The organism is Pseudomonas sp. RT6P73, from assembly GCF_054897715.1.
In genome coordinates this window covers 5,722,574-5,779,186 of the sequence record NZ_JBUBUV010000002.1, presented here as the reverse complement: position 1 = coordinate 5,779,186, position 56,613 = coordinate 5,722,574, and the positions used below count along the sequence as shown (strand labels likewise).

The following is a 56,613-nucleotide window of genomic DNA, read 5'->3' as shown; positions in this document are numbered from 1 at the left end:
GCAAGGCCATGCGCCAGACCTATTCGCTGATCAGCAAAGTCCTGCACAGCCCGTACACCGTGTTGCTGCGTGGCGAAACCGGCACCGGCAAGGAAGTGGTCGCACGCGCCATTCACGACTGCGGCCCGCGCCGTTCCCAGGCGTTCATCGTGCAGAACTGCGCGGCGTTCCCCGAGAACCTGCTGGAAAGCGAGCTGTTCGGCTACCGCAAAGGTGCGTTCACCGGTGCTGATCGCGACCGTGCCGGGCTGTTCGACGCGGCCAATGGCGGCACCTTGTTGCTCGATGAAATCGGCGACATGCCGTTGTCCCTGCAAGCCAAGCTGTTGCGCGTGTTGCAGGAAGGCGAGATCCGTCCGCTGGGGTCCAACGACACCCACAAGATCGACGTGCGCATCATCGCCGCGACGCACCGGGATTTGTCCGTGCTGGTCAGCGAAGGAAAATTCCGTGAGGACTTGTACTACCGCCTCGCGCAATTCCCGATCGAGTTGCCGGCCCTGCGTCAGCGCGAAGGCGACATCCTCGACCTGGCCCGGCACTTCGCCGACAAAGCCTGCTCGTTTTTGCAACGGGACGCGGTGCGTTGGTCCGATGCAGCGCTGGATCACCTGTCCGGTTATGCCTTCCCCGGCAACGTGCGCGAACTCAAAGGCCTGGTCGAACGCGCCGTTCTGCTGTGCGAGGGCGGCGAGTTGCTGGCCGAACATTTCTCCCTGCGCATGGAAGCCATGCCGGAAGACAACAGCCTGAACCTGCGCGAACGCCTGGAGCAGGTCGAACGCAGCCTGCTGCTCGATTGCCTGCGCAAAAACGACGGCAACCAGACCCTCGCCGCCCGCGAACTCGGCCTGCCACGCCGCACGCTGCTGTACCGCCTCGGGCGCCTGAACATCAATTTGGGTGATTTCGATGGTTAACCCAAAACAAATTCCTGAGGTGAACGCGGTCCCTGTGGCGAGGGGGCTTGCCCCCGTTCGGCTGCGCAGCAGTCGCAGTCCGGTAGCCGCGGTTTGCCTGAATAAATTCGGTAGCCAGTTTTGGGGCCGCTTCGCGACCCAACGGGGGCAAGCCCCCTCGCCACAGGGAATCGGCTCTAACCACCGGGTTAGAGCCTCCCAGCCTCTTTCATTTGCTTTCGATAGCGCCGCCCAAACGGGTCGGCGCTTTGTGCTTTGTCTATCCATGGAGACCCTCTGATGCCTGTTCGTCACTGGCAAGCCGTCCTGCTGACCCTCGTCGTTCTATGCGGCCTCGGCGGCTGTAGCGGCAATTACAAATTCAACGACAACACCTATCGCCCATTGGGTGATCCGCAGGCGGTCAATCGCGGCAAGTGACCGCAAGGAGTATCACCATGGAACTGGTTTTCGAAATGCTGAACACCAAGCAGTTCGTGCCCACGGATTTGTGCCAGAAGACCTTCAAGCAGGCCGGTGGCGTGATTGGCCGGGGCGAGGATTGCGACTGGATCATTCCTGATCGCAAGCGTCATCTGTCCAACCACCACGCGGTGATCAGCTACCGCGAAGGCACGTTTTTCCTGACCGATACCAGCAGCAACGGTATTCAGGACAGCGAAAGCGGCGCACGCCTGCGCAAGGGCGAAGCGATGCGCATCGAGCACGGCAGCGTGTACGTGCTGGGTGATTTCGAGATCCGTGCGCGGCTGGTGCGCGACCCGGCGACCTTCGACGTGGAAGTCGGCCGTCCGCAAGCGGCGGGCAGCATCATCCCGGATGACGCATTCCTCGACCTCGACCCGCTGAACGCTCTCGATCAGCAAGAGCGCGTGTACTCGGAAATCGACGAGATGATCTCGCCGAGCACGACCATCGAAGACACCCGTCAGCGCGCCGACTACGCCCGCATCGACATGGAAAGCCTGATGGTTCCGGAGCTGATCAATGCCCCGGCAGAGCCCGAGCCAGCTCCGGCGCCGAAAGCCGTCGAGCGTCAAAGCGAAGGTTTCTGGGATCACTTCGGTGCGGCGCTAGGCGTGGACCTCAAAGGCCTCGACCACGACGCCCGCGAAGCCCTGGCACTGAACGCGGCACGCCTGCTCAAGCAGAGCGTTGGCGGATTGCAGCAGAGCCTGCGCACCCGCAGTGAACTGAAAAACGAGCTGCGCCTGGCCCAGACCCTTGTTCAAGGCACCCACAAAAACCCGCTGAAATTCGCCGTCGATGCCGGTGAAGCGTTGGGCATTTTGTTGCAGCCGAACAAGCCGGGCCAGTTGCCGGCCGAGCAAGCGATCTCTCGCTCGTTCCGTGATTTGCAGGCGCATCAGGTGGCCTTGCTGACCGCCAGCCGCGCCGCCGTTCGCGGCACACTGGATCACTTCTCGCCAGAGCAGTTGACCCTGCGTTTCGAGCGCGACAACAAGCCGATCATGGCCACGTCCGGCAGCCGCTGGAGAGCGTACGGTCGTTATCACCAGGCCCTGCGCCAGGACGATGACTGGAGCGAGCGCTTGCTGGCCCGCGACTTTGCCCAGGCCTACGAAGAACAGATCCGCCTGATTTCCACCCTTCACACCGACCACCAAGGATGATGCGCATGTCTCGCTGCTCGACCGCTTTTTTCAAGACGCTGACGGCGTTCGCGGCCCTGGTGCTGCTGGCCGGCTGCTCGTCGCTGTCGCCGTATTCCCACGTCACCAAACTCAACCTGAAGCTCACCGCCAGCGATCAGCTGAACCCGGACCTCAACGGTCGTCCGTCGCCGATCGTCGTGCGTCTGTTCGAGCTCAAGCACCCGGTGACCTTCGAGAACGCTGACTTCTTCAGCCTGTACGAGCGCGCCAAGGAATCCCTGGCCCCGGACCTGGTGGCCAGCGAAGAACTCGAGCTGCGCCCGGGCGAAACCGTGGAAATGAAACTCAGCGTGGAGGAGGGCAGCCGCTACGTCGGCATCCTCGCCGCCTACCGTGACCTGCCGGAAACCAAATGGCGCTACACGGTGCAAGTCACCCCGGTGGAAGTCACCGACGCAGACCTGACCCTCGATCAGGCCGGCATTCGCAACAGCAACGAAACGCTCGCCAAGGCGGATGACTGAACATGAATTCCCATAAAGTCATTTGGCAGGAAGGCATGCTGCTGCGTCCGCAGCACTTCCAGCATAACGACCGCTATTACGACCACCAGATGAAGACCCGCACCCAGTTGCTGGGCAGCTACACCTGGGGCTTCCTGAACCTGGACATCGACTTGCAGTTCCTCAACATGGGCAAACTGGTGATCAGCCAAGCCTCGGGGATTCTGCCGGACGGCAGCCTGTTCGAACTCGGCGGCAACACCGAGCCGCTGGCCCTCGACGTGCCGCCGAACACCGGCAACACGCCGATCTACCTGGCGCTGCCGCTGGTCACCGGCAACCACATCGAGGCCCGCCGCCCAGAGCAATCCGACGTGCTGGCGCGCTACACCGCGTACGAAGCGGAAGTCGCCGACTCCAACGCCGGCGACGATTCCGCCAGCCAGGTCAGCTGCGGCCGCCCGGACTTCAAACTGTTGCTCGGCGAGCAGCAGAGTGACCAGGCCTACGTAAAGCTGAAGATCTGCGACGTGCTCGACACCACGCCCGATGGCGTGATCAGCCTCGATCCGGACTTTGTGCCGACCTACATTCAAGCGCATGCCTCCAGCTACCTGCTGTCGTGCCTGAAAGAAGTGATCAGCATGCTCGGCCACCGTGGCGACACCATCGCCGAGCGCATCCGTTCCAACGGCAAGGTCGGTGGCGCGGAAGTCGGCGACTTCATGATGCTGCAACTGATCAACCGCACCGAACTGCTGCTGCGCCACTACCTCGGCCTGGAGCAGGTTCACCCGGAAGAGTTGTACCGCACGCTGTTGACCATGCTCGGCGATCTGGCGACGTTCTCCAGCGACAGCAAACGCCCGCGTCTGGACAGCCGTTACCAGCACAGCGACCAGGGCGCGAGCTTCCGCAAACTGATGGAAGCGATTCGTCAGGTGCTGTCGATGGTGCTCGAACAGCACGCCATCGAACTGGTCCTGCAAGCGCGTCAGTACGGGATCATCGTATCGCCGTTGCACGACCACAAACTGCTGGGCTCGGCTTCGTTCGTGCTCGCGGCCAGTGCCAACTGCGATTCCGAAGAACTGCGCCACCGCTTGCCGGCGCACCTCAAGGTCGGTCCGGTGGAGCGCATCCGCCAACTGGTCAACCTGCATCTGCCGGGCATCAAGGTCAAACCGTTGCCGGTGGCCCCGCGGCAGATCGCGTTCCACTCCAACAAAACCTATTTCATTCTCGAACTCAGTTCCGAAGACCTGGCACAACTCGAGCGCTCCGGCGGCTTCGCGTTCCACGTGTCCGGCGAATTCGCCGAGCTTGAACTGAAATTCTGGGCCATCAGGAACTGACCGACATGATCAAGGACATGGAACATAACCAGGACGATAAAACCGTCCTGCTCGACCGCCAGGGCCACGGCCCGGCGCAGAGTCCGCTCACCGATTTCGCCGCACCGCCGCGTTTTGAGCAGCTCGAAGAACGGATGATTTACGCCGCGCGTTTGCGCCCGGCGGAATCCTTCAATATCAGCCTCAATTCGCTGGTGGCCGCCGCGTCCGATCTGCTGTCGGAAGTGGTGCGGCTCAAGCACAGCGATACCCGCGAAGACATGTACGCGCTCAACGAGCGACTGACCGCCGGGCTGAAACTGTTTGAAGTGCGAGCGCTGCACAACGGCGCCGAAAGCAGCCAGGTGATGGCCGCGCGTTACGTGCTCTGCACCGTGGTCGACGAAGCCGTCGTGACCACGCCGTGGGGCAACGAAAGCGAGTGGTCGCAGATGAGCCTGCTCAGCAGCTTCCACAACGAAACCTTCGGTGGCGAGAAGTTCTTCCAGCTGCTGGATCGCCTGTCGAAAAACCCGGTCAAGCACCTGCCGATGCTGGAGCTGATGTACCTGTGCCTGTCCCTCGGTTTCGAAGGCAAGTACCGCGTGCAAGCCCGCGGCATGCTCGAACTCGAAGGCATCCGCGACGCCTTGTATCGCCAGATTCGTCAGTTGCGCGGTGACGTGCCTCGCGAATTGTCGCCGCATTGGGAAGGCTTGAACGATCAGCGCCGCAGCCTGGTGCGCATCGTGCCGGCGTGGATGGTGGTGCTGTTCACCGTGGTCTGCCTGGTGGTGATGTATTCGGGTTTCGCCTGGGTCTTGGGCGAGCAACGCGAAACCGTTCTGCAACCTTTTCAGCAGCTAGATCCGGCCGCGGTCCAGCCGCAGTCGCAGCCGTAAACAGGGACGTGTGATGAAAAAGTTTTTCAAGAAAGTCGGCGCATTCTTGCGCAAGACCTGGGTCTGGACCTTGCTGGTGGTGCTGTTTGTCGCACTGCTGGTGTGGTTTGTCGGGCCGCTGCTGGCCGTTGATGACTACAAGTTCTGGGAAGGTTCGACCTCCCGCCTGCTGACCATCAGTGTGCTGTTCCTGATCTGGGGCCTGACCATGGTCTTCGTCAGCTGGCGCGCGGGCGTGCGTAAAAAAGCCGTCGAAGACACCGAAGACGGCCAGGACCGCATCCGCCGTGACGAGCTGATCGACGAAGAGCAGAAAGAGCTTCGCGTGCGCTTCAAGGATGCGTTGAAAACCCTGAAGACCTCGAGCCTGTATCGCGGTCGTAGCGAACGCTGGCGCAGTGACTTGCCGTGGTACTTGCTGATCGGCCCGCAGGGCAGCGGCAAAACCAGCCTGCTGGACTTCTCGGGCCTTGAGTTTCCGATCAACAAGATCGATCGCAAGCTGACCCGCGACACGCTCGGCACCCGTCATTGCGACTGGTATTTCGCCGACCACGGTGTGCTGATCGACACCGCCGGGCGTTACCTGACCCAGCCGGATGCCGAAGTCGATGGCAGCGCCTGGAGCACCTTGCTCGACCTGCTGCGCAAGCGTCGTCGCAACCGCCCGTTGAACGGCGTGCTTGTGACCATCCCGGTTGAATTGCTGCTGGGCAACACCGAGCAAGACCTCGACACCCTGGCTCGCCAGGTGCGTGCGCGTCTGCAAGACGTGCATCAGAAACTGCACGTCGATGTGCCGGTGTATCTGGTGCTGAGCAAGGCCGACAAACTGCTCGGTTTCGACGAGTTCTTCGATCAACTGACCCGCGAAGAAAGCGATCAGGTGCTCGGCACCAGTTTCCGCAAAGACCAGAGCGGCACCGACGTTGCCGTCCTGCGCGCCGAGTTCGAAGAGCTGCTGCGTCGCCTGAACAGCCAAGTGATCATGCGCATGCACCAGGAGCGCGACACCCAGCGCCGTGGCCGCATCCTCGACTTCCCGCATCAACTGGGGCAGATCGGCGAGCGCCTGTGCCTGTTCGTCGACATGGCGTTCACCGGCAACCGTTACCAGCGTGTCAGCCAGTTGCGCGGTTTCTACCTGACCAGCGCACCACACCTGACCCAGGAAATGGATCAGACCACCGCCGGTATCGGCGCCAGTCTGGGCATGAGCGCCGGCATGCTGCCGACCTTGCGCAGTGGCCGTTCGCGGTTCATTCACCATTTGCTCAGCCGGGTGATTTTCCCCGAAGCCGACCTGGCCGGCCTGGACAAGCGCGAACGCAGCCGCATCCATTGGGGCCAACGTGCGCTGTACGTGGGCGCACTGGCGGCACTGGCGCTGTTCGGCATGCTGTGGGCCGGCGGTTTCTCCGCCAACTACGAGCGGCTGGAAAACCTGCGCAACCTGGCCACCAACTGGACCCAGCAACGCTCGGCGCTGACCGCCCGTGATGATTCCATGGCGGTGCTCAAGACCCTCGACACCAGCTACGCGGCGACCCAGGTTTTCCCGAAAAAAGGTGACGTGTCGTACCACGAACGTGGCGGCCTGTACCAAGGTGAAGAGGTCAATCCGGTGGTCAAGGCGGCGTACGAGCGGGAGCTCGAAGCGCAACTGCTGCCGAAGGTCGCGACGCTGCTGGAAGGGCAGATCCGCGCCAACATGAAGGACCGCGAACGCCTGCTTAATAGCCTGCGCGCGTACCTGATGTTGAACATGAAGGATCGTCGCGATGCGGCGTGGCTCAAGGATTGGGTCGCCACTGACTGGTCCCAGCGTTACGCCGGCAACACCGCGGTGCAGAACGGTTTGAACACGCACTTCGAGCGTTTGCTCAAGCAGCCGTTTATCTACCCGCTGAACGATCAACTGGTGGCGCAAGCGCGTCAGGTGCTGCGCAGCGAGTCGCTGGCCAACGTGGTTTACCGGATGCTGCGCGAGCAGGCCCGCAACCTTCCGGAATATCGTCTGAGCCAACACATGGGCCCGCAGGCTTCACTGTTTGTCGGCACCGATTACGTGATCCCGGGCTTCTACACCCAACAGGGTTATCAGCAGTACTTCTCGGTCCAGGGCAGTGCGCTGGTCACCGACATCCTGCGTGACAACTGGGTGCTGGGCGAAGGCGCGGGCATCAGCGGCATGGACTTGCGTCGCTTGATGGTCGAACTGGAGCAACTGTACTTCCGCGACTACGCCAACTTCTGGAGTGAAGCGGTCGGCCAGGTTGCCCTGCCACCGATCAACGATGCGGGCGAGGGCGCCGAGCAACTGGCGGGCCTGACTTCTGCCAATTCCCCGGTGCTGCAACTGCTGGTGGAAGTGCGCGAGAACACCCGGTTCCCGGCAGAAGCCGAACCGGTTGATCAAGCCGCTGATGCCGCCGCAGCGCTGGGCGAGCAGAAAGGCAAGTTGGGCAAGCTGGGTAAACTGGCGTCTGCCGCAGCGGACCAGGCCTCGGACATGGCCGCGATGAAAAACCTGCCGGACACCGCGAAGAAATCCCTGCAACGTCGCTTCGAACCGCTGCACCGTTTGCTGGATGACAACAACGGCCCGGCCGCTGATCTGACCCCGGCACTCGCGGCGCTCAACGACCTGCAACTGCAATTGGCGAGCCTGGCGCGTGCCAGTTCCCCGGATCAGGCCGCGTTCGAAATGGCCAAGACCCGCATGAGCGGCCAGCGTGATGCGCTGAGCGCCCTGCGCAATGCCTCCAATCGTCTGCCGCGTCCAGTCAGCGTGTGGTTTAACGTGTTGGCCGAAGACACCTGGCGTCTGGTGCTGAACGATTCCTACCAGTACCTGAACCAGCGTTATCAGAGCGAGCTGTACAGCTTCTATGGCAAGGCGATCAACAAGCGTTACCCGTTCAGCGCCCACAGCACCAGCGACGTCGCGATCAGCGACTTCCGCGAGTTCTTCAAGGCGCAGGGCATCAACGATCGCTTCTTCGAGACCTACATGCGTCCGTTCGTCAGTGGCGACCCAGGCAACTACCGCCTGCGCAGCATTGACGGTCACAGCATGCCGATCTCCAAGGTCTACCTTGACCAGATGGCCGCGGCCCAAGTGATTCGCCAGAGCTTCTTCTCGATCAACCCGGCCGAGCCGCAAGTGCAGTTCAAACTGGAGCCGTACACCCTCGACCCGGCCGTCAGCCGTTCCGAGTTCAAGTTTGGCGACAAGACCATCGAATACCGTCACGGCCCAATCGTGCCGGTGTCGTTCAAATGGCCGACCGATGCTGAAGACGGTCGCACCAGCCTGGTCCTCGACAAAATGGCCGGCCGCCCGATCGGCATCGAGAAAAACACCGGCCCTTGGTCGCTGTTCCGCTTGTTCGACCTGATGCAGACCGAGTACCTGAGCGGTCGCGACGTGATGGTGCTCAAGGCTGACGTAGGCGGCCTGCGCGCCAATTACCTGCTCAGCAGCCAGCGCACGCCAAACCCGTTCGACATGGGCGTGCTGCGCACCTTCCGTATGCCGGTGCAGCTCTGATGCTGGTTGCCAGTCCCTGGCGCAGCGCTGCGCGTACCGACGCCGGCAAGGTTCGGGCGCGCAACGAAGATGCTTTTCTCGACTGTCCACAGCAAGGGCTGTGGGTGGTCGCGGACGGCATGGGCGGTCATCAGGGTGGCGACATCGCCAGCCAGTTGATCGTCGCCAGCCTGGCGGAATTGCCAGTGCAGGACGGCTTCGACGAACGACTCAAAGGCATTCGCCAGTGCCTGCACTGGTTGAATCGCCGCTTGGGTCAGGAGTTGACCGTCACCGCCGGGCGCCATGACAGCATCATGGGCAGCACCGTGGTGGCGCTGCTGGTGGAAGGCAATCGCGCGGCCTGTATCTGGGCCGGCGACAGCCGTTGCTACCTGTGGCGTGGCCAGCGTTTGTATCAGCTGTCCAAGGACCATTCGCTGCAACAGCAACTGATCGACGAGCAAAACATGAGCGTTGAAGACGCCCGTGCGCATCCATCGGCCCATGCCCTGACCCGTGCGGTCGGGGCCGCCGATGTGCTGACGCTGGACGTGCTCGAACTCGAGGTTTACCCCGGCGATACGTTTCTGTTGTGCAGCGACGGTTTGTACCAAGGGCTCAGCAGCGATGCCTTGGGCAATGCCCTGAGCCTGACCGCGCCGCACGTTGCGCTGGAGCGTCTGTTCGATGGCGCCCTGCGTGGCTCGGCCCGGGACAACCTGACTGCCGTGGTGATCCGACAATGACCCAACTCATGCCGCCGCTCGACGACCTGCTGGTGACCGACGAAGAGGCCAGTAACCTGACTTATTTCGCCTTTGCCAAATCGCATATAGCAGAACCCGCGTTGGCGCCAACCAAGGCCAGCGTCGGCGAAATGCCCGACGTGCTCGCAGGCCGTTACCGCATCGAGCGCCTGCTCGGTGCCGGCGGCATGGGCGCGGTTTACCGCGCACGGGACTTGCTGAGCGAACAGTTCGGCGATCCCGACCCTTACATCGCGCTGAAAATCCTCAGCGAAGAATTTGCCGAATCGCCGGACGCCAGCGCCTTGCTCTACAGCGAGTTCGCCTTGACCCGACGATTGCGCCACGACAACGTGCTGCGTTTGCACACCTTTGAAGTGGACACCGATTGCCAGCGCGCCTTCATCACCATGGAACTCATGCGTGGGCTGACCCTGGACAAATTGCTCTGCGAGCGGCCCCTGGGCCTGCCGTGGAAAGAACTGCGCGACATCGCGCTGCCGCTGCTCGATGCGCTGGCTTACGCCCACGCTCGCGGCGTGCTGCACGGTGACATGAAGCCGAGCAACGTGATGCTCAGCGAAGAAGGCGTGCGCCTGTTCGACTTCGGCCTCGGTCAAGCCGAAGAGGGCATCCTTCCCGGCCTGCCACACCTGAGCCGCGACCGCTTCAACGCCTGGACCCCAGGCTACGCCGCCCCGGAACTGCTCGAAGGCCAACCGCTGTCGGCCAGTGCCGATGTGTACGGCGTGGCCTGCGTGCTCTACGAACTGGCGGGCGGCAAACACCCGTTCCGCCGCTTGTCGTCGATCGAAGCCCGCGACGCGCACCTAGACCGCGAGCTCCACGCACCACGAAACCTACCGAAACACTGCTGGCCAGCCCTGCGAACGGCGCTGGCTTTCGATGCGGCCAAGCGCACCATCACCGCCGCCCAACTGCGTGACGCCCTGGGCGCCACTTCGTCTTTGCTGCAACGCCTGCGACTGCGGGCGTAACGGATGACTACCGAACAGGGAGCAAGCAATGTTCAACTCCGCTAACGAAACCCACTTCAGCCTCACCGTCGAAGACTACGTCGGCGACCTGCAAGTGCTGTCGTTCACCGGCACCGAAGGCATCAGCCAGCCGTATCGCTTCGACCTCGAACTGGTCAGCGAAAACCCCGATCTGGACCTGGAAAAACTCCTGCACAAACAGGCGTTCCTAGCGTTCGATCCGCAAGGTTCCGGCATCCACGGCCAGATCTATCGCGTCGCCCAAGGCGATGCCGGCAAGCGTCTGACCCGCTACAAAGTTTCCTTGGTGCCGCAACTGCAATACCTGCATCACCGCACCAACCAGCGCATCTACCAGCAGATGTCCGCGCCGAAAATCATCGCGCTGATCCTCGACGAGCACGGCATCAAGGGCAACGCCTACCGCTTCCAGCTCAGCCAGGCCTGCCCGGACCGCGACTACTGCGTGCAGTACGACGAAACCGACCTGCACTTCGTCCAGCGCCTGTGCGAAGAGGAAGGCATTCACTACCACTTCCAGCACAGCGAGAAAGGTCACCTGCTGGTGTTCGGCGACGACCAGACCGTGTTCCCGAAACTCGGCCAGCCAACCGCGTACGTGCAAGGCAGCGGCATGGTCGCCGACGAACCGGTGATCAAGGGCTTCAAACTGCGCCTCGAAACTCGCACTGGCCGCGTCACCCGCCGCGACTACGACTTCGAAAAACCGCGCCTGCAACTCGAAGCCGCCTACAAACCCGACGGCGAAAGCACCGAACCAGACCTCGAAGATTACGACTACCCCGGCCGCTTCCTCGACCGCGCGCGCGGCAAATTCCTCAGCCAACGCGCCCTCGAACGCCACCGCGCCGACTACCAGCAAGCCGAAGGCCACGGTGACCAGACCAAGCTGATCAGCGGCCACTTCCTGGAAATGTCCGACCACCCGCGCACCGAGTGGAACGACCTCTGGCTGCTCACCGAAATCGTCCACGAAGGCAAACAACCGCAAGTCCTCGAAGAATCGGTAACCAGCGACACCACCGACAACAAAGACGACTTCCACCAGGGCTACCGCAACCGATTCCTCGCCACCCCATGGGCCGTGTTCTACCGCCCCGCACTGCAACACCCCAAACCCCGTGTCCTCGGCAGCCAGACCGCCATGGTCACCGGGCCCAAAGGCGAAGAAATCCACTGCGACCAATACGGCCGCATCAAAGTGCAATTCCACTGGGACCGCGAAGGGTTGGCGGATGACAAAACCAGCTGCTGGATGCGCGTGTCTTCGAGTTGGGCTGGGGATCGGTATGGCGCCATCGTCATTCCGCGGATTGGGATGGAAGTGCTGGTTACGTTCCTTGAAGGGGATCCCGATCAGCCGTTGGTGACCGGGTGCCTGTATCACAAGGAAAACCAGGTTCCCTACGACTTGCCGGCGAACAAGACCCGCACCGTGTTCAAGACCCTCAGTTCACCGGGAGGCGGTGGGTTTAATGAGCTGCGCATCGAAGACAAGAAGGGTGCGGAGCAGATCTTTATTCATGCCCAGCGGGATTGGGATGAAAACATTGAGCATGATCAGAAGATACGGGTGGGGAATGAGCGGCATGACACGGTGGTTAAGAACACCTACACCGAGCTCAAGGCTGAAGAGCATCGCACCACGATTGCCGACCGCAAGGTTGAAACGCGGCTGGATGATCACCTGACGATTGGGCAGAACCAGCATGTGAAGCTGGGGACTGCGCAGCTGACGAGTGTCGGGAAAGAGATACATCTGAAGGCTGGGGCGAAGATTGTTATTGAGGCTGGCAGCGAACTGACCATTTTGGGGGGTGGCAGCTTTATCAAGCTGGATGCCGGCGGGGTGACGGTTGTTGGGCCGGTGGTGAAGATTAATGCGGGTGGGTCGGCGGGCTCGGGGACTGGGATAGGTATCAAGCCGCCAGTGTTGCCGGGGGCTGCGGATAAGGATAAGGCGGGGAGTTTGATGGATCAGGCGTTGGGGAATGCGGTGCCAGAGAAGGTTAAACCAACTGTCGATTACCCGTTCTCGTTATGAATGGACGTATAAGCATCAATATGAACAAGGATTTTTCAAAATGATCATTAGCCCTCCCTTTATTCCTGCTCCTGTTGCGGGAGAAACCGACGAGGCCTTTCTAGCGCGCGCCATGGTTGGTGGTGTTCCTGGCGATGGTGGTTATCCGCTTAGCTTTGATCTTAATTGGCATGGCGGCATGCATCTGACTGCTCCTCAAGAGGGTGGAAAGCCTTTACCGGTGAGTGCTATATCTGATGGGGCTGTGGTGTACTTTCGTCAACCAACTTTGGAGAGTACGGCCGCTCCTACCCACGCACTTCGTTATCGTGAAAAATGGACTGATGATGGATGCATTGTAATCCGTCACGAAACGGATATTGGAGAAGGAGATAAAGCAAAGATCATTTTTTATTCGATCTATATGCATCTTTCAAAGATTACTTTGCCGGGCATCCAAAAAGGAAAAGTGGTTTATCGAAAGGAGCCAGTCGGCGAGGCTGGAAATATATATGGAGAGAAAGACAGAATCCATTTTGAAATAGTTGTTGATGATAGCAAGATAGAAAATCTTGTCGGTAGGAAAGGAAAGGATCTTAAATTCCAAACAAGTGAAGGGCGAAAAGATAGTGTTTGGGGAGATGCTTATTTTTTCATTCCTCCCGAAGTATGCATTTATGAAAACCCACCTCAAAATCTTTTGTCTCCACAGAACAATTCACCAGTTGTTTATCGCTGTCCCGCAATGCCTACGGGGCCTGCTCCAATTGAGGAGGCTGGAGCACCCGTTTCATCAACTACTCCGATTACGGTTCAAGGCTACGATTGGGCCGTAGCATCAGAATTGCAGCACGGAATTTTTGTTAGAATGAGTTATTCCAAAGGGAGTTGTAAGCTCACAACTTTCACCCATTCGGGATTCGAGTTGGGAGCGCAGGATGAGAAGGCAAACTACGAGTACGATATATATAAAACTGCGAATGAATACTTTCCTAAGTGCCCTAGTGCAGGGTTTGAACTATTAAGGTTCGGCAGAGTGTTGGGTGAGGAACACCTTGTGCCTGCAGATGCTGCCCATTGGCGTCAAATTAAGTTTCCGGGAAAAGCCGGCGAGGGTAGCAAGTCGGGTTGGGTCGATCTGAATTCTTTGACCGTTACCAAATTTAGCGACGCTGATTTCCCCCATTGGCAAGGATGGCAGTTGATTGATGACGACACAGATTCAGATAGTCACTGCCAGTCTCCATTCATTAGAGCATTTTTGAATTTGGACGCAAGTAAAATAGTCTCTGATAATACGGATGCTGTTGGGGTTGCGACGTCTCCGATCTATAACTCGCTCTCCCCGGATGAAAAGCAAAAGCTCTCGGATCGTTATGTTGTTGAGCGTAGTATAAGCAAAGATAAGTTGGAGTCGAAGGATACTCAAGAGCGTATAAAGCGATTTATATGCAAGTTTCCGAGCGAATGGTGCAAAAGTGACTTCGACACTCGTTATGGTTGGCTGCTAAAAGTCTCCGAAAATGGACCGATGCCGCAAGACGCATATGACAAGATAAAAAGTCACCAACAAGCTTTGAGTTTCTGGGAAGATGCAGCTCTTGAAGGAATAGAAAATAAGCACTGGCACATGCCGCCGAGAGAATTTATTTCTGCATTTCGGAAATGTAGCTGGTTGAGTCGAAATGAACTTGTTCAACTGTTACCAATGAACTCATTGCGAAAAGCGGCCACTTGGCAGTGGGAGTCAGTAAATTTAAATAGTGCTGCAACTTTGCTTTCGAGTTCAACGGCAGATGCTCTAACGCGACGAAATGACCTAAATAAAGCTTTGCGTAAGTTTTTGGTTGTTACTCCTGTTCGGTTGGCTTGTTTTTTTGGCAATGCAACGCAAGAAACTCAGTGGTACCAGAAGTTTCAAGAGGGAAGTCCCTATTGGTATAAGCCATGGGATGGTAGAGGCTTTTTGCAGTTGACTCATGCAAGTAATTATATTAAGTATTGGGAGTTTAAAGGGGATATTGTTAGTCCGCAAGTAAAGCAAGTATTGGCAACTCATACTACGATGGCAAACAATAATCGTCCCATGATTGCTGGGCATAAATCAATGTATGATCCAACGAACTCGCTAAGTGATGCATCAACTGGAATACCCCAGGCCGTCATCGCAAAGCGAGACGCTGTGAAGAATTCATATGATGCTGCAAACAGTGCTGGTGCTTATTGGGCATGGTCAGGCGCTTCCAAGCAAGCCGATGGCTATTATACAAGTTCAAGTAGTACATTAAAGACATTAACAACGAACGCACAAACAAAACATTACTACGAAAATTCTGCGTTTGGGAATGTTGCTGCAACAGTAAACCTTGGTTCGCCTTCTTCTAGTTTCAGTTCTATATGGGGCGTTCAGGCTCGGTTCCTTGCTTTTGCAAATGCACAAGTAGTTTTGTTAGATGGTTTGAGTTTTCCTACATCGACTGGCGTCTCATCCAATACCCCACAAGACTTTGTTCGTCGGAGAGTTGAATAGTGAAAAAAATATCTGGATGGTACCTGCTTGTCGTCGTATGTTTGATCCCGTCATCGGCCTTTTCTTCTGATCATGAAGATACTGTCGTGAATGTAGGAGATGAAACAGGATACTCTGCTTTTGCTTCTGGGAAAACAGTAGCGGCAATACATCAAGGGAGTTGTAACTATTCTATGACTTTGCTTGAGAATCAATATATAAAATTCAATACTCCTGATGTTGTATTTCTTGAGTCGTATACAAAACCTAAAGATAACAGTTGGCCATACCTTGAGCAGGCGGAAATGTCTGCTGGATATGATTGGAGTTTCAAGAAAAAAGGCGATCTTAAATCAAAGTGGTTTGGGCTGATGTGTGACGGCGTAGAAAATTTTGATCTACAAGGCTCTGCGGGAAGTATTAATTCAGAAAATATCAGTCCAGAGCTTCAGGATCTCAAACAAGCCAATAGTTTTAAATGTCCAGCGACCCTTACAAAAAATGGTTGGATTCCAACCAAAAATGCTGGGCGGCCAGAAGAGTACACTTTTCAACAACTGACCGGCGCTGGTTGGTCAGGGTTTATATTCAGCTTTAAGAATAAAAAGAATGAGAGTATCGCTCGTATAAGCTTCTGCCTGGTTCAGGGTAATAACGTTTTGATCGGCACAGCTGAAAATGGCCAAAAACCGTTAATTCTGAATAATAAAATACTTGATGAAATAAAGACGACATTAAATTCCGTAAAATTTCACGGTGAGCAGAAATAGCGCAAGGTGGTGATGGCGGTAAAAGGTGACAGAATTTTTCTTGCTAGTTGGGGCGCACGATTCGGCATTAACGGGAAAATTGTTTACGACTTTAGAGGCGCTGAACGATTCGATTACTGCAGCCATAATTTTTGGTGCCAGTGCGGCTCAAGGCTCAGTTAGAACTGGACGAAATACGTTTGTCTTGGAGAGTTAATATGAAGTATTTTTTCGTTTTTGCTTTGTTTGCTACTGCTGCTCGCGCGGCCTCTGAAGATGTTTGTTATCCCACGGAAGGGCCTAAGCATTTTTTATCCCAGTGGACCGAGGACTCGCGCACAATCGATATGCTTTCACGGGTTGAGGGCGAGAAATTTTCAATTGAAGAAGGGAAAATCGTCTATAAAGACGACTTCAATGGTGATGGGGTGAAGGACTTTATTTTTCTTTCATATTCTAGCGCGGGTTCCAGCGGTGATTTTACTTACGGATTTTTTGTCCAGTGCCAAGGTTTTCTGAGGAATGTGGGAGGTGATTACTTTGCAGATGTAAAAGCTCTAGATAGCCATCCAGAAAATACTCCATATAAAGATATTCAGATCTATTCTTATAATAGAGATAAACAAGATCAAATTATGCACAGAGATGGAAAGCCGCTGACTACTCCCCATCTTTGGCGCTTCAATCCAGAAACGAAGCTTTATGAAGGTGAGTCAAGATAAGTGAGGTTAAAGTGAGTTGGGGGCGAATTTATTCTCTAGTCCGTCCCGCGCACGCCTCTTACGCCTTCGCCTCCTGCCTTATTGCTATCAACTCTTTCAGATGATCCCGCGCACGTTCCACAGTCAGATGAGCACCATCAAAGTGAAAAAGGGGAAAGTTTATTTTTCAGGCTAGATGTGGCTATAAATAAATCCTTCTCCTGTCGCTGCTCCCTTCGACGCTGGAATTTCAACTGATTGAATTAAGGAATTGAAGACAATGAAACGCTTTTTTTTGTGCTTAGTTTGCGCGTTTGCGTGCCAAGTCACTCTGCCGCTTTCGCCTGCGCTCGCTACTCCGCAGGTTATCAAGAAGATTCCGGGCAGTTTAATGGGGGATGCATCACGTCAAAACGTGTTTGTGCTGACGGATGATGCCGATGAAGCTTATCACCGACTGCTGATCGCGCCTGAGCCAGGGGCCAGCGACGGCATTCTGCTGGATACATCCAAAGCGATACCGTTAATCAAAAGCCAATACTCGGCGGCTATGAGTGAAGGTTTCAGCGCCAACGTGATTAACAGTCCGGCGGGTGTGCTTACGGTTGTCGATGTGCAAGGGGAGCCCGTGTCAGTCAAGCATTCTTCCGCTGAAGCAGGGGACGCGCTTGTGCTGGTCAGTAACGAAGAAGACAACGGCGTTTACAACTTCAATCTGGTGTTCCGCTATAACAAAAACTCAAAGCAGTTTGAGCTTAGGAATGTGTCGCAGGTAACCAACAACGAGTCCTGTGATCACTCAGTAGTCAGTGTTGAAGACTTACCCAAAAGCATGATCGGCGAAACCTCGTTGGCGTCGTTCGATGGGCGCAAGGTGTTTGAGCAGTTGCATGACCTACACGTTAAGCGACCTGCCGAGGGCTACAAAAAACTGATGATGTCGGATATCGCGTACCAGCTCGACCAAGCGTTGGCGCTGTATCGAAAAGGGCGAATTGAGGCCGTTTCGACGGTGATGGCGAATTTTCTTATGGATGGGGGTGAAGGTCACTGCTATCCGCAAAGCTACATCGTGCAAAAGTATGACTTCGCTCAATCACCAGGCTGGTCTAACGACGTCGGTTTTTTATTGGGTGAGTCCGGCTATTACGAAGAGTCCATTGAGTTGTTGAACGCGGTTATTGCCAGAAACCCCGGCAGAACAGTAGCCTATCTAAATCTCGCGGATAGTTACTGGGGCGTAAAAGATAAAGTGCGGGCGGCGCAGGCTTACAAGCACTATGCCTCGTTGATGACCAGCGCAGGCAAGGGGTCGAAAACTCCCTATCGAGTGGCTGAGCGCAGTAATGGAGCGCTGGAGTAATGGGCGGACAGGCTGTGTTGAATCAAAAAATGGAGCTTGGCAGTAGCGTAGAGGCCCAGCAGTGAGCACAACACTTAAGAGGCTTGCAATGGCTTTGACGGGCGTCGTTTTGGCGGCGTCGATGATCTCGGCGAAAGCCCAGGAAACTTGCAACCAAGATAGCTTTACCAATCCCGATTTGATCACTTGCGGCCAGCAAAGCTTCGAAAAAGTCGACGCTGTGTTGAATGAGCAATACAAGAAAACCCTGGCCAGCTTGTCTCCCGCAGACAAGAAGCAACTGACCGATGTGCAAAGAAGGTGGATGCGCTTCAAGGAAGCGTATTGCGAGGATCTGTATCAAGCGGTTTTGCCGGGAGCGGAGGCGCCCATCGATAAGCTTGCGTGCTTGGCGCAGACAACCACCGCCCGGTTGGGTGAGCTCATTTATCTACAGACAGGTATGCCGAATGATGGCTTTTACAAAGCTGCTTCGTTGATGGCAGGGCAGGATCGCGAAAGCGGTCTGAAGGCCTCGATCAATCTGCTCGGAGGGGGTGACTTCGACGATCCGGTTTGGAAGCAATATGCGGACGGACAGTGCGAGATGAGTTTCCGTTTGTTTCGTGAAGACCTCGCTTATTGCGCGGTGCGAATGCGCTTTCAGCTACCCATGAACCGCTAAAGGAATGATCGGTTTGAAATATTTGTCTTCTTTTTTTGTAGCTTTTCTACTCCTCTGTCCGATCGCGGCTCACAGCGAAGTCACAACTGAGGTCTATTGCTTCCGCTCGCAGGAAGGCAAAAGCATCAATTTTGAGTTCAGAAGCTATTTCGATTCGGTCGTTAAATGGAGCGGCGCGAACGTCAAATACAGCAAGTCAAAAACGGCAATTTATCTTGTCTACAAAAATTCCGAGGAAGAAGTCATGGATCCGGATCGGCCGTCTCAATTTACGACGACCTGGGTTGAAGTCTCCGATGGCGTGGTATCTGGAAATTATGAAATGGTCAGCCAAGGTGCCCGCATTTACGGGATGACTTACACAAACTACAAAACCCAGAAGAAGTATTCATTCGATCTAGATATCGGTATGGATGCGTCGCCAGAAACGGGTTGTCAATGGTGATTTCATTTCGTTTTTTCGGGGGGGCGTGCATGAAAGCTGTTGCCCTCTACAGTCTCATTTTTCCCCTATTTGTAATGTCGGCTCATGCGGCACCCACCCTGTTGAATGTGGAGCACTCGTTGCCGGTCGCTGTAACTGCTGCCATCGCTGCGGAGAATGAGATGCGTGCAGAGGACGTTCATCCAATCCCCTTCGGTGCTTTAAGTTGGAAGGGCGGTGTAATGGGTGCGGTGGTGTTTGAAGATTCAATACCGAATTGCGCCATCTACACTTATCAGAGTGGCTTGCTGGATTCCGCGTTTGCAGGAGCACCCTGCAAATTTAAAGGGCCGCCAAAATTTATGGCTGACAGGAATGGTCCTTTGCCCGATGTCGTATTTGATTTGGAGGTTTTCCTACCGAATCGGGGCGCCATGGCGACCCATACGGTGGCATTTTATTACGATGTCCAGAAAGAGGCTTTCTGCGAGAGCCAATTGCTTGCCGACTGGTATCAGTCGGGAAACAGAAGTCTGATCCCTGATCTTCAGGATGGACGATGTACAGTTGGGTCTGTCGCAGCTGACGGAAAGTCATAAAAAAGCGAATTTCAAATTTTCAAAAAAGGGGACGCCAAGTCCCCTTTTTCTATTCGCGTTCCTGTTACACCTTCGCCCGATGCTCCGCCGGATTCGGCGAATCAATGTGATCCAGCGCTCGCTCCACCAACAAACGCACCCCATCCGCCAATCTGCTTAGCGCCAAGGCCAACGAGCGTCGTGCTCCGTCCACGTCGTCGGCCAGGTTGGCGGCGATGGCGCTGATGGACAGCAGGTCTTCCGAGGCGTTGGCCAAGAGGGCTTCGGTGTCGATGTCGGGGGAGACGGCGAAGAGGTTGCCTTTGCGAGGCTTGGGTTTATCGCCGGGTGGTGGGGCGAAATGGTGGTCGAGCGCGCGTTCGGCGGCTTCGTGGAGTTTCTTCGAATCGAGGGATTCGTAGGGGGATGTGGCTTCATTTTCTGGTGGATTAGGTGTTGGCTTGATCATAGATGTATCTCCTGGAATTAAGAGACCGACACCGTTTCGCTTTGCACTTCGAAAGTGGTGGCAGCTGTGCGTTGGTGTGCAAGACCGATCCAGGAACCGGCAGACCCGAAGGTCTCCGACGCACAGCTGCCATAACGATCCGCGAGCATAGGAAAACGCTCGACGAATAGCCATAAGCAATTGCGCACCTGGATTCGGACTTGCACGTCCGTGTCACCGATTTTGCGGCGACGAACAAAGCCTATCGACGAAGCCAAGCGCTGCCTAGTTCACGAACAGCACCACGTGTTGAAGGAAATATCCGAGGGAGTCGAGCGTAGAAAGATCAAAATCTTCACGCTTTTAAACACCCTCGTTTCGTCAATGACTTGGTAGTCATCAGCGTCAAAAAGCACGGCATCTTCTTCTATCGCTGCACAACAGTGGCGTTCTCGCTTGAAGCCGCTACACTGCGCCGGCCGTTCACTTTTCTCTTGAGGCTGTGCGCATGAAATTTCGTTTTCTTCTGTGGATGCTGGGTTTGTTGATGGGTAAGGCCAGTCGGACTAATCCTGCGTTTCAGCAGCAGTTGGGTGACAAGGAGTTGGTGTTCCAGCTACAGACCCAGGACGGGAAAGTGGCGCGGCATTTCTTTGTGAAGGATCAGCGCATTACCAGCAAGTCGGGCGTGTATGCCGAGCCGGCGTTTGCGATTGCGTTCAAGGATGCGGCGTATGGCTTTGCCACGATGCAGGCGAAGAACAAGCAGTTGGCGTTTATGACGGGGATTCAGGACAAGTCGATTCAGATCAAGGGGAATCCGGCGCTGGTTATCTGGTTTCAGGGGTTGACCAAGTATTTGAAGCCGCGGAAGAAGCCTGCTGCTGTTCGTTAATCTGATTCAGTGGCTCAAAAAGTCAGTCATTTGGCTTGCAATGAATTAAAAACTGTCATTTGTGACAGGTGTTTCGAGTGATGCCTCCGTGCTCCACTGTGATTGTGTCCCTAGAAGGACATCCTTTCACACCACGATGGAGCGCGGTCATGACACAGGTACAAAGCAATAAATCAGCGGAATTTCAAGATCAAACCTTTGGTAAAGGTGGTGTTGTTGAACTGCCCTTCGAAGGGATTGCTGGCAGATTTGCTAATTCGGTTCTCCCATTACCCGACAAAAAATTACTGCTTCTTTTCAACGCTCCGCCGTCAGAGAACTCTCCAACAAAGGTGGCAAGGCTGAAGGAGGACGGCTCGCTTGATTTGCGATTTGGGAATCAGGGAACCGTCGACGTTCCTTTCAAGGATGGGGTTTCATTTTCTGCGCGCAATTTGCGTCCTTTGGACAATGGCGGATGGCTGATTACCGGTACCGTAGAACACTCGGACGGTAAAGTTGATCTCGCGGTCGTTCGTCAACTTCAGGATGGTCAGCTGGATACTTCCTTCGGCCCTGACAAAGACGGCAAGGTCACCCTCAATGTTTATGACCTTATCGGTCCTGGCGCCAAGTCCGGCGCTGGTTTTGTTACCCGTCGCCATGACGAAAAAAACGTAGAGAAATCGTCGGCAAGTGCGGGCGATGTCGGGTTAGTGGCCGTCGGTCAACAGGATGGAAAAATTATTCTGGTCAGCACTGTTTTGTTCGCCTTCGACTACTTGAGGGGGATTGTGGTGCGCCTGAATGTTGATGGCTCACTGGACAAAACGTTTAATGGAAAAGGCTTTGTGCTTGTCGAGCTTCCGGGTATCACTCATAACTGGAATTACGCTTCCGGTGTCGCCGTTCAGCACGACGGGAAAGTTTTGGTCTGTGGTGACTTCAGTAGAGCGACCTCAGATGAACGGCCTGATGCTTATGTAATTCGCTATGACCAATATGGCAGCGTTGATGAAAGCTATGGCGACAACAAGAATGGTGTTGTGACTGTCACCGACAGCAGTCGATGGCTCGACCTGGGCTCAATGACCTTGAAGTCTGACGGTGGGGTTGTAGCAGTCGGGACTGCAGAGGGGGAGGGCCTGCGCGAAGGGTTGGTCGTCTCGCTAAACGTCAGCGGCAGTTTCAATCTTGTATTTAACAACGGTAAACCGCTGTTCTCCAACTTCACGGAGCATGGTGTTTCGTGGCGGCGTTGCGTTGTGCAGGCTGATGGAAAGCTGGTAGTCAGTGGGCAGGGGGGAGGCGCATTTCTCGACGAAAACAGTTCGGCCACGACAGCGCGTTACACCTCTGGCGGCTCTCTGGATGTGACGTTTGCGGGGAAAGGGTGGGTAGATCGCAACGATGAAAGAGGTATCGATTTGTTCCGGGGTTGCGCCGTGATGGCGGACAACCGCATCGTTGTTTGTGGTTATCTCGCCTTCATTCCGGATCCGGCTACTGGGTTTGTTGTGCGCTACCTGGCTTAGACCAAGTTGGATTCTTCGCGGGCAAGCCTCGCTCCTACAGGGATTGCGTAAATCCTGTGGGAGCGTGGCTTGCCCGCGAAGCTTTTAGGCTTGGCTAAATTGCGAAGCCAGTTCGCGCAGCAGCACTTCAGCCTCAAGCACTTTGCTGACAACGTCGTTGGCTTTGTCGCGAGTCAGGCCTACGCGTTCCAGCAACGCATCCGGGATGTCTTCATCCGGCCCCGAACCAATCCCGCGTCCACGCAGCAATCGCACCGCCAAACAAACAAGGTTCGGATACACGGCATACGCGCCGTCATAGCTCGGATCATGCTGAAAGCGCAGCGCTGTGGCGAGTTCGTCGGGCATGTCCCAGTAGCGCATCAGCCAGGAGCCGATCTGTTCGCGGCTGATGCCGAGCAGGTGTTGCTCGACGTAGCTGTGGCGCAGGTGCGGGTTGACTTCGAGGTAGCGGCAGATCAGCGAAAAGTGCGGCGGGAACACGTGGGCCAGCAGCAGGTAGCCGAAACAGGGTATCGCAGGCCGTCCCAGTAGGTCTCGCCGGTTCGCGGGCACTGGTGATCTGGTTTCGGGGTTGACCACGTATTTAAAGCCTAGGAAAGAGCAGAGAATCCTCGTTGACCTTTTATTGGTTATTAAAAGTCAGTAACTTGGCTATTTTTAGTCTATTTAACTGTCATTTATGACAGGTGCTTCGAGTTCTGCTCCAGTGCTCTACTTTGATTGTGTCCCTAGGAGGGCATCCTTTCACACCACGATGGAGTGCGGTCATGAACCAAGTACGAAGTACAAACTCAGAGGAGTTTCAGGATCCAACGTTTGGTATTAATGGCGTTGTTCCTTTGCCTTACGAAGGAGTCGATGGCAGGTATCCTTTAGGTCTTATCTCATTACCCGACAAAAAAACTGTAGTGCTTTTTGGTTTTTTTTCATTCGAAGACAATTCGGTAAAGGTGGCGCGGCTGAACGAGGACGGTGCGCCTGATTTATCATTTGGGGAAAATGGCACAGTCGAAGTCAGTTTTCCGCCTGAAGAATTTTTTGCAGGACACCTATTTCCTTGGGAAGGCCATGGTTGGCTTATCGTAGGTACCTTGGCAAAGATGCACAGAAATAGTGTTTATTTGACGGTTGTTCGCCAACTTCCGGATGGCACGCCGGACAATTCTTTTGGCCCTGAAAAGGACGGAAAAGTCATCATTGATCTTGACGAACTGATCGATCCTTACGCCCAACCGGGTGCCAAGTTTCTCTCTCGCCGTCATGACGCAAAGAGTGCTGAAAGCTCATCGATAAATGTTGGAGATGTCGGGTTAGTGGCTGTCGGTCAGCAGGATGGAAAAGTCCTTTTGGGCGGCAACATTGTTTTTGGCTTCGACAATATCAGGGGAGTTGTACTGCGTCTGAATCGAGATGGTTCACTTGACACGACATTTAATGGAAAGGGTTTTTTACTTGTAGAACATCCCAACATTAGTCATCGGTGGAATTACGCTCTTGGTGTGGCTGTCCAGCAGGACGGCAAAATTCTGGTGTGTGGTGATTACAGCAGGAAGACTCCAGACGAACTCCCTGACGCTTATGTAATTCGATATGACGCGAGCGGTAGCGTCGACGAAAGTTATGGTGACAATAAGAACGGTGTCGTGACTATTGAAGACAGCAGCCGATGGCTCGCTCTTGGCCGAATGGCCCTCAAGGCGGACGGTGGAGTTGTAGCTGTGGGTAGCGCAGAGAAAAATTACGAACAAGAGGGGATGATCGTTTCTTTAAATCCCGGTGGCAGTTTCAATCTTGTCTTCAATTATGGGCGACCGCTGTATTCAGATTTTACGCCGTATGGCGTTCACTGGATCAGGTGTGTTCCGCAAGCTGATGGGAAACTGATCGTCAGTGGTAATGGTGGTGGCCCGATTGGTGACGAAACTCGGTCGGTCGTGACTGCGTGTTATAACGCTGATGGCACTCTGGCTATAAATTTTTGGGATAAGGGGTGGGTAGACTTTAACAAAGCAGGCATCGATGGGTTCAGGGAGTGCGTAGTGATGGTGGATAACCGGGTCGTTATTTGCACGGCTGTATCCGGCGCTCCTCCAGCTACAGGGTATGTCGTGCGCTACTTGCCGCAGGTGGTCAGTTAGACCAAGTTGGATTCTTCGCGGGCAAGCCCGCTCCCACAGGGATCGCGTAAATCCTGTGGGGGTGGGCTTGCCCGTCGTGCTTTAGGCCTGGCTAAATTGCGAAGCGAGTTCGCGCAGCAGCACTTCAGCCTCAAGCACTTTGCTGACAACGTCGTTGGCCTTATCGCGGGTCAGTCCGACGCGCTCCAGCAAGGCATCCGGGATGTCTTCATCCGGACCAGAGCCAATCCCGCGACTACGCAACAATCGCACCGCCAGGCAGACGAGGTTCGGGTATTCAGCGTAGGCACCGTCATAGCTCGGATCGTGCTGAAAGCGCAGCGCGGTGGCGAGTTCGTCGGGCATGTCCCAGTAGCGCATCAGCCAGGAGCCGATCTGTTCGCGGCTGATGCCGAGCAGGTGTTGCTCGACGTAGCTGTGGCACAGGTGCGGGTTGACCTCCAGGTGGCGGCAGATCAGCGAGAAGTGCGGCGGGAAGACGTGGGCCAGCAGCAGGTAGCCGAAGTTGTGCAGCAGGCCGGCGAGGTAGGTCAGGCCGGCTTCCGGGCGCTGGGCGCGGGGCATGGCGCGGGTCAGGCCTTCGATGACGGCGGCGGTGTAGATCGATTGCTGCCAGTACGGCGTGGTGTGTTGCGGGTGGTCTTTGGGCAGGCTCAGGGTTTTGCCCAGGGCCAGGCCCAGCGCGAGATTGATCACCAGGTCGAAACCCAGCACACGCACAATCGCATCTTCTACTGAACGAATCTTGCCCGGCGACGCGTAGTACGGCGACGCGGCCCAGCTGACGACTTGGGCGGCCAGCGCCGGGTCGGTTTCGACCACGCCGGTGATGTCGTCGATGGTGGCGTTGGGGTCGACGCGCAGTTTGATGATTTTCTGCGCGGTCTCGGCCAGCGGCGGAATTTCGATGGTCGCTTCCAGGCGTTGCTGGATGCGTCGCGCGGTGAACGCCTGGACGGCCTGGGTGATTTCCTCGCGGTCATCGTCGGGGCGGTCGAGGTTCGGGCGGATGCTGGTCAGGTTCTCGCCGAAGTTGGCGGCGCTGGCCTTGGTCAGCATGGTCTTGAAGTCTTCGCTGGTGATTTCCAGCAGCAGGCCTGGCTCGCCCGAGTTGATCAGCAACTTCGGTACGCGCAGCAGGCTTTCTTCGTACAGGCACGGCGAACTGGTCAGCGCCGGCAGGCCGGGCAGCAGGCTCAGGTTGTGCTTGCCGAGCATTTTCACCAGGCGCTCGGTGGGCACGGCGGTGAGGCGGCGACCGGTCAGTTCGGCGAGGCGATTGAGGTCCAGCAGCTGGCTTTGCGGGAACAGCACCATCAGGGCGCCGACCGCGTCGTCCACCAGCACAGCCTGCACTTTGCGCGAGGCGTTGAGGCCGTGGTGATCGAGCACTTCTTCGTAGGCAATGCCCAGTTTGCCCAGCAGCAGCCGAATAACAGACGGAGCGTGCAGGGTGTCGGGGGCGAGGGCAGCTTCTGTCATGGTCTGTATCCGTATTCAAACAATTGCGGGAGTATAACCAGCTTGTTTAAAAGCATCGTCCACAAACTGCGACGGTGCTCACACTTGGCCGTATTGCTGCCCATGGCGCAGCCAGCGGTCTAGCAATGGGCTGACATGGTCCGGCCAGCGCTCCAGCAAGGCCTGGGCGGCGTCGCGCACGGCGGGCAGCAAGTCGGCGTCGCGCATCAGATCGGCGACCTTGAATTGCAGCAAGCCAGTCTGGCGCGTGCCGAGCATTTCGCCGGGGCCGCGCAGTTCAAGGTCTTTTTCAGCGATGACAAAACCGTCGTTGGTCTCGCGCATGATGCCCAGGCGCTGACGGCCAATTTGTGACAGCGGCGGATGGTAGAGCAGCACGCAATGGCTGGCGGCGCTGCCTCGACCGACACGGCCGCGCAATTGGTGCAGCTGCGCGAGGCCGAGGCGCTCGGGGTTTTCGATGATCATCAGGCTGGCGTTCGGGACGTCGACGCCGACTTCGATCACGGTGGTGGCGACCAGCAGTTGCAGGTTGCCTACCTTGAATTCGGCCATGACGGCGGCTTTTTCGGCGGGCTTCATCCGGCCGTGGATCAAGCCGACTTTTAACTCGCCGAGCGCTGCGGTGAGGTCTTCGTAAGTGGTTTCGGCGGCCTGGCAGGTCAGCTCTTCCGACTCTTCGATCAGCGTGCACACCCAATAGGCCTGACGCCCTTCGGCACAGGCGCCGCGTACGCGTTCGATGACTTCGACGCGCCGTGTATCGGTGACCAATACCGTGTTGACCGGGGTTCGGCCGGGCGGCAGTTCGTCGAGGATCGAGGTGTCGAGGTCGGCGTAGGCGCTCATGGCCAGCGTCCGCGGAATCGGCGTGGCGGTCATGATCAGCTGATGCGGACACATCCGCCCGCCGACGCCTTTCTGCCGCAATGCGAGGCGCTGCTGCACGCCGAAGCGGTGCTGTTCGTCGATGATCGCCAGCGCGAGGTTCTTGAACTGCACTTCGTCCTGGAACAGCGCGTGTGTGCCGACCACCATCGGTGCGCCGTTGGCGATCTGCTCCAGCGCCGCCACGCGGTTCTTGCCTTTGAGCTTGCCGGCCAGCCACGCGACTTCGATGCCCAGCGGTTCGAGCCAGCGCTTGAAGGTGATGAAGTGCTGCTCGGCGAGGATTTCCGTGGGGGCCATCAGTGCGACCTGGTAACCGGCCTCCAGCGCCTGAAGCGCGGCGAGGGCAGCGACCACGGTTTTACCCGCGCCGACGTCGCCCTGAATCAGGCGCAGCATCGGTTCGTGCTGACTGAGGTCGTAGGCGATTTCGTTGCCGACCCGTTGCTGTGCGCCGGTTGGCGTAAAGCCGAGATTGGCCAGGTATTGCGCTGGCAGCCTGGTGGCTTTCGGCATTGCCGGTGCGCGCAAGGAGCGCATGCTCTCGCGCAAACGCTGTTGGGACAGTTGATGAGTCAGCAGTTCTTCGAAGGCCAAACGGTGCTGCGCCCAGTGATGACCGAGGGCGAGTTCGTCGACGTCGGCATCGGCGGGCGGGTGATGCAGGTAGCGGATTGCATCGGCCAGCGGCGCGAGTTGATAGTCCCGGGCCAGTTCAGTCGGCAGCCAGTCGGGCAGGCTGGTGGGGCCGAGCATCGTCAGGGTTTGCATGCACAGTTGGCGCAAGCGCTGCTGGGTCAGGCCTTCGGTGAGCGGGTACACCGGGGTCAGGGTTTCATCCACGGGCGGCGGCTCGTCACCGGTGATTGCGCGGTATTCCGGGTGATAGATTTCCAGCCCCGAGGCACCGGGCCGCGCTTCGCCGTAGCAGCGAATCCGCGTGCCGCGTTTGAGGCCTTCTTTCTGGGCGTTGCTGAAATGGTAGAAGCGCAGGCTGAGCCCGCCGGTGCCGTCCTGCAGACGCACGACGAGACTGCGGCGCCGGCCCATGACCACGTCGGCACCGCTGACGGTGCCTTCGATCACGGCGTCTTGCCCCGGTCGCAAATGGCCGATCGGGACCACGCGAGTGCGGTCCTGATAACGCAGGGGCAGGTGGAACAGCACGTCCTGGAGATTCTCCAGGCCGACCTTGGCCAGTTTCTCGGCCATGGCCTCGCCGACACCCTTGAGTGCCGTTACCGACACTTGCGACAACTCGGTCATGACAGCGACTTAAGCCGCAGCCACCGGCGCGGGCGGCTTGGCCACCGAGCACAGGCGAATGGAGTCAGCGAGGATCTCGATTGCTTTCGGACGCGGGAAGCTTGCTCGCCAGGCGATGGCCACGGTGCGGAACGGCACCGGCGGCGACAGTGGGCGCACTTCGATCACGCCGGGGGCGTAGTGATGGCTGTCGACTGCCGACAGCGGCAGGATCGAGATGCCGAGGCCGGACGCGACCATGTGGCGGATGGTTTCCAGGGAGCTGGATTCCACCGTGGTGTGCTTGGCGCCGTCATTGCCTTTGGTCAGGGTCGGGCAGGCTTCCAGCACTTGATCGCGGAAGCAGTGGCCTTCGCCGAGCAGCAGCAGGCTCTTGTCGTTGAGCAGGCTGGCGTCGATGGATTCTTTTTGCGTCCACGGGTGCTGGGCTGGCATCAGGACGTAGAACGGCTCGTCGTAGAGCTGCAGGGTCAGGACGTCGGCTTCGTTGAACGGCAGGGCGATGATGATCGCGTCGAGCTCGCCGTTGCGCAGTTTGTCCCGCAGCACGTGGGTGAAGTTTTCTTCGATGTACAACGGCATCTGCGGGGCGACCCGGTGCAGTTGTGGGATCAGGTGCGGAAAAAGATATGGGCCGACGGTGTAGATCGCGCCGACTTTCAGCGGAGCGGTCAGCTGGTTCTTGCCGGCCTGGGCCAGTTCGCGAATGCCTTGGGCCTGTTCCAGGACTTTCTGTGCCTGGGCAACGATGCCTTCACCGACCGGGGTCAGGCGCACGGCACTCTTGCTGCGCTCGAAAATCAGCACACCGAGTTCGTCTTCAAGCTTTTTCACGCCCACCGACAGGGTCGGTTGGCTGACATGGCAACGCTCGGCCGCGTGGCCGAAATGCTGCTCTTGGGCGAGGGTAACGATGTAGCGTAATTCTGTAAGAGTCATAGCAAGCGTCCATGAAGTTGCGAGCCAAGCATACCGGCTGCAATCGATAGACGCACGTTATCAGACTGAGTGTGCTGAGTGACACTGGGTAATGCCGGTTTGCCGCAGGCAGATACGTAAAAGGCACCTTTTGGTGCCTTTATGGCGGAGTCTTCCGGCTGGCAGATAACCTTGTGGGAGCGGGCTTGCCCGCGATAGCGGTGTAACGGTCAACAAAGATGTTGGATGTTACTGCCTCATCGCGGGCAAGCCCGCTCCCACAGGGTATTTATTACGTATTAGCGGCGGCGTTTTTCCAGGGAGTAGAGAAAAGGCGCCGTGATTTCGATGGTGCCATTGGTCAGCATATCGGCCGGTGGCTTGGGCAGCGGTTGGGCGCGGCGGATCATTTCCAGGGTGGCCCGGTCCAGATCGGCAGTGCCGGAGCGGCCCACCAGTTCGAACGACAGCACATTACCTTCGGCATCAACGACGAAACGCAGACGGTTGGTGCCTTCCTTGCCCCGATTCTGCGCACTCGCCGGGTACTTTTTGTACTTGCCCAAGTGCGCGAGCAAGGTGCCTTCCCAACTGGCTTTGGCAGCCTGTTGCGCTGGCGACGGGCCCGGTGCCGGTTGTGCGGATTTCTCCGTCGGTGCCTGAGTCGGTTGCGCGTCGCTCGGTTTTTCTTCGGACGGCTTCTCCTTCGGCGGCTCCGGCTTTTTCTCCACAGGCTTGGGCGGTTGAGGCTTGGGCTTGGGCTTGACCGGTTTCGGTACGACGATTTCGGCCTTCGGCACTTCAGCCAATTTCGGGATCGGCAGTTCTTCCACCGGGGCCGGTGGTTGTGGCGGCGTTATCACCTTCGGTGGTGCCGGCGGTGGCGGGGCCGGAACCGGTGCCAACTCGACCATCATCGCCTGCGGAGGCAGCTCGATGGGTGGGCGCGCGTTCCAGTTCATCGCCAGCGCAATGGCCAGCGCATGGACGCCCAGCACCACGGCCAGGCTCCCGCTATAACGCGTCAGCTTATGGCGCGTCGTGATCATTTCTTGACTGCCGTCTCGAGCCCGACCAGACCGACCTTCAGGTAACCGGCGGAGCGCAGGTTGTCCATCACGCTCATCAGGTCGCCGTAATCCACGCCTTTATCGGCCTGGAAGAAGATCGTCGTGTCTTTCTTGCCTTGGGTTTTGGCGTCGAGCGTGGCGCCGAGCGTGGCGGCCGTCACTTCGTCTTCGCCGAGGAACAGGCGTTGGTCAGCCTTTACGCTGAGGAACACCGGTTTCTCCGGCCTTGGCGCCGGTTTGGCGCTGGAGGCGGGCAGGTCGACCTTGATGTCCACGGTGGCCAGCGGAGCCGCCACCATGAAGATGATCAACAGCACCAGCATCACGTCGATGAACGGCGTGACGTTGATTTCGTGGTTCTCGGCCAGATCGTCGTCTGCGCCTTCTCTCAAATGCAAGCCCATGGCTGATTACCCTACTTTGACCATGTGGGGTTGCGCGGAGCGCTCGGTGGTCGGCAGGTGATCGAGGTCACGGCTGACCAGCAGCAGGACTTCAGCCGAGGCATCGGACACTTGCGCCTTGTAACCGGCGATGGAGCGGGCGAAGACGTTGTAGATCACGACCGCAGGAATCGCGGCAACCAGACCCAGCGCGGTGGCCAGCAAGGCTTCGGCGATGCCGGGGGCCACGACGGCGAGGTTGGTGGTCTGGGTTTTGGCGATACCGATGAAGCTGTTCATGATGCCCCACACGGTGCCGAACAGGCCCACGAACGGCGCGGTGGAACCGATGGTGGCGAGGACGCCGGTGCCGCTGCTCATGTTGCGACCGCAGGCAGCCACCAGACGCTCGAGACGGAAGGCAACACGTTCCTTGATGCCTTCTTTCTCGCGGCTGTTGACCGACAGGCGCATTTCTTCCAGGGCGTCATGCACCAAAAGGTTGGCGAGAGTGCCTTGCTTGGTGGCGGAGGCGCTGGCTTCTTTAAGTGTGGTGGCTTTTTTCAGGTGGACGATTTCGGTGCGCAGACGACGCTTGGCGCCCATCAGCTCGAAGCCCTTGGCGATCCAGATGGTCCAGGTGATGATCGAGGCGATGGCCAGACCGATCATCACGATTTTCACGATAATATCGGCGTTCTGGTACATGCCCCAAGGCGACAGGTCGTGGGCCATGCCCAGGGTGTTGTCGGCTTCGAGGACTTCTGGAACGTCTTCGGCGTCTACTGCCTGGGCCGGGTCGGTTGCGGCTGGCGCTACGGCAGGGGCGGCATGATCAGCCGGGGCTGGAGCAGCGGCGGCAGCCGGAGTGGCGGGTGTTTGTGCGTCAGCGAAAGCGGCGGTCGGTGCCAGCATCAGGCTGAGCAGCAGGGCGGCCACGGCGCTCCAGGCGCGAGGTCGTTTGGTTGGCGAAGCGGGGAATTGATTGCGTGTCATGCTGGCCGGACCTGAGAGAAAAATAGGGTAAATGTTCTTCCAGGCCTCGTAAGGCCGAGAACAAAAGTGGCGTGCATTATTGCAAGTAATTCTTGTTAACAGAAGTAATAGAGTATCTTTTTTTCCTTCATTGCTAGCCGCTCGTCCTGTGCCGGCGCTAGTCTGTGCCTTTCTGATGGGAGTTTTCTGATGTCTGCGCCTTCTGTTTTGATCGCCGGCTGTGGTGATGTCGGCAGTCGCCTGGCCACGCAATTGGTGGCCTCCGGGTGGGAGGTTCATGGCCTGAGGCGTGACATCTCGCGCCTGCCCGAGGGGGTCATTGGCGTTGCCGGCGACTTGTTCAATGAAGACTGCCCGCAGACGTGGCCGGTCGGTGCGGTGGATTACCTGGTGTATTGCGCGGCCGCCACCGATCACGATGAAGCCGGTTACCGCGCGGCTTATGTCCAGGGTTTGCAGCATGTGCTTGAGTGGCTGGGCGACTATGGGCAGGTGCCCGATCGACTGCTGTTTGTTTCCAGCAGCAGTGTGTATGGCCAGCAGAATGGCGAGTGGGTCGATGAGACTTCGCCGACCATTGCTGAAGGCTATTCGGGTCGATTGATGCTGGAGGCTGAGCAAGTGGCACTGCAAAGCGGCATCCCGGCGAGCATTGTGCGCCTGACCGGCATTTACGGCCCGGGCCGCGAATGGCTGCTGACTCAGGTGCGTCGCGGCTATCGCGTGGCGGTTGACCCGCCGCTGTATGGCAACCGCATCCACGCCGATGACGCGGCGGGACTGATGGCGTTTCTGCTTGAGGCGGATCGGCGCGGTGTGGCGCTGGATGACGTTTATATCGGTGTGGACGACGCGCCTGCGCCGCTGGCCGAAGTGGTGGGCTGGATGCGTGAGTATCTGGGTGTGACTGAATGGGCTGAAGACGCGAGCGTACGGCGTACGGGCAGCAAGCAGTGCAGCAATGCCCGGGCGAAGGCATTGGGTTGGGCGCCGAAGTACCCAACCTATCGCGAAGGCTACGCCGCGATCCTCGAAGGTCGCTGCTGACTTCCATACACCCCAAACCAAATGTGGGAGCGAGCCTGCTCGCGATGGCAGTGAAACAATCAACTATGATGTTGAATGTTACGGCCTCATCGCGAGCAGGCTCGCTCCCACATTGGATCTTCGTTGTGGCTAAGATCGGGTCACTGCTTTTCCAGCAACCACTTGCGCTCACCCGGCGTGAACTGAGGCATCTCGTCCGCCTGCGCCGTGTTCACAGCCTGCACAATCTCCAGTTCCTTGCCCTTGCGCGCAAAGATCCAGGTATTGCCCTGGCCGTTCACTTGCAGCCACATGTTGTCATTGCCGCCGCTCATCGACGCGCAATCGCCCGCCAGGCACAGGGCGTAACGGTCGGCACCCGGAAGGCCGGCAACCTGGCCATCGGCCTGGAATTGCACGGTATTGCCTTCGCCCGGACCGTTGACGATTTTCCAGCTGCCGCCCATGTAGGCGGTGTACAGCGCGCGTTCGAAGCTCGCGCCGATCGGTGCGCCGTCCGGCACCGGAATCAGCGCACGGTCAAAGACCTGCTCCGGCTCGTTTTCGCTGGCGGCCTGGCTCAGTTGCTTGCCGTCACGCTTCAGCTCGCTGGCGGAGCTGCCATAAAAGTCGACTTTCCAGGCGCCGGACTCTTCGCCCAGCAGCTTGCCTTCGACATTTTCAAAACCGTTGGTGTAGCGGGCCTGAGCGGCCTTGGTGTTGACGTCCCATTCCAGGTTCGGGCCATAAGCCTGGAGCGCTTCGCGCAGGGGGCCGCCTTTGGACGCAGCGTCGATCGCCACCTGATTGATCCAGGTGCCACTGATGTCACGATCGGCAGGGTTGCTGGCACAACCGCCCAAGAGAAGGGCGACCAGCGAGAGAGCTAGCGCATGGCGCATGGTGGAATCCTTTCAAGACGAAATCGGCGCAACCCTTGGGGCTGCGCCGGATGTATTACTCGATGACCAGAATGGCATCCATTTCAACCTGCGAACCCTTTGGCAGGGCGGCCACGCCGATGGCGGCGCGGGCAGGGTATGGCTGGTCAAAGTACTTGCCCATGATCTCGTTGACCTTGGCGAAGTGGCTCAGGTCGGTGAGGAAGATGTTCAGTTTGACGATGTCCTTGAACGAACCGCCAGCCGCTTCGGCTACGGCTTTGAGGTTCTCGAACACTTGGACGGTCTGGGCTTCGAAGCCTTCAACCAGTTCCATGGTTTTTGGGTCCAGAGGAATCTGACCCGACATGTAAACGGTGTTGCCAGCCTTGATCGCCTGGGAGTAAGTACCGATGGCGGCCGGGGCCTTGTCGCTGGTGATAACAGTCTTGGTCATGAATGACTCCTGGTAATAGGTGGCTTAGGCACGCATGCGGGTGATGCGAATCACCCCGGTCAGTGCGCGAAGTTTCTTGATCACGCGGGCCAGATGCACGCGGTCGTGCACGCTGACCACCAGTTGGACCACGCTGATGCGACCATCGCGTTCGTCCATGCTGATTTTCTCGATATTGCCGTCGGCCGCATTGACGCTGCTGGCCAGCAGGGCGATCAGGCCACGCTGGTGTTCCAGTTCGACGCGCAGCTCGACGTTGAATTCGCCGGTCACATCCTTGGCCCAGGAGAGCTGGATGCATTTTTCCGGGTTGTGGCGGATTTCGCTGATGTTGCGGCAGTTGTCCAGGTGCACGACCATGCCTTTGCCGGCAGACAAGTGACCGACAATCGGGTCGCCCGGGATCGGCGTGCAGCACTTGGCGTAGCTGAGGACCAGGCCTTCGGTGCCGCGAATTGCCAGCGGGCCTTCCGGACTTGGCAACTGTTCGCCTTCGCCGAGCAGGCGGCGTGCGACCACGTAGGCCATGCGATTGCCCAGCCCGATGTCTTCCAGCAAGTCTTCGATCAGTTCGAGACGGTATTCGGCGAGCATCGCCTTGACGCGGTCGGCCGCTACTTTTTCCAGCGAGCTGTCGAAACCGTTGAGCACTTTGTTCAGCAGGCGTTCGCCGAGGCTGATGGATTCGGAACGGCGCTGCAGTTTCAGCGCGTGGCGAATGTGGGTCCGCGCCTTGCCGGTGACCACGAAGTTGAGCCACGCCGGGTTTGGCCGCGCGCCGGGAGCGCTGACGATCTCGACCGTGGAGCCGCTTTGCAGCGGTTCGGACAGCGGTGCGAGGCGACGATTGATCCGGCAGGCGATGCAACTGTTGCCCACGTCGGTGTGCACCGCGTAAGCGAAATCGACCGCCGTGGAGCCCTTGGGCAGCTCCATGATCCGGCCTTTGGGCGTGAACACGTAGACCTCGTCTGGGAACAGGTCGATCTTCACGCTCTCGATGAATTCCAGCGAGTTGCCGGCCCGTTGCTGCATTTCCAGCACGCCTTTGACCCACTGGCGCGCACGAGCGTGAGTGCCTTTTGGCTGTTCGTCACCGCTGGATTTGTACAGCCAATGGGCCGCGATGCCGTTGTTGGCCATCTCTTCCATTTCACGGGTGCGGATCTGGATCTCGATCGGGACACCGTGCATGCCGAACAGCGTGGTGTGCAACGACTGATAGCCGTTGGCCTTGGGGATCGCAATGTAATCCTTGAAACGACCCGGCAACGGTTTGTACAAATTATGCACAGCACCCAACACGCGGTAGCAGGTATCGACCTTGTCGACGATGATCCGGAACGCATAGACGTCCATGATCTCGTTGAAGGCCCGACGCTTGCCGCGCATTTTCTTGTAGATGCCGTAGAGGTGTTTCTGACGACCGCTGACCTCGCCCTGGATGCCATCGATGGCCAGGCAGTGGCTGAGTGATTCTTCGATCTTGTTGACGATTTCCTTGCGGTTGCCCCGGGCGCGTTTGACCGCCTGGTTGATTCGCGCAGAACGCATCGGGTGCATCGCCTTGAAGCCGAGGTCTTCGAATTCTATGCGGATGGCGTGCATGCCCAGCCGGTTGGCGATGGGCGCATAGATTTCCAGGGTTTCCTTGGCGATCCGTCGGCGTTTTTCACCGGACAGGACTTCCAGCGTGCGCATGTTGTGCAGGCGGTCGGCCAGTTTGACCAGGATCACGCGAATGTCGCGCGCCATGGCCATGGCCATTTTCTGGAAGTTTTCGGCCTGGGCTTCGGCTTTGGTCTCGAAGTTCATCTGGGTCAGTTTGCTGACCCCGTCGACCAGTTCGGCCACGGTTTCGCCGAACTGCGCTTGCAGCGCTTCCTTGGCAATACCGGTGTCTTCGATCACGTCATGCAGCATCGCAGCCATCAGGCTCTGATGGTCCATGTGCATGTCGGCAAGAATATTCGCCACCGCGAGTGGGTGCGTGACGTACGCCTCACCGCTGCGGCGGCGTTGGCCGTCGTGGGCTTGTTCGGCGTAGAAGTACGCTCGGCGGACCAGATTGACCTGGTCCTTGCCGAGGTAGGTCGATAAGCGATCGGCGAGGGCGTCTATGCTCGGCATGATGACTCCTGCCGTTCGCTGTGACCCCGCGCCGTGCTACGTCGACCAGGCATAGGCTTAGACGGCCTCGTTGGACTCGTCCTCGAACGCTGCGAACAGCGGTTCGTCTTCGACGATTTCAGCATTGGCGATGAACTCGTAGCTCATCAGGCCTTCAGCGATTTCACGCAAGGCTACAACGGTAGGCTTGTCGTTTTCCCACTGAACCAGTGGCTCTTTGCCGCCGGTGGCCAGTTGACGGGCACGCTTGGTGGACAGCATGACCAGTTCAAAACGGTTTTCCACGTGGTTCAGGCAGTCTTCAACGGTTACGCGGGCCATGGTATTCCTCGGAGCGAATGCAATATGCGCGCTGCCCGGGTGGGCGAGCGGACTCAACAGTTTAAAAAATCACCAGCGATTAGGGAAGCGCTGATTTTTTGACCAAGCCCTTCAACGCGCTGCAAGTGCCAATGTAAAGCCCTTGCAACGGTTTTGGGAAGTGCTGTTTAGCACAGCAATTCAGCCAAAAGTTTTCCGTTACGCTGCTGCTGACGCTTCTGATGCAGCTGATTGGCACGGAAAATCGCCTGCAAATCCTTTAGCGCGTGGGCGAAATCGTCGTTGATGATCAGGTAGTCGTAGTCGACGTAGTGGCTCATTTCGCTGACGGCTTCGCGCATCCGGCCTTCGATGACCTCATCGCTGTCCTGGCCTCGATTGTTCAGGCGCTGATGCAAGGCTTGCAGCGACGGCGGCAGAATGAAGATCGAGCGGGCCTGGGGCATCAACTTGCGCACTTGCTCGGCACCCTGCCAGTCGATTTCCAGAATCAGGTCGTGGCCTTCGTCCAGAGTCTGCTGCAGGTGGCTTTGCGAGGTGCCGTAGAGGTTGCCGAACACTTCGGCGCGCTCAAGGAAATCTCCGTGTTCGATCATCTTCACGAACTCTTCGCGCGACACGAAGTTGTAGTTCACGCCGTTCACTTCACCGGGGCGCATGGCGCGGGTGGTGTGGGAGACCGAGACGCGGATCTCTTGGTCAGCGTCGGTCAGGGCCTTGACCAGGCTGCTCTTGCCCGCGCCCGAAGGGGCGGAAATGATGTACAGGGTGCCGGTGCTGTGGGTCATGTGGGGTGTGCCTTACTCAATATTCTGCACTTGTTCGCGCATCTGCTCGATCAACACTTTGAGGTTGACCGCAGCCTGGGTGCTGCGCGGGTCGAAGGCTTTGGAGCCCAGTGTGTTGGCTTCGCGGTTGAGCTCCTGCATCAGGAAGTCCAGGCGCCGACCGGCAGCGCCGCCGGATTTGAGCACCCGGCGAACTTCAATGATGTGAGTGCTCAGGCGATCCAGTTCTTCGGCGACGTCGCTCTTTTGAGCGAGCATGACCATTTCCTGTTCCAGCCGCTGCGGGTCCATTTCGGCTTTCATGTCGGCAAAGCGGTCGAGGACTTTCTGGCGCTGAGTGGCAAGCATCTGCGGGACCAGTTCACGCAGGGTCACCACGTCTTCTTCAATGGAGGTCAGGCGATCATTGATCAACCGGGCCAGCTCCGCGCCTTCGCGCTCGCGGCCGGCCTTGAGTTCTTTCAGGCCTTCATTGAACAGCGCCAGTGCTTCGGCATTCAGGGCTTGCGGATCGGTGGCGTCGCCCACCAGCACGCCGGGCCAGGCCAGGACTTCCAGTGGATTCAGCGCGGCCGGGTTTTTGATCAGGCCGGCGATGGTTTCGGCGGCAGCGACCAATTGCGCGGCGCGCTCACGATCCACTTGCAGGGGTTTGTCGGTGTTTTCTTCGGTGAAGCGCAGGGTGCATTCGAGCTTGCCCCGGGAGATTCCCTGGCGTAGCGCTTCGCGGACCGCACCTTCGAGGTCGCGAAACGACTCTGGCAGGCGCAGATGGGGTTCCAGGTAGCGGCTGTTGACCGAGCGCAATTCCCAGCTCAGGGTGCCTTGGGCGCCAGCTTTCTCAACGCGGGCGAAGGCGGTCATGCTGTGCACCATGGAGGTACCTCGCAATTCAGGTTTGCGTTACCAAAGGTTTCGCGAGACCCGATATCTGTGAATTAAAGCCGACAGGCAGCAAAGGCGCAGGATTGTAGCGCAGTGGGGCGGATGCGCCCAAACACACGGTGTGACAAAGGGCTGCAGGCCGTCGGTAAAGCGCTGTTCTACGCTCTAGTCAGAGCCTTCAATCGTCGGGCGGATTTTTTAGAAGTGCCCAGTCTCGGCGCGCGGCTCTATAATGCTCGGCAGTTTTCCGTCCCCCGTACAGGTATTCCCTATGAAACGTCCAAGTGGTCGCGCTGCCGATCAGCTCCGCTCGATCCGCATTACCCGCAACTACACCAAACACGCCGAGGGGTCTGTGCTGGTCGAGTTCGGTGATACCAAAGTCATCTGCACCGTCAGCGTCGAGAACGGCGTGCCACGCTTCCTCAAGGGTCAGGGCCAGGGCTGGTTGACCGCCGAATACGGCATGCTGCCGCGCGCCACCGGCGAGCGTAACCAGCGTGAAGCGAGCCGTGGCAAACAAGGCGGTCGCACCCTGGAAATCCAGCGTCTGATCGGTCGTTCCCTGCGTGCTTCGCTGGACATGTCCAAGCTGGGCGACGTCACCCTGTACGTCGACTGCGACGTGATCCAGGCTGACGGTGGCACCCGCACCGCGTCCATCACCGGCGCCATGGTTGCACTGGTCGATGCCTTGAAAGTGATCAAGAAGCGCGGTGGCCTGAAAGGCGGCGACCCGCTCAAGCAAATGATCGCTGCCGTTTCGGTGGGCATGTACCAGGGCGAGCCTGTGCTCGACCTCGACTACCTGGAAGACTCGGCTGCCGAGACTGACCTGAACGTGGTAATGACCAGCACTGGCGGCTTCATCGAAGTCCAGGGCACTGCCGAAGGCGCACCGTTCCAGCCGGAAGAGCTGAACGCTATGCTGGAACTGGCGAAGAAAGGCATGACCGAGATCTTCGAACTGCAAAAGGCCGCACTGGCCGACTGATCGGATGTTCCACGCAAGGAGGACACCATGAGCGACGAGCAGCAGCTACTTCCCATCCCGAGCAAAGATGTTCGGCAGTGGGCAATGTTTTGTCACTTGTCCGCCTTGCTGGGGATCTGGATTCCGTTCGGAACTCTGATCGGCCCGCTGATCCTCTGGCAGATGAAGCGCGAGATGGACCCGTTTGTCGATGCTCAGGGCAAGGAGGCGCTGAACTTTCAGATCACCGTCGCCATTGCCTCCGCCATCTGCTTCCTGCTGATGGTGGTGATCATCGGGTTCTTCATGTTTGGTCTGGTGGCGATTGGTGCGCTGGTGTTGACGATCATTGCCGGTGTCAAAGCCAATGAAGGGGTGCCGTATCGGTATCCGTTCACGTGGCGGTTGATTAAATAAACACCGCGTCCCCTGTAGGAGCGAGCGGTGCGGCGATCCGACTTGACCGCGAAGAGGCCGTCACATCCGGCATAAATGTCGACTGTTAAATCGCTTTCGCGGGCAAGCCTCGCTCCTACAGGGTCGAGTCATTGCCCACAAAAAAGCCGACAGCGATGTCGGCTTTTTTGCGTCTGCGAAAAAACGCTTAGATGGTCAGCGTCCAGTCGTAGTCCACGATCAGCGGTGCGTGTTGCGAGAACCGTGGCTGGCGTGGCAGGCGTGCGCTGCGAACAAAGCGGCGCAGGCCAGGGGTCAGCAACTGGTAGTCGAAACGCCAACCGAGGTTGAGCATCTCAGCCTGTTCGTTGTCCGGCCACCAGCTGTACTGGTCGCCTTCACGGCTGACTTCACGCAGGGCATCAACATAGCCCATGTTTCCGACAATCTCGTCCATCCAGGCACGTTCAGGTGCCAGGAAGCCCGGGGATTGCTGGCTGTCGCGCCAGTTCTTGATATCCAGCTTCTGTTGCGCCACGTACAGCGAGCCACAATAAATGTACTCGCGACGTTTGCGTCGCTGTTTATCCAGATAACGGGCGAAGTCGTCCATTAGCTTGAACTTCTGGTTCAAGTCTTCATCGCCGTTCTGCCCCGAAGGGAGCAGCAAGGTCGCGATGCTGACCTTGTCGAAATCGGCTTGCAGGTAGCGCCCGTAGCGGTCGGCCGTCTCGAAGCCGAGACCGCTGATGACTGCCTTCGGTTGCAACCGCGAATACAAAGCCACGCCACCCTGGGCGGGAACTTCGGCTTCGCAGGCATAAAGGAAGTAGCCATCCAGTTGGAAGGCTGGATCGTCCAGTTCAAAGGCGGAGGCGCGGGTGTCCTGCAGGCAGATGACGTCGGCATTCTGTGCTTGCAGCCAACTGAGCAAACCTCGCTCCACTGCAGCCTGAATACCATTGACGTTCACACTGATGATCCGCATAAATGGCCCCAAAAATCGCGTGCGTGTATGATACACGGCGTCAACCTAATTAGCTAAATCCGTGGTATTTGGGGTTTTTTTCATGCAAACGTATCAGCGCGATTTCATTCGTTTTGCCATTGATCGCGGCGTTTTGCGCTTTGGCGAGTTCACCCTGAAGTCCGGGCGCACCAGTCCTTACTTCTTCAATGCCGGCCTGTTCAACTCGGGTTCGGCCCTGGCGGAACTGGGTCGTTTCTACGCGGCAGCCATCGTCGAGAGCGGTATTTCCTTCGACGTACTGTTTGGCCCTGCGTACAAAGGCATCCCGTTGGCGGCGACCACCGCTGTGGCCCTGGCCGAACATCACGAGCGTGACCTGCCGTGGTGTTTCAACCGCAAAGAGGCCAAGGCTCACGGCGAAGGCGGCAGTCTCGTCGGCGCGCCGTTGACCGGCGAAGTGCTGATCATCGACGACGTGATCACCGCCGGCACCGCCATACGTGAAGTGATGCAGATCATCGCTTCCCAGGACGGCGCCAAGGCTGCGGGCGTGCTGATTGCGCTGAACCGTCAGGAGCGTGGCAACGGCGAGTTGTCGGCGATCCAGGAAGTGGAGCGTGATTTCGGCATTCCGGTGGTCAGCATTGTTTCGCTGAATCAGGTGCTGGAATTCCTGGCGGATGATCCGCAGCTCAAGCAGCACCTGCCAGCTGTTGAAGCCTATCGGGCGCAGTTCGGCGTCTAAAGAAAAGGCCCTGTTAAAACAGGGCCTTTTTGCTTTGGGGCCGTTTCAGACTCCAATGGGATCGCTATTTGGTCGGGTAGGGGTCGCGGACAGCATCGCCCCGTCCTGACAGAATGTTCCAGCCTTTAAGCGAATGAGTACTCGGCTGGTAATTCGGGCAGGGCGGAAGCGAAGTCTTCGACTGGTTGGAATATTTATGGCCGCAGTCTGCGCAGGCATAGCTGCCCGCAGAAACGTCACTGCCGTAGGGAACGTGTTTTTTCTGCATGGGTAAATCTCCTTTAGATGCAGGGAAGATCCTATGCAGATTGATTCCTTCGCGATGTCAGACGTTTCGCTGAGTCAGGTAAGGCATTTCCTGCGCACAAAAAAAGATCGCAGACTTCGTCAGCGCCTACAGAATATTCGTACATCCGTAGGTGCCGGCGAAGGCTGCGATCTTTTGCCGTTCTTGAATCAGTGACGCTTGCGATTGCTGATCAAAGTACCCACACCGGTATCGGTGAAGATTTCCAGCAGAATCGCATTCGGAACCCGGCCATCGATGATCAACGAACTGCCGACGCCGCCCTGAACCGCTTCCAGCGCGCAACGGATCTTCGGCAGCATGCCGCCGTAGATGGTGCCGTCAGCGATCAGGTCGTCGACTTGCTGGGTGGTCAGGCCAGTGAGGACGGTGCCCGACTTGTCCATCAGGCCGGCGATGTTGGTCAGCAACATCAGCTTTTCAGCTTTCAGTGCTTCGGCCACTTTACCGGCCACCAGGTCAGCATTGATGTTGTACGACTCGCCGTTGGCGCCAACGCCGATGGGCGCGATGACCGGGATGAAATCACCTTTGACCAGCAGGTTCAGCAGGTCGGTGTTGATGCCGACCACTTCGCCCACCTGGCCGATGTCGATGATTTCCGGTTGGGTCATTTCCGGCGTCTGACGGGTCACGGTCAGTTTCTTCGCACGAATCAGCTCGGCGTCTTTACCGGTCAGGCCAATGGCGCTGCCGCCATGACGGTTGATCAGGTTGACGATGTCCTTGTTGACCTGGCCGCCGAGGACCATTTCCACCACGTCCATGGTTTGCGCATCAGTCACGCGCATGCCATCGATGAAGTGGCTCTCGATAGACAGACGCTTGAGCAGGTCGCCGATTTGCGGGCCGCCGCCGTGAACCACCACCGGGTTGATGCCGACAGCTTTCATCAGCACGATGTCGCGGGCGAAGCCGGTTTTCAGCTCCTCGCTTTCCATCGCGTTGCCGCCGTATTTGATCACCAGCGTCTTGCCGACATAGCGGCGAATGTAAGGCAACGCTTCGGACAGGACCTTGGCGGTGTTGGCGGCGGCTTCGCGTTCGAGGGTCATTCAGGGCTCCGGCACTTCGATAAAAGGCGCTTCAATAAATCAAAACGGTAGTTGGAGATCAGGTGCAACACGCTTCAACTGGACTTTGAACACGTCCTTGATGCGCTGCAATTCCGCCTCGTCATCAGCCTCGAAGCGCAGCACCAGCACCGGTGTGGTGTTGGACGCGCGCACCAGGCCCCAGCCTTTGGCGTAGTCGACTCGCACGCCGTCAATGGTGGTCAGGTTGGCGCCTTCGCCCCATTTCGCGTCGTGCAGTGCATCAATGATGCTGAATTTGCTCTCTTCGGTCACATGGATATTGATTTCCGGCGTAGAAATATCGTTCGGGAAGGTCGCGAACAGCTCTTCCGCGGTGGATTTTTCCTTGCTGAGGATCTCCAGCAGACGCGCGGCGCTGTAAATGCCGTCGTCAAAACCGAACCAGCGCTCCTTGAAGAAGATGTGCCCGCTCATTTCGCCGGCCAACAGGGCGCCGGTTTGTTTCATTTTCTTTTTGATCAACGAGTGACCGGTCTTCCACATTAGCGGACGACCGCCATATTCCTTGATCAGCGGTGTCAGGCGGCGGGTGCATTTGACGTCGAAGATGATCTCCGCGTCAGCGTTACGCGCCAGTACGTCGCGGGCGAACAGCATCAGCAGGCGGTCCGGATAGACGATGCTGCCGGTGTTGGTCACTACGCCGACACGGTCGCCGTCGCCGTCGAAGGCCAGGCCGAGGTCGGCGTTGGTTTCCTTGACCTTGGCGATCAGGTCGACGAGGTTTTCAGGCTTGCCCGGATCCGGGTGGTGGTTCGGGAAGTTGCCGTCGACGTCGCAGAACAGCGGGATGACTTCGCAGTTCAACGCTTCGATCAGTTGCGGAGCAATCACGCCGGCCGCGCCGTTGCCGCAGTCGACCACGACTTTAAGGCGACGAGCCAGTTTGATGTCCTGGACGATTTCGGTGTTGTAGCGATCAAGGATCTCGACCTGGGTGACGCTGCCCTTGCCGCTGCTCAGGTTGTTGGTCTTGAGGCGGTCGTGCAGGGCCTGGATCTGTTCGTTGGCCAGGGTGTCGCCAGCGATGACGATCTTGAAACCGTTGTAGTTCGACGGGTTGTGGCTGCCGGTGAGCATCACGCCCGATTTGCCAGCCAGTACGTTGGCGGCGTAGTACAGCGCCGGGGTTGGCACCAGGCCGACGTCGCTGACGTGGCAACCGCTGTCGGCCAGGCCTTTGATCAATTGTTCGACCAGTTCCGGGCCAGAGAGTCGACCGTCGCGGCCAACGGAAACATTCGGTTCGTCCTGGGCCAGGCTCTGGGCGCCGATGGCGCGACCGAGCCAATAAGCGGTCTCAGCGTTCAGGAATTCCGGGACGGTGCCGCGAATGTCATAGGCGCGGAAGATGCTGTCGGGGAACTTGGGTGCGACTTGGGCTGGGCTGCTCATTACTGGAAATGCTCCATCTTGAAGGTGGCTGGACCTGTGGGCGAAGAACTCGTCGGCAGGCGCAAACTGAAGGGTATGACGGCGTTTTCCACTGAGAGTTCGTGGTGTGTAAAGGCCATGCCACCTGCGTTTGCGAGGTAAAGATCGGTCAATGCCTTGATTTTCGGCGGTAAAACTTCCAGCTGAGCTTTGTGCAAATTTTAGCAGCCCCCGTACCTGTGGCGAGGGAGCTTGCTCCCGCTGGGCTGCGAAGCGGCCCCAAAAACCTGTCAGTCATTACCGATTTTTGTTAGTGCTACGCACTCAAGCGGGAGCAAGCTCCCTCGCCCCACAAGCCCCCTCACCACAAGGTTGTCATCTATCCGATCAATGGCTGCCGGAATGCCCGAAACCACCAGCGCCGCGCTCGGTTTCAACGAACTCTTCGACCATCTCGAAATGCGCTTGAACCACCGGCACCAGTACGAGTTGAGCCAAGCGCTCACCGACCACCATGTTGAAGTCGGTCTGGCCACGGTTCCAGCACGAAACCATCAGCGGACCCTGGTAATCGGAGTCGATCAAACCGACCAGATTGCCCAGCACGATGCCGTGTTTATGGCCCAGGCCGGAGCGCGGCAGAATCAGCGCCGCCAGGCCTGGATCGCCAATGTAGACGGACAGGCCGGTCGGGATCAGCACGGTTTCACCCGGCTTGATCACGGTGTCTTTTTCCAGCATGGCGCGCAGGTCGAGGCCGGCGGAGCCTGGCGTGGCGTACTGCGGCAGCGGGAAGTCGGTACCGATGCGGGGGTCGAGGATCTTGGCTTGCAAAGCGTGCATGTAAATTAAACCTGGTTCAGACGTTCGGCGATAAAAGTGATCAGCTGGCGAGCGATTTTGCTCTTGCTGGTCTGGGCGAAAAGTGTGGCGTGCAGCTCTCGGTCGATCACGCTGCAGGCGTTTTCTTCGCTGTTGAAGCCAATGCTCGGGTTGGCGACGTCGTTGGCGACGATCAGATCGAGGTTCTTGTCTTTCAACTTGCGCGCAGCGTAATCGAGCAGGTGTTCGGTTTCGGCGGCGAAACCGACACTGAACGGACGGTCGGGGCGAGTGGCAATGGTGGCCAGAATGTCCGGGTTGCGCACCATCTGTAGCAACAAGCCGTCGCCGTTCGTAGGGTCTTTCTTGAGTTTCTGTGGGGCGACGACTTCCGGGCGGTAATCCGCGACCGCTGCGGAAGCGATGAACAGGTCGCAAGGGATCGCGGCCTCGCAGGCAGCAAGCATGTCACGAGCGCTGACCACATCGATGCGGGTAACGCGATCCGGGGTCGGCAGGTGCACCGGGCCGGTGATCAGCGTCACGCGGGCGCCGGCTTCCACCGCGGCTTCGGCCAGGGCGAAGCCCATTTTCCCGGAGCTGTGGTTGGTGATGTAGCGCACCGGGTCGATGTTTTCCTGGGTCGGGCCGGCGGTGATCAGCACGTGTTTGCCGGTCAATGCCTGACGTTTGAAGCAGTCCGCCGCGCACTGGGCGAGTTCGACGGCTTCGAGCATGCGGCCCAGGCCGACGTCGCCGCAGGCCTGGCTGCCGGAGGCCGGGCCGAAGGCTTTGATGTCGCGACTTTCGAGGGTTTGCAGGTTGGCCTGTGTCGCGGGGTCGCGCCACATGGCCTGATTCATCGCCGGGGCAACGGCGACCACGGCATCGGTGGCCAGCACCAGCGTGGTCAGCAGGTCGTCGGCAATGCCCTGGGCCAGACGGGCGATCAGGTCCGCAGTCGCCGGGGCGATCAGCACCATGTCAGCCCACTTGGCCAGCTCGATGTGGCCCATGGCAGCTTCAGCCGCCGGGTCCAGCAGGTCCAGATGAACCGGGTGGCCGGACAAGGCTTGCATGGTCAGCGGTGTGATGAACTCGCTGCCGCCACGGGTCATGACCACGCGCACTTCGGCGCCCTGGTCGATCAGGCGGCGAACCAGGTCGGCGCTCTTGTAGGCAGCAATACCGCCGCCGACGCCCAGAACGATGCGTTTCCGATACAGCCGCTGCATAGGTCTGCCTTTCATTTCGTTGATGACTGCGTGGCGATACCCCCTCCCCAGGAGTGAAATCGCTCGCAAAAAAGATGGGCTACGATATCACAGCGACCGCTATGGAACAGCGGCGCCCAAACACACATGGAGGTGCTATGAGCATTCGCGATTGGCCGGCGGCGGAGCGGCCGCGGGAGAAGTTATTGGAGCAGGGTTCGGCGAGTCTTTCGGATGCCGAGTTACTGGCCATCTTTCTACGAACCGGCGTGTCCGGCAAAAGCGCGGTGGATCTGGCGCGACACCTGCTGCAGCAATTCGGCAGCCTGCGCACGTTGCTCGAGGCCGACCTTCGGACCTTCAGCGGTGAGCTCGGGCTTGGGCCGGCGAAGTTCGCGCAGTTGCAGGCGGTGCTGGAAATGGCCCGGCGGCATCTGGCAGAACGGTTACGGCGTGATTCGGTGATGGAGAGCCCGCTGGCGGTGCGTGACTATCTCAAGTCGATGCTGCGTCACGAACCGCATGAGGTATTCGGCTGCCTGTTTCTGGATTCCAAACACCGGGTGCTGGCGTTTGAAGTGCTGTTTCGCGGCTCCATCGACAACACCAGCGTGTATCCGCGGCAGGTGGTCAAGCGCGCATTGGCCCACAACGCCGCCGCCTTGATCCTCTGCCATAACCACCCGTCGGGCAATCCTGATCCCAGTCAGGCCGATCGAATGCTGACCAAGCGCCTGCAAGAGGCATTGGACCTGGTTGATGTGCGGGTGCTCGACCACTTCATCATCGGCGACGGCGATCCGCTGTCGATGGCTGAGTATGGGTGGATGTAAGCGAGGGAAGGCTAAGCGGTGACCCTGTGGGAGCGGGCTTGCCCGCGATGGCGTCAGCACATTCAGCATCTTTGTTGAATGTGCCGGCCTAATCGCGGGCAAGCCCGCTCCCACAGGGAAGTGTGGCGGGGCTGATTACTTGAGATTGACCTTCGAGTAATCCTGGCGACCAAACGGGCTGACTGAGTAACCCTCGACGTCCTTGCGCGTCAGCGCAAAGGCTGTCGGGTGCGCCAGCGGCAGCCACAGCGCCTGCTGCTGAATCTGCGCCTGGGCCTGTTCGTAGAGCTTGGTGCGCACACCTTGCTCACCGGTGGTCTTGCCGGCGCTGATCAGCTTGTCCAGTTCCTGGTTGCAGTAACGGGCGAAGTTGGTGCCGGATTTGACCGCGGCGCAGGAAAACTGCGGCGTGAGGAAGTTGTCCGGGTCGCCGTTGTCGCCAGCCCAGCCCATGAACAGCAAGTCGTGCTCACCGGCCTTGGCGCGGCGGATCAACTCGCCCCATTCGATCACGCGGATTTCGGCCTGGATGCCGATTTCCGCGAGGTCGGATTGCAGCATTTGCGCGCTGAGGCTCGGGTTCGGGTTCAGCAGGCTGCCGGAAGGTCGGGTCCAGATGGTGGTCTGGAAACCGTCCTTGAGCCCGGCCTTCGCCATGAGTGCCTTGGCCTTCTCGACGTCGTGCGGATAACCCGGCAAGCCTTTGGCGTAGCTCCAGGTGTTCGGCGGGTACGGGCCATTGGCGGGTTCGGCGGTGTCTTCGAATACGGCCTTGACGTAGTTGGCCTTATCGAGCGCGAGGTTGATCGCCTGGCGCACCTCAGGCTTGTCCAGCGGCGGATGTTGGCTGTTGATGCCGACGAACGCGGTCATGAAGGCGTCAGTCTTTTCCACTTTCAGGGTCGGCTCTTTCAGCGCGGCCTGTACATCCAGCGGTTTGGGCGACAGGGCGATCTGGCACTCGTTGCGGCGCAGTTTCTGCAAGCGCACGTTGGCATCCGGCGTGATAGCGAAGATCAGCGGGTCCACCGAAGGCTTGCCACGGAAGTAATCCGGGTTGGCCTTGTAGCGAATCGAGGCATCTTTCTGGAAGCGCGTGAAGACGAATGGGCCGCTGCCGATCGGCTGGCTGTTGAGCTTCTCGGGCGTGCCGGCCTTCAGCAGTTTGTCGGCGTATTCGGCGGAATAGATCGAGGCAAAGCCCATGCTCAGGGTCGCGAGAAAGGTCGAGTCCGGGTGATCGAGGGTGAAACGCACGGTCAACGGGTCCAGTGCGTCGATCTTCTTGATCAGCGCCGGCAACTGCATCGACTGGGCGTGCGGGAAGCCGCTCTGGGCGACCTTGTGCCAAGGGTTCGCCGGGTCTAGCATGCGGTCGAAGCTGAATTTCACGTCTTCGGCGGTCAGCTCGCGCGTCGGGCTGAAGTACTCGGTGCGGTGAAATTTCACCTGCGGGTGCAGTTTGAACACGTACGTCAGGCCATCGGGCGTGACTTCCCAGCTGTCCGCAAGGCTGGCGACCACTTTGCCGCTGGCGGTATCGAAGTCCACCAAGCGGTTCATTAGCACGTCAGCCGAGGCATTGGTGGTGGTCAGCGAGTTGTATTGCACCACGTCGAACCCTTCGGGACTTGCCTCGGTGCAGACGCTCAGCGCGGCGGCATAGGCCAATGGGCTCAGCAGAAGAGGGGCGAGCAGCAGCGGTAGGGCAGCGAGGCGCATGGTCGGATTCCTTTACAGATCGAAGGCCCATCTGCAAGTGCAGTCTGGAAAAGGCTTACCCTAGTGGTAATGCTGTTCACTTAAGCGGAGCAGCCTTACGGTCCACTGGAAATCGGGTTTTCGAAATTTTCACCGTCCTTGGTCTCGAAGGCCTTGGGCGGTGATCCAGAAACAATCCTCCTATCCCTGCTCTCAACTCAGCCAAGCGTCTTCCTGTGGCTGAAATCGGATTAGCCGCCGCCATCACGATCAGTTGCACGGCGATGTACTGACAAACGGGTTTGAAACGGATGTCCGAGGGTGGTCGGCCAAACGCCACCGCCGCCTGACTGGCCTCTCGACGAATCACGTTATAAGCCAGCAATAGCCCCCACACTTCCTGATAGATCAGCTCGACTTTTTTGCTGCGCAAGGTCATTGCGTTCTGTTGCATCGAACTCTTGATGTCCCTGAAGCCCAATTCGATTTCCCAACGCTCTTGGTAAAGTTTGGCAACGGCTTGAGTGTTGTAGGTCTTGGCCGGCAACGACGTCATGACGGTCTTCACCTTGCCTTTGATTTCATAACTGACTTCGCGTACTTCCCAGTGCGTTGGAAGAACCGGGTTTCGCTTTCTGGCCTGCGGTGAGACTTTCATACGCACTAACCTGTCGTGCTGGCTGTAACGGGCCACTTCCTCGCAGACCAGTCCCTTTTTTGCCGGGATCAACCAATGACGGTTGATGCCTGCTCCGCTCAGGCTCGACAGCAGCTCGGCACCCCAAAAACCTTTGTCGAACAGCGTCACCGAGTGGTCGGGTATCTGCTGCAAAAATTCGTCGGCCAAGCGCATTTCACTGCGTCGATAAGGGCTCAATTGAGCATCCATGATCACGTGCGAACGCACATTCATCAGGGCCACCAAGCGCAGCATCGGAAACGGCGTCTGGCGGTCGCTTGGAGTGTTTCCCGACCCGAAGTGATCTCGAAGCTCGGGCGTATCCGGAGTACGCAAAAGTGCACCGTCCACCGCGAATACCTGCAGATCATGCCAGGTATCATCGTCATAGCGCTCCGCGCCCCATTGGGTCCCGGTCTTGCGGAATAACCACTCAACAGGATCGGCACCGAGTCGCTTGCGCGCCTCGGTCACACCACTGCGGGCCAACAAGTGGTCGGTGGCCAGGCCTTGAGCGCAGATGTTCAATCGTCTGGCCACCTCATGAACCGGCTCGTCACGAAACAAGGCCATGCCGAGTACCAACCAGAGCACTTGGTCAGCGGGCAGGCGACGTCGGCGAATGGTCGCCTGACTGGAAAGATCCAGCGCAGACGCTACCCACTCGATGGGAATGTTTTGGGTGAAGGTGCTCAGGTCGCAGAAGTTGAAAAGGTCGCCGAGGTCGAGCAGATCTTGTTGAACAGACATAAAAAATCCGATGCCAGAGGTCTGGCATCGGATTTTCGGATAAGCCCGGCTTGGACTCAAATACTTAAGTGAACAGCATTATACCCTAGTGGGCTCTTTTGCAAATGACTATCCCCTTTTTCATTTTAAGGGGACTATGTGCGCTTGTTTTCGGTGATGCGGGCCGAGGAAAACCCGGAATCGGTCGGTTGGCCGATTCTCTGCGACGAGCGGTCTCTATCGATGACAGCCTTTATCCAAGGCGCTCGCAGCCCGAAAAACGGGGTTTTTATCAAGTCCGTGCACACGGAATGTTGTTGCTCTTCAGTCTTTCTGGTATAAAGCAGCGCTCTTTTCTAGGGGCCCGGTTCCTTCACTGTAGGTGTAGCCGGTAAGACCTCTAAAGAAACGCGGCGCCTGGCGCCAAATGACTGAGAGATTAAGCGGCCAACCCATGCCGGGTTGGGCATGTGGTTTTAGAGGGCTGAGGCATGTCGAGAGTATGTCAAGTTACCGGTAAGGGTCCGGTGACTGGGAATAACATTTCCCACGCAAACAACAAAACCCGTCGTCGTTTCCTGCCGAACCTGCAGCATCACCGCTTCTGGGTTGAAGAAGAGAAACGTTTCGTGCGTCTGCGCGTATCTGCCAAAGGCATGCGTATCATCGACAAGCGTGGCATCACTGTCGTGCTGGCCGAAATCCGCAAAGCCGGCAAGATCTAAGGGAGCTAATCATGCGTGAATTGATTCGTTTGATTTCGAGCGCCGGTACTGGTCACTTCTACACTACCGACAAGAACAAGCGTACTACCCCGGACAAAATCGAGATCAAGAAATTTGATCCGGTTGTTCGCAAGCACGTGATCTACAAAGAAGGCAAAATCAAGTAATTGATTTTTCCCTCTTACGAAAAAGGCCCGTATCGCGAGATACGGGCCTTTTTTGTTGCCTGCGGGTTGTGCGTTGCCTGTCAGTACGCCTTCGCGGGCAAGCCTCGCTCCTACAGGACGGACGCAATCCACTGTAGGAGCGAGGCTTGCCCGCGAAGAGGCCAGTCCTGACAGCACAAATCCTCAGGCCTTCTGTTCAAACGCCACATAAATCTTGCGGCACGTTTCCAGCACTTCCCAGGTGCCGCGGAACCCGGCCGGGATCACGAAGCGATCCCCCGCGCGCAGGGTCTTGCCGTTGCCTTCGTTGTCGCGCAGCACTGAAACGCCCTGAATGATTTCGCAGTACTCATGCTCGGTGAAGTTCACATGCCACTGGCCGACTGCGCCTTCCCAAACCCCCGCATTCAACTGGCCGCAAGGGCTGTTGTAGTGGTTGTAGACCACTTGTTCGGGATCGCCCTTCAGGATTTTCGCCTGGTCCGGTTTGTAGCGCTCGGGCTCGGTAGTGGCGAGACTGAAGTCGACGACATCCTGGATATTCATTGTTGTAATTCCCCGTGATTGCGGCGCGATGGCTGAAAAGACCCAAAGTCTATGTTTATTAAAATGAACATCGCAAGGCCGTTTGCCGGCCTTATGTCAAATATATTGAAACTTCACCTGCCGCTGGTTTAGGGTGGCGGTTGCCTTGGGCCGAAAAATCAGGCTCGCGGGGCAGAATTCCTGAGAACGCCCGCGAAGAACGCGGGGCGCTCGTATTCAATAAGAGGAGGACACTCGAATGACCACCCTGACTCGTGACGATTGGGAACAACGGGCTCGCGATCTGAAGATCGAAGGCCGTGCCTACATCAATGGCGAATACACCGATGCCGTCTCCAGCGAGACCTTCGAGTGCATCAGCCCGGTCGATGGCCGTCTGCTGGGCAAGATTGCCAGCTGTGACGCCGCCGACGCCCAACGTGCCGTTGAAAACGCTCGTGCCACGTTCAATTCCGGTGTCTGGTCGCGCCTGGCACCGACCAAACGCAAAGCCACCATGATTCGTTTTGCCGGCCTGCTAAAGCAGCACGCCGAAGAGCTGGCCCTGCTTGAAACCCTGGACATGGGCAAGCCGATCAGCGATTCCCTGTACATCGACGTTCCCGGCGCGGCGCAAGCGTTGAGCTGGAGCGGTGAGGCCATCGACAAGATTTACGACGAAGTCGCCGCGACCCCTCATGACCAACTGGGTCTGGTGACCCGCGAGCCGGTCGGTGTCGTCGGCGCGATCGTGCCGTGGAACTTCCCGTTAATGATGGCCTGCTGGAAACTCGGCCCGGCGCTGTCCACCGGTAACTCGGTGATCCTCAAGCCGTCGGAAAAATCCCCACTGACCGCCATCCGCATCGCTGCGCTGGCCGTCGAAGCCGGTATTCCGAAAGGCGTGCTCAACGTGCTGCCGGGCTACGGTCACACCGTCGGCAAGGCCTTGGCCCTGCACAACGACGTCGACACGCTGGTGTTCACCGGTTCGACCAAGATCGCCAAGCAATTGCTGATCTACTCCGGCGAATCGAACATGAAGCGCGTCTGGCTTGAAGCCGGCGGCAAGAGCCCGAACATCGTGTTCGCCGATGCCCCGGACCTGCAAGCCGCAGCTGAAGCTGCGGCCGGTGCCATCGCCTTCAACCAGGGCGAAGTCTGCACCGCCGGTTCGCGTTTGCTGGTCGAGCGTTCGATCAAGGACACTTTCCTGCCGCTGGTGATCGAAGCGCTGAAGACCTGGAAACCGGGCAATCCGCTGGACCCGGCGACCAACGTTGGCGCGCTGGTGGATACTCAGCAAATGAACACTGTGCTGTCCTACATCGAATCCGGCCATACCGATGGCGCCAAACTGGTGGCTGGCGGCAAGCGTACCTTGCAGGAATCCGGTGGCACCTACGTTGAGCCAACGATTTTCGACGGCGTGACCAACGCGATGAAAATCGCCCAGGAAGAAATCTTTGGCCCAGTGTTGTCGGTGATCGCTTTCGACACCGCCGAAGAAGCCATTGCGATTGCCAACGACACCCCTTACGGCTTGGCCGCTGCGGTGTGGACCAAGGACATCTCCAAGGCACACCTGACCGCCAAAGCACTGCGCGCCGGCAGCGTGTGGGTCAACCAGTACGATGGCGGCGATATGACTGCTCCGTTCGGTGGCTTCAAGCAGTCGGGTAACGGCCGCGACAAGTCGCTGCACGCGTTCGACAAGTACACCGAGCTGAAGGCGACCTGGATCAAGTTGTAAGTCGGTTTTTCTAACGACGTAGATCCCTTGTGGGAGCGAGCCTGCTCGCGATAGCGGTGTGACAGTCGACATCAATGTTGAATGTTGTTCCGTCATCGCGAGCAGGCTCGCTCCCACATTGTTTTGTGTGTTGCCAAAAATTATCCACAGGAGCGTGGGAAATGCGTTGGGCGACTTATTTCGCCGTGTTGGCGTCTGTCTTGAGTGTCGGCCTGGCCCTGGGTGTCAGCATGCCGCTGGTGTCGTTTCGCCTGGAAGGCTGGGGTTACGGTTCATTCGCAATCGGTGTAATGGCCGCCATGCCAGCGATTGGCGTATTGCTGGGGGCGAAGATCTCCAGCCATCTGGCCTCGCAGCTTGGCACGGCCAATCTGATGCGTCTGTGCCTGTGGGCCGGGGCGGTGTCCATCGGTTTGCTGGCGCTGTTGCCGAGTTACCCTATCTGGCTGCTGTTGCGGCTGATGATCGGGGTGATCCTGACCCTGGTTTTCATCCTCGGTGAAAGCTGGATCAACCAACTGGTGGTCGAACAATGGCGCGGGCGATTGGTGGCGCTGTATGGCAGCAGCTATGCGCTGAGTCAGCTCGCCGGACCGTTGTTGCTGGGCGTTCTGGGCACCGAACACGATTACGGATTCTGGGTCGGCGTCGGTTTGCTCACGGCGGCGCCGTTCCTGCTGCTGGGTCGCAGCGGCGCACCGACCAGCGAAGCCTGCAGCGTCACCTTCATAGACTTGTGGGGCTTCTGCCGGGGGTTGCCGGCGATTGCCTGGGGAGTGGCGCTGTTCGCCGCGTTCGAAGCAATGATCCTGACCTTGTTGCCGGTTTATTGCCTGCGTCAGGGCTTCACCACGGAAATCGCACTGGCAATGGTCAGCACCGTGGTGGTCGGCGATGCCTTACTGCAATTGCCGATTGGTGCGCTGGCGGACTACCTGTCGCGACGCACGCTGTTCACCGGTTGCGCTGTGGTGCTGATGCTCTCGAGCCTGGCGATCCCGATGCTGATCGACACGCTGCTGATCTGGCCGTTGTGGGTGCTGTTTGGTGCCAGCGCCGGGGGATTGTTCACCTTGTCGCTGATCCTGATCGGCGAACGGTATCGCGACGATGCACTGGTGCGAGCCAATGCGCATATTGCGCAGCTGTGGGGCATTGGTTGTCTGATCGGACCGTTGGCCGCCGGTGCCGGCAGCCAGTGGATCAGCGGGCATGCGTTGCCGTTGCTGATGGCGGCGGGAGCGTTTGGATTGGTGATTTTGCTGAGACGCCAAGGCGCGTTTGGCACGGTTGCCGAGCCTGCCTGAGCTTTGCACAAATCTGTGGCGAGGGAGCTTGCTCCCGCTCGACTGCGCAGCAGTCGCAAATCGGAGCCCGCGTTCCGCCTGTTTGAACAGAGGTGGATGATCCGGGGCTGCTTCGCAGCCCAGCGGGAGCAAGCTCCCTCGCCACAATTGATCGCGACTCCTGACTACAACATCCGTTCCAGTCCCACGGCGGTGCTGAACCAGGAATTGAAGCGACGCCACAGGCTCCCGGGTTCCTTGGTGAGCACGTGCATCTTGCCGTCGTCTTCCGTCTCCCAGACGATCCGCTCGTTTTCCAGCTTCACCTGATAACTCAAGGGCGGCGCCATACCCTCCATGGCCGCTTTGCGCACATAGACGGCGAGCTCAGGGCTGTCCACCAATACACCGACTTCGGTGTTCCACAGCACCGAGCGCGGGTCGAAGTTGAACGAGCCGATGAAGGATTTCTGCTGGTCGAAGATCATCGCCTTGCTGTGCAGGCTGGAATCGGAGCCACGGTAAGACTTGCTGTAGAAAATATGCGGCCCGCTGCCGCCACCTTCACCAGGCTGGCGGCGCAACTCGTACAACTTCACGCCGTGTTCCAGCAGCGCCCGGCGATAAGGTGCATAACCGCCGTGCACGGCCGGCACGTCCGTGGCTTCCAGCGAGTTGGTCAACAAGTGCACCGACACCCCGGCGTCGGCCCGGCCGGTGAGGTACACCAGCCCAGGCTCCCCCGGTACGAAGTAAGCCGAGATCATGATCAGCTCTTTGCTGACCCCCCTGAGTTCGGGCGCCAGTTGCGTGGTCAGCAACAAATGAGGATCAGGCTCGCCGTCTGACAAGACTTTGCTCGGTGCATCCCACAATGCCTGGTTCCAGGCCCAGATCAATTCCCGGCGCCAGATGTCCATGCGTGGCTGTGTGGTGTAAGTCATCAGTTGCTGATACAGCGCGTGATTCTGCTTGCGGGTCTCTTCCAGGGATTCTTCCAGGCGCGTGCGGGTATTTTGCAGGTCTTTTTGCGTCGGTCTGCTCGACAGGAATTCGTCGATCGGCTTGCTCAGTGCGCTGTTCCAGTACTGGTCGAAGCTGTGGCCAAGTTGCTCGGCCACCGGCCCGACACCGAGCATGTCGATGTCGGTGAAATTCAGGTTGGGCTCGACATCGAAGTATTCGTCTCCCAGGTTGCGGCCGCCGACGATCGCCGCGCTGTTGTCCGCCAGCCACAACTTGTTGTGCATGCGCCGGTGTTGCAGCGACAGGTTGAACAACCGGCCCATGGTGCGCGTCACGCCGGTGCTGCGGCCCAGGTGCAGCGGGTTGAACAGCCGGATCTGAATCTGCGGGTGCGCGGCGAGGGTGGCGATGATCCAGTCCAGGCCATCGCTGGTGGTGTCATCGAGCAGGATTCTCACGCGCACGCCGCGATCCGCCGCCTTGAGCAACTCGTCCACCAGCATCCGCGTGCTGATGCCGTCATGCACGATGTAGTACTGCAAATCGAGGCTGCTTTGGGCGTTGCGGATCAACTCGGCACGGGCCATGAAGGCTTCGCTGCTATTGGACAGCAGACGAAAGCCGGACTTGCCCTCATGGGGCGCGGCCTGAGCCTGAATTGAACGGCCGAATTCCGAATCGCTGGCGGGCAGTGCCTGGCTCGGTTCGCGCTGAACATCGAAGCTGGCGCAACCGCCCAGGAACGAGGCGAGTAACAGAAGAGCGAGCAGGGGCTGTCTGACTCTCACGTGGGATCGTTCCGATTGGCGGCAAATGTCGGCATATGGACGCTGGTTTCCTGAGAAAGGTCAGTCAGTGATGTAATCCGATTCCGCCAGCAGTTTGATCGCTGCGGCGCCGACCTTGCGCACGGCCTCTTCGATCAGCGGTGTTGGCTTGGCAGCGTAGTTCATCCGCAGACAGTTGCGGTACTTGCCCGAGGCGGAAAAGATGCTGCCGACGGCAATCTGTACGCCTTGATCGTGCAGGGCGCGATTCAGTTTCAGGGTGTCGAAGCCTTCCGGCAGCTCGACCCACAGCATGAAGCTGCCTTGGGGGCGACTGGCGCGGGTGCCAGCGGGGAAGTAGCGCGTGACCCAGTCGATCATCAAGTCGCGGCTGCGCTGGTATTGCGTGCGCATCCGCCGCAAATGCGGTTCGAAATGTCCGGCCTTGAGAAATTCGGCAATCGCAATCTGCGGTTGTGGTGCTGTGGAGCCGGTGCTGATGTATTTCA

Annotated in this window: 52 protein-coding genes and 2 pseudogenes (2 of these 54 only partly in view); 29 read left to right on the top strand and 25 right to left on the bottom strand. The window is 58.2% G+C overall.

Annotation, left to right across the window (positions count from 1 at the left end; translation table 11 throughout):
- The 17 genes from ACYZT6_RS26655 to ACYZT6_RS26575 form a co-directional block, all read left to right on the top strand.
- On the top strand, positions 1-920 hold the 3' portion of the coding sequence (locus tag ACYZT6_RS26655) for a sigma-54 interaction domain-containing protein (RefSeq protein ID WP_461977903.1). The gene continues 598 nt to the left of window position 1, outside the view; 920 of the gene's 1,518 nt are visible here — the last part of the coding sequence; its start codon lies beyond the left edge, outside the window; its stop codon occupies positions 918-920.
- A gap of 279 nt (positions 921-1,199) precedes the next feature.
- Entirely contained in the window at positions 1,200-1,340 is a 141-nt protein-coding gene (locus tag ACYZT6_RS26650; protein ID WP_092276060.1) for a type VI secretion protein, read from the top strand.
- Between the two features lie 17 nt (positions 1,341-1,357).
- Positions 1,358-2,554, top strand: a complete 1,197-nt coding sequence (tagH, locus tag ACYZT6_RS26645) for a type VI secretion system-associated FHA domain protein TagH (RefSeq protein WP_462029269.1) — start codon at positions 1,358-1,360, stop codon at positions 2,552-2,554.
- Between the two features lie 5 nt (positions 2,555-2,559).
- The gene (gene tssJ / locus ACYZT6_RS26640; RefSeq protein WP_462029268.1) at positions 2,560-3,060 is read left to right on the top strand and encodes a type VI secretion system lipoprotein TssJ; all 501 of its coding nucleotides are present in this window, start codon (positions 2,560-2,562) and stop codon (positions 3,058-3,060) included.
- Between the two features lie 2 nt (positions 3,061-3,062).
- Positions 3,063-4,394: a type VI secretion system baseplate subunit TssK gene (gene tssK, locus ACYZT6_RS26635; RefSeq protein ID WP_462029267.1), complete on the top strand. Its 1,332-nt coding sequence runs from the start codon at positions 3,063-3,065 to the stop codon at positions 4,392-4,394.
- Between the two features lie 5 nt (positions 4,395-4,399).
- On the top strand, positions 4,400-5,275 hold the full coding sequence (gene icmH, locus ACYZT6_RS26630) for a type IVB secretion system protein IcmH/DotU (RefSeq protein ID WP_461977899.1): 876 nt from the start codon (positions 4,400-4,402) through the stop codon (positions 5,273-5,275).
- A 13-nt stretch (positions 5,276-5,288) separates the two neighbouring features.
- Complete coding sequence (tssM, locus tag ACYZT6_RS26625) at positions 5,289-8,828, top strand: type VI secretion system membrane subunit TssM (RefSeq protein WP_462029266.1); 3,540 nt, start codon at positions 5,289-5,291, stop codon at positions 8,826-8,828.
- Positions 8,828-9,556 (top strand): PP2C family protein-serine/threonine phosphatase, encoded by a 729-nt coding sequence (locus tag ACYZT6_RS26620; protein WP_462029265.1) that lies wholly within the window; start codon positions 8,828-8,830, stop codon positions 9,554-9,556. Before tssM ends, ACYZT6_RS26620 begins: the two co-directional genes overlap by 1 nt.
- The gene (locus tag ACYZT6_RS26615) at positions 9,553-10,554 is read left to right on the top strand and encodes a serine/threonine-protein kinase (RefSeq protein WP_462029264.1); all 1,002 of its coding nucleotides are present in this window, start codon (positions 9,553-9,555) and stop codon (positions 10,552-10,554) included. The genes ACYZT6_RS26620 and ACYZT6_RS26615 overlap by 4 nt, the downstream gene beginning before the upstream one ends.
- 28 nt (positions 10,555-10,582) lie before the next feature.
- Entirely contained in the window at positions 10,583-12,619 is a 2,037-nt protein-coding gene (locus tag ACYZT6_RS26610; RefSeq protein WP_462029263.1) for a type VI secretion system Vgr family protein, read from the top strand.
- A 40-nt stretch (positions 12,620-12,659) separates the two neighbouring features.
- Positions 12,660-15,128 (top strand): M23 family metallopeptidase, encoded by a 2,469-nt coding sequence (locus tag ACYZT6_RS26605; protein WP_462029262.1) that lies wholly within the window; start codon positions 12,660-12,662, stop codon positions 15,126-15,128.
- Entirely contained in the window at positions 15,128-15,877 is a 750-nt protein-coding gene (locus ACYZT6_RS26600) for a hypothetical protein (RefSeq protein ID WP_462029261.1), read from the top strand. Before ACYZT6_RS26605 ends, ACYZT6_RS26600 begins: the two co-directional genes overlap by 1 nt.
- A 197-nt stretch (positions 15,878-16,074) precedes the next feature.
- Positions 16,075-16,578, top strand: a complete 504-nt coding sequence (locus ACYZT6_RS26595; RefSeq protein WP_462029260.1) for a hypothetical protein — start codon at positions 16,075-16,077, stop codon at positions 16,576-16,578.
- Between the two features lie 259 nt (positions 16,579-16,837).
- Positions 16,838-17,920: a tetratricopeptide repeat protein gene (locus ACYZT6_RS26590; protein WP_462029259.1), complete on the top strand. Its 1,083-nt coding sequence runs from the start codon at positions 16,838-16,840 to the stop codon at positions 17,918-17,920.
- An 88-nt stretch (positions 17,921-18,008) separates the two neighbouring features.
- Positions 18,009-18,584, top strand: coding sequence for a lysozyme inhibitor LprI family protein (locus ACYZT6_RS26585; protein ID WP_462029258.1), 576 nt, complete (start codon positions 18,009-18,011; stop codon positions 18,582-18,584).
- A gap of 13 nt (positions 18,585-18,597) precedes the next feature.
- Positions 18,598-19,029: a hypothetical protein gene (locus ACYZT6_RS26580; protein WP_462029257.1), complete on the top strand. Its 432-nt coding sequence runs from the start codon at positions 18,598-18,600 to the stop codon at positions 19,027-19,029.
- A gap of 29 nt (positions 19,030-19,058) precedes the next feature.
- The gene (locus ACYZT6_RS26575; RefSeq protein ID WP_462029256.1) at positions 19,059-19,607 is read left to right on the top strand and encodes a hypothetical protein; all 549 of its coding nucleotides are present in this window, start codon (positions 19,059-19,061) and stop codon (positions 19,605-19,607) included.
- Positions 19,608-19,671: 64 nt separating this feature from the next.
- On the opposite strand, the gene ACYZT6_RS26570 is transcribed toward ACYZT6_RS26575, so the two are convergent.
- Positions 19,672-20,055 carry a DUF6124 family protein gene (locus tag ACYZT6_RS26570; protein WP_461989027.1) on the bottom strand — a complete coding sequence of 128 codons (384 nt, stop codon included), beginning with the start codon at positions 20,053-20,055 and terminating at the stop codon, positions 19,672-19,674.
- 487 nt (positions 20,056-20,542) lie between these two features.
- Between ACYZT6_RS26570 and ACYZT6_RS26565 the strand changes: the two genes are divergently transcribed.
- Both ACYZT6_RS26565 and ACYZT6_RS26560 read left to right on the top strand, forming a co-directional pair.
- Positions 20,543-20,929 (top strand): helicase, encoded by a 387-nt coding sequence (locus ACYZT6_RS26565; RefSeq protein ID WP_462029255.1) that lies wholly within the window; start codon positions 20,543-20,545, stop codon positions 20,927-20,929.
- 149 nt (positions 20,930-21,078) lie between these two features.
- Positions 21,079-22,443, top strand: a complete 1,365-nt coding sequence (locus tag ACYZT6_RS26560; protein WP_462029254.1) for an NHL repeat-containing protein — start codon at positions 21,079-21,081, stop codon at positions 22,441-22,443.
- An 84-nt stretch (positions 22,444-22,527) separates the two neighbouring features.
- Here ACYZT6_RS26560 and ACYZT6_RS26555 read toward each other — a convergent pair.
- A pseudogene (locus ACYZT6_RS26555) lies at positions 22,528-22,994 on the bottom strand (HDOD domain-containing protein); the annotation flags it as partial.
- Between the two features lie 219 nt (positions 22,995-23,213).
- On the opposite strand from ACYZT6_RS26555, the gene ACYZT6_RS26550 reads away from it, so the two are divergent.
- Positions 23,214-24,584: a delta-60 repeat domain-containing protein gene (locus tag ACYZT6_RS26550; protein WP_462029253.1), complete on the top strand. Its 1,371-nt coding sequence runs from the start codon at positions 23,214-23,216 to the stop codon at positions 24,582-24,584.
- Between the two features lie 81 nt (positions 24,585-24,665).
- On the opposite strand, the gene ACYZT6_RS26545 is transcribed toward ACYZT6_RS26550, so the two are convergent.
- The 6 genes from ACYZT6_RS26545 to exbB all read right to left on the bottom strand — a co-directional run bounded on the left by ACYZT6_RS26545 (position 24,666) and on the right by exbB (position 31,587).
- Positions 24,666-26,066 (bottom strand): aminoacyl-tRNA deacylase and HDOD domain-containing protein, encoded by a 1,401-nt coding sequence (locus ACYZT6_RS26545; RefSeq protein ID WP_131060674.1) that lies wholly within the window; start codon positions 26,064-26,066, stop codon positions 24,666-24,668.
- 78 nt (positions 26,067-26,144) lie between these two features.
- On the bottom strand, positions 26,145-28,220 hold the full coding sequence (gene recG / locus ACYZT6_RS26540) for an ATP-dependent DNA helicase RecG (protein WP_462029252.1): 2,076 nt from the start codon (positions 28,218-28,220) through the stop codon (positions 26,145-26,147).
- 9 nt (positions 28,221-28,229) lie between these two features.
- The gene (locus ACYZT6_RS26535; RefSeq protein ID WP_462029251.1) at positions 28,230-29,159 is read right to left on the bottom strand and encodes a LysR substrate-binding domain-containing protein; all 930 of its coding nucleotides are present in this window, start codon (positions 29,157-29,159) and stop codon (positions 28,230-28,232) included.
- Positions 29,160-29,437: 278 nt separating this feature from the next.
- A complete protein-coding gene (locus ACYZT6_RS26530) occupies positions 29,438-30,187 on the bottom strand; it encodes an energy transducer TonB family protein (RefSeq protein WP_462029250.1) in 750 nt (249 codons plus the stop codon).
- The gene (gene exbD, locus ACYZT6_RS26525) at positions 30,184-30,612 is read right to left on the bottom strand and encodes a TonB system transport protein ExbD (protein ID WP_462029249.1); all 429 of its coding nucleotides are present in this window, start codon (positions 30,610-30,612) and stop codon (positions 30,184-30,186) included. The genes ACYZT6_RS26530 and exbD overlap by 4 nt, the downstream gene beginning before the upstream one ends.
- A gap of 6 nt (positions 30,613-30,618) precedes the next feature.
- Positions 30,619-31,587: a tonB-system energizer ExbB gene (gene exbB / locus ACYZT6_RS26520; RefSeq protein ID WP_462029248.1), complete on the bottom strand. Its 969-nt coding sequence runs from the start codon at positions 31,585-31,587 to the stop codon at positions 30,619-30,621.
- A 189-nt stretch (positions 31,588-31,776) separates the two neighbouring features.
- Here exbB and ACYZT6_RS26515 point away from each other — a divergent pair, with 189 nt between their 5' ends.
- The gene (locus ACYZT6_RS26515; RefSeq protein WP_462029247.1) at positions 31,777-32,634 is read left to right on the top strand and encodes an SDR family oxidoreductase; all 858 of its coding nucleotides are present in this window, start codon (positions 31,777-31,779) and stop codon (positions 32,632-32,634) included.
- Between the two features lie 140 nt (positions 32,635-32,774).
- Here the strand turns inward: ACYZT6_RS26515 and ACYZT6_RS26510 are convergent, their stop codons facing one another.
- The 6 genes from ACYZT6_RS26510 to ACYZT6_RS26485 all read right to left on the bottom strand — a co-directional run bounded on the left by ACYZT6_RS26510 (position 32,775) and on the right by ACYZT6_RS26485 (position 38,066).
- Complete coding sequence (locus ACYZT6_RS26510) at positions 32,775-33,515, bottom strand: hypothetical protein (RefSeq protein ID WP_462029246.1); 741 nt, start codon at positions 33,513-33,515, stop codon at positions 32,775-32,777.
- Positions 33,516-33,570: 55 nt separating this feature from the next.
- Positions 33,571-33,951, bottom strand: coding sequence for a RidA family protein (locus ACYZT6_RS26505; RefSeq protein ID WP_003229509.1), 381 nt, complete (start codon positions 33,949-33,951; stop codon positions 33,571-33,573).
- A gap of 24 nt (positions 33,952-33,975) precedes the next feature.
- Positions 33,976-36,081, bottom strand: a complete 2,106-nt coding sequence (gene spoT, locus ACYZT6_RS26500; protein WP_403099825.1) for a bifunctional GTP diphosphokinase/guanosine-3',5'-bis pyrophosphate 3'-pyrophosphohydrolase — start codon at positions 36,079-36,081, stop codon at positions 33,976-33,978.
- A 57-nt stretch (positions 36,082-36,138) separates the two neighbouring features.
- Complete coding sequence (rpoZ, locus tag ACYZT6_RS26495; protein WP_007894670.1) at positions 36,139-36,402, bottom strand: DNA-directed RNA polymerase subunit omega; 264 nt, start codon at positions 36,400-36,402, stop codon at positions 36,139-36,141.
- Between the two features lie 167 nt (positions 36,403-36,569).
- Positions 36,570-37,190, bottom strand: a complete 621-nt coding sequence (gene gmk / locus ACYZT6_RS26490; RefSeq protein ID WP_462029245.1) for a guanylate kinase — start codon at positions 37,188-37,190, stop codon at positions 36,570-36,572.
- A gap of 12 nt (positions 37,191-37,202) precedes the next feature.
- A complete protein-coding gene (locus ACYZT6_RS26485) occupies positions 37,203-38,066 on the bottom strand; it encodes a YicC/YloC family endoribonuclease (protein ID WP_008150145.1) in 864 nt (287 codons plus the stop codon).
- Positions 38,067-38,346: 280 nt separating this feature from the next.
- On the opposite strand from ACYZT6_RS26485, the gene rph reads away from it, so the two are divergent.
- Complete coding sequence (gene rph / locus ACYZT6_RS26480; RefSeq protein ID WP_010465211.1) at positions 38,347-39,069, top strand: ribonuclease PH; 723 nt, start codon at positions 38,347-38,349, stop codon at positions 39,067-39,069.
- Positions 39,070-39,096: 27 nt separating this feature from the next.
- Positions 39,097-39,465 carry a DUF4870 domain-containing protein gene (locus ACYZT6_RS26475; RefSeq protein WP_462029244.1) on the top strand — a complete coding sequence of 123 codons (369 nt, stop codon included), beginning with the start codon at positions 39,097-39,099 and terminating at the stop codon, positions 39,463-39,465.
- A 187-nt stretch (positions 39,466-39,652) separates the two neighbouring features.
- Here the strand turns inward: ACYZT6_RS26475 and ACYZT6_RS26470 are convergent, their stop codons facing one another.
- A complete protein-coding gene (locus ACYZT6_RS26470) occupies positions 39,653-40,432 on the bottom strand; it encodes an exodeoxyribonuclease III (protein ID WP_007934608.1) in 780 nt (259 codons plus the stop codon).
- Positions 40,433-40,514: 82 nt separating this feature from the next.
- On the opposite strand from ACYZT6_RS26470, the gene pyrE reads away from it, so the two are divergent.
- Positions 40,515-41,159, top strand: coding sequence for an orotate phosphoribosyltransferase (gene pyrE / locus ACYZT6_RS26465; protein ID WP_462029243.1), 645 nt, complete (start codon positions 40,515-40,517; stop codon positions 41,157-41,159).
- Between the two features lie 64 nt (positions 41,160-41,223).
- On the opposite strand, the gene ACYZT6_RS26460 is transcribed toward pyrE, so the two are convergent.
- From ACYZT6_RS26460 to coaBC, 5 genes and pseudogenes are all read right to left on the bottom strand, one after another.
- On the bottom strand, positions 41,224-41,427 hold the full coding sequence (locus ACYZT6_RS26460; protein WP_461989018.1) for a hypothetical protein: 204 nt from the start codon (positions 41,425-41,427) through the stop codon (positions 41,224-41,226).
- A gap of 188 nt (positions 41,428-41,615) precedes the next feature.
- On the bottom strand, positions 41,616-42,521 hold the full coding sequence (gene argB / locus ACYZT6_RS26455) for an acetylglutamate kinase (RefSeq protein ID WP_008007602.1): 906 nt from the start codon (positions 42,519-42,521) through the stop codon (positions 41,616-41,618).
- Positions 42,522-42,560: 39 nt separating this feature from the next.
- Positions 42,561-43,964, bottom strand: a pseudogene (locus tag ACYZT6_RS26450) (phosphomannomutase/phosphoglucomutase); the annotation flags it as partial.
- Between the two features lie 360 nt (positions 43,965-44,324).
- Positions 44,325-44,780, bottom strand: a complete 456-nt coding sequence (gene dut / locus ACYZT6_RS26445) for a dUTP diphosphatase (RefSeq protein WP_462029242.1) — start codon at positions 44,778-44,780, stop codon at positions 44,325-44,327.
- A 5-nt stretch (positions 44,781-44,785) separates the two neighbouring features.
- Positions 44,786-45,994, bottom strand: coding sequence for a bifunctional phosphopantothenoylcysteine decarboxylase/phosphopantothenate--cysteine ligase CoaBC (coaBC, locus tag ACYZT6_RS26440; RefSeq protein ID WP_077748581.1), 1,209 nt, complete (start codon positions 45,992-45,994; stop codon positions 44,786-44,788).
- Positions 45,995-46,131: 137 nt separating this feature from the next.
- Here coaBC and radC point away from each other — a divergent pair, with 137 nt between their 5' ends.
- Positions 46,132-46,806 (top strand): RadC family protein, encoded by a 675-nt coding sequence (radC, locus tag ACYZT6_RS26435; RefSeq protein ID WP_438658597.1) that lies wholly within the window; start codon positions 46,132-46,134, stop codon positions 46,804-46,806.
- Positions 46,807-46,941: 135 nt separating this feature from the next.
- On the opposite strand, the gene ACYZT6_RS26430 is transcribed toward radC, so the two are convergent.
- Together ACYZT6_RS26430 and ACYZT6_RS26425 are read right to left on the bottom strand one after the other, a co-directional pair.
- Positions 46,942-48,528: an ABC transporter substrate-binding protein gene (locus tag ACYZT6_RS26430; protein WP_462029241.1), complete on the bottom strand. Its 1,587-nt coding sequence runs from the start codon at positions 48,526-48,528 to the stop codon at positions 46,942-46,944.
- Between the two features lie 76 nt (positions 48,529-48,604).
- Positions 48,605-49,936, bottom strand: a complete 1,332-nt coding sequence (locus ACYZT6_RS26425; RefSeq protein ID WP_462027613.1) for an IS4 family transposase — start codon at positions 49,934-49,936, stop codon at positions 48,605-48,607.
- Between the two features lie 470 nt (positions 49,937-50,406).
- On the opposite strand from ACYZT6_RS26425, the gene rpmB reads away from it, so the two are divergent.
- Positions 50,407-50,640 (top strand): 50S ribosomal protein L28, encoded by a 234-nt coding sequence (rpmB, locus tag ACYZT6_RS26420; protein ID WP_007894701.1) that lies wholly within the window; start codon positions 50,407-50,409, stop codon positions 50,638-50,640.
- Positions 50,641-50,651: 11 nt separating this feature from the next.
- Positions 50,652-50,807 carry a 50S ribosomal protein L33 gene (gene rpmG / locus ACYZT6_RS26415; protein ID WP_007894709.1) on the top strand — a complete coding sequence of 52 codons (156 nt, stop codon included), beginning with the start codon at positions 50,652-50,654 and terminating at the stop codon, positions 50,805-50,807.
- Between the two features lie 183 nt (positions 50,808-50,990).
- Here rpmG and ACYZT6_RS26410 read toward each other — a convergent pair whose 3' ends face one another.
- Positions 50,991-51,353, bottom strand: coding sequence for a cupin domain-containing protein (locus ACYZT6_RS26410; protein WP_109626712.1), 363 nt, complete (start codon positions 51,351-51,353; stop codon positions 50,991-50,993).
- Positions 51,354-51,591: 238 nt separating this feature from the next.
- Between ACYZT6_RS26410 and ACYZT6_RS26405 the strand changes: the two genes are divergently transcribed.
- Together ACYZT6_RS26405 and ACYZT6_RS26400 are read left to right on the top strand one after the other, a co-directional pair.
- Complete coding sequence (locus tag ACYZT6_RS26405) at positions 51,592-53,085, top strand: aldehyde dehydrogenase (protein ID WP_462029240.1); 1,494 nt, start codon at positions 51,592-51,594, stop codon at positions 53,083-53,085.
- Positions 53,086-53,246: 161 nt separating this feature from the next.
- Positions 53,247-54,392 (top strand): MFS transporter, encoded by a 1,146-nt coding sequence (locus tag ACYZT6_RS26400; protein ID WP_462029239.1) that lies wholly within the window; start codon positions 53,247-53,249, stop codon positions 54,390-54,392.
- A 164-nt stretch (positions 54,393-54,556) separates the two neighbouring features.
- On the opposite strand, the gene ACYZT6_RS26395 is transcribed toward ACYZT6_RS26400, so the two are convergent.
- A complete protein-coding gene (locus tag ACYZT6_RS26395; RefSeq protein WP_462029238.1) occupies positions 54,557-56,125 on the bottom strand; it encodes a phospholipase D family protein in 1,569 nt (522 codons plus the stop codon).
- A gap of 60 nt (positions 56,126-56,185) precedes the next feature.
- Positions 56,186-56,613, bottom strand: the 3' end of a protein-coding gene (locus tag ACYZT6_RS26390) for an aminotransferase-like domain-containing protein (RefSeq protein ID WP_462029237.1). 1,006 nt of this gene lie beyond the right edge of the window; the window shows 428 of its 1,434 coding nt (coding positions 1,007-1,434); its start codon lies beyond the right edge, outside the window; its stop codon occupies positions 56,186-56,188.

Bases quoted from the DNA above. Each gene is read 5' to 3' on its own strand.
- tagH (WP_462029269.1), top strand. From the start codon at position 1,358: ATGGAACTGGTTTTCGAAATGCTGAACACCAAGCAGTTCGTGCCCACG.
- ACYZT6_RS26615 (WP_462029264.1), top strand. From the start codon at position 9,553: ATGACCCAACTCATGCCGCCGCTCGACGACCTGCTGGTGACCGACGAA.
- ACYZT6_RS26430 (WP_462029241.1), bottom strand. From the start codon at position 48,528: ATGCGCCTCGCTGCCCTACCGCTGCTGCTCGCCCCTCTTCTGCTGAGC.
- spoT (WP_403099825.1), bottom strand. From the start codon at position 36,081: ATGCCGAGCATAGACGCCCTCGCCGATCGCTTATCGACCTACCTCGGC.
- exbD (WP_462029249.1), bottom strand. From the start codon at position 30,612: ATGGGCTTGCATTTGAGAGAAGGCGCAGACGACGATCTGGCCGAGAAC.
- dut (WP_462029242.1), bottom strand. From the start codon at position 44,780: ATGCACGCTTTGCAAGCCAAGATCCTCGACCCCCGCATCGGTACCGAC.
- ACYZT6_RS26590 (WP_462029259.1), top strand. From the start codon at position 16,838: ATGAAACGCTTTTTTTTGTGCTTAGTTTGCGCGTTTGCGTGCCAAGTC.
- icmH (WP_461977899.1), top strand. From the start codon at position 4,400: ATGATCAAGGACATGGAACATAACCAGGACGATAAAACCGTCCTGCTC.
- ACYZT6_RS26610 (WP_462029263.1), top strand. From the start codon at position 10,583: ATGTTCAACTCCGCTAACGAAACCCACTTCAGCCTCACCGTCGAAGAC.
- ACYZT6_RS26460 (WP_461989018.1), bottom strand. From the start codon at position 41,427: ATGCAGAAAAAACACGTTCCCTACGGCAGTGACGTTTCTGCGGGCAGC.
- ACYZT6_RS26620 (WP_462029265.1), top strand. From the start codon at position 8,828: ATGCTGGTTGCCAGTCCCTGGCGCAGCGCTGCGCGTACCGACGCCGGC.
- ACYZT6_RS26565 (WP_462029255.1), top strand. From the start codon at position 20,543: ATGAAATTTCGTTTTCTTCTGTGGATGCTGGGTTTGTTGATGGGTAAG.
- ACYZT6_RS26475 (WP_462029244.1), top strand. From the start codon at position 39,097: ATGAGCGACGAGCAGCAGCTACTTCCCATCCCGAGCAAAGATGTTCGG.
- recG (WP_462029252.1), bottom strand. From the start codon at position 28,220: ATGACCGAGTTGTCGCAAGTGTCGGTAACGGCACTCAAGGGTGTCGGC.
- ACYZT6_RS26530 (WP_462029250.1), bottom strand. From the start codon at position 30,187: ATGATCACGACGCGCCATAAGCTGACGCGTTATAGCGGGAGCCTGGCC.
- exbB (WP_462029248.1), bottom strand. From the start codon at position 31,587: ATGACACGCAATCAATTCCCCGCTTCGCCAACCAAACGACCTCGCGCC.
- ACYZT6_RS26485 (WP_008150145.1), bottom strand. From the start codon at position 38,066: ATGGTGCACAGCATGACCGCCTTCGCCCGCGTTGAGAAAGCTGGCGCC.
- ACYZT6_RS26410 (WP_109626712.1), bottom strand. From the start codon at position 51,353: ATGAATATCCAGGATGTCGTCGACTTCAGTCTCGCCACTACCGAGCCC.
- ACYZT6_RS26470 (WP_007934608.1), bottom strand. From the start codon at position 40,432: ATGCGGATCATCAGTGTGAACGTCAATGGTATTCAGGCTGCAGTGGAG.
- ACYZT6_RS26585 (WP_462029258.1), top strand. From the start codon at position 18,009: ATGGCTTTGACGGGCGTCGTTTTGGCGGCGTCGATGATCTCGGCGAAA.
- ACYZT6_RS26560 (WP_462029254.1), top strand. From the start codon at position 21,079: ATGACACAGGTACAAAGCAATAAATCAGCGGAATTTCAAGATCAAACC.
- ACYZT6_RS26545 (WP_131060674.1), bottom strand. From the start codon at position 26,066: ATGACAGAAGCTGCCCTCGCCCCCGACACCCTGCACGCTCCGTCTGTT.
- pyrE (WP_462029243.1), top strand. From the start codon at position 40,515: ATGCAAACGTATCAGCGCGATTTCATTCGTTTTGCCATTGATCGCGGC.
- ACYZT6_RS26505 (WP_003229509.1), bottom strand. From the start codon at position 33,951: ATGACCAAGACTGTTATCACCAGCGACAAGGCCCCGGCCGCCATCGGT.
- rph (WP_010465211.1), top strand. From the start codon at position 38,347: ATGAAACGTCCAAGTGGTCGCGCTGCCGATCAGCTCCGCTCGATCCGC.
- ACYZT6_RS26595 (WP_462029260.1), top strand. From the start codon at position 16,075: ATGAAGTATTTTTTCGTTTTTGCTTTGTTTGCTACTGCTGCTCGCGCG.
- ACYZT6_RS26515 (WP_462029247.1), top strand. From the start codon at position 31,777: ATGTCTGCGCCTTCTGTTTTGATCGCCGGCTGTGGTGATGTCGGCAGT.
- ACYZT6_RS26405 (WP_462029240.1), top strand. From the start codon at position 51,592: ATGACCACCCTGACTCGTGACGATTGGGAACAACGGGCTCGCGATCTG.
- ACYZT6_RS26570 (WP_461989027.1), bottom strand. From the start codon at position 20,055: ATGATCAAGCCAACACCTAATCCACCAGAAAATGAAGCCACATCCCCC.
- tssK (WP_462029267.1), top strand. From the start codon at position 3,063: ATGAATTCCCATAAAGTCATTTGGCAGGAAGGCATGCTGCTGCGTCCG.
- ACYZT6_RS26510 (WP_462029246.1), bottom strand. From the start codon at position 33,515: ATGCGCCATGCGCTAGCTCTCTCGCTGGTCGCCCTTCTCTTGGGCGGT.
- ACYZT6_RS26425 (WP_462027613.1), bottom strand. From the start codon at position 49,936: ATGTCTGTTCAACAAGATCTGCTCGACCTCGGCGACCTTTTCAACTTC.
- ACYZT6_RS26575 (WP_462029256.1), top strand. From the start codon at position 19,059: ATGAAAGCTGTTGCCCTCTACAGTCTCATTTTTCCCCTATTTGTAATG.
- rpmG (WP_007894709.1), top strand. From the start codon at position 50,652: ATGCGTGAATTGATTCGTTTGATTTCGAGCGCCGGTACTGGTCACTTC.
- radC (WP_438658597.1), top strand. From the start codon at position 46,132: ATGAGCATTCGCGATTGGCCGGCGGCGGAGCGGCCGCGGGAGAAGTTA.
- tssJ (WP_462029268.1), top strand. From the start codon at position 2,560: ATGTCTCGCTGCTCGACCGCTTTTTTCAAGACGCTGACGGCGTTCGCG.
- ACYZT6_RS26535 (WP_462029251.1), bottom strand. From the start codon at position 29,159: ATGACTCTTACAGAATTACGCTACATCGTTACCCTCGCCCAAGAGCAG.
- argB (WP_008007602.1), bottom strand. From the start codon at position 42,521: ATGACCCTCGAACGCGAAGCCGCCGCCAACACCGCCAAGGTCCTGTCC.
- gmk (WP_462029245.1), bottom strand. From the start codon at position 37,190: ATGACCCACAGCACCGGCACCCTGTACATCATTTCCGCCCCTTCGGGC.
- ACYZT6_RS26550 (WP_462029253.1), top strand. From the start codon at position 23,214: ATGAACCAAGTACGAAGTACAAACTCAGAGGAGTTTCAGGATCCAACG.
- ACYZT6_RS26400 (WP_462029239.1), top strand. From the start codon at position 53,247: ATGCGTTGGGCGACTTATTTCGCCGTGTTGGCGTCTGTCTTGAGTGTC.
- coaBC (WP_077748581.1), bottom strand. From the start codon at position 45,994: ATGCAGCGGCTGTATCGGAAACGCATCGTTCTGGGCGTCGGCGGCGGT.
- rpmB (WP_007894701.1), top strand. From the start codon at position 50,407: ATGTCGAGAGTATGTCAAGTTACCGGTAAGGGTCCGGTGACTGGGAAT.
- rpoZ (WP_007894670.1), bottom strand. From the start codon at position 36,402: ATGGCCCGCGTAACCGTTGAAGACTGCCTGAACCACGTGGAAAACCGT.
- ACYZT6_RS26605 (WP_462029262.1), top strand. From the start codon at position 12,660: ATGATCATTAGCCCTCCCTTTATTCCTGCTCCTGTTGCGGGAGAAACC.
- tssM (WP_462029266.1), top strand. From the start codon at position 5,289: ATGAAAAAGTTTTTCAAGAAAGTCGGCGCATTCTTGCGCAAGACCTGG.
- ACYZT6_RS26650 (WP_092276060.1), top strand. From the start codon at position 1,200: ATGCCTGTTCGTCACTGGCAAGCCGTCCTGCTGACCCTCGTCGTTCTA.